The organism is Neobacillus niacini (assembly GCF_023715785.1).
Taxonomy (GTDB): domain Bacteria; phylum Bacillota; class Bacilli; order Bacillales; family Cytobacillaceae; genus Neobacillus; species Neobacillus niacini_E.
Genome location: NZ_JAMBOX010000013.1, coordinates 1 through 57671, shown reverse-complemented (window position 1 = coordinate 57671; position 57671 = coordinate 1). Strand labels below are relative to the sequence as shown.

Below are 57671 nucleotides of genomic sequence, written 5' to 3'. Positions count from 1 at the left end.
AATTAGTGGATAGCAGGTGAGATTTGTCATGATTCATACAAGCCGCATGGGAGAATGGTTTCAAGTCATTGTCCCCGATCCTTGGCAAGGAAAAAACATTGAAAGTCTGTTTCGGGATCTGTGGGAGGTCCCAAAAAAATTAACTCACACTTTCCGAATGGAAAAAAAGGTTCGAATTGATGGCGAAGCAGCCAATTGGGGAACGCCGCTCGCTGCTGGTTCAAAGCTTCAGCTTCGTTTATTCGAGGCGGAAGAAACGCATATTACTCCGCATTTCCAGGAGTTAGAAATTCTTTTTGAGGATGACCATGTGCTGGTTCTCAATAAACCGCCGTTTATCAACACTCATCCCAATGATCCCAAACAGGAAACAAATACCCTTGTAAATGGCGCCTGTTTTCATCTGCTGTCGCAAGGAGAAATCCGCGACATCCGGCAAATTCACCGCCTTGACCGGGATACGTCCGGAGCGATCCTATTTGCTAAGCACGCCATGGCAGGAGCAATTCTCGACCGTGCACTTGTTGAGCGAAAAATAAAACGCACCTATTTGGCATTGGTGGATGGCATATTAAAACAAAAACGCGGTACCATTCAAGCAGCAATTGGCCGCGACCGCCATCATCCAACAAGAAGAAGGGTATCACCCTCTGGACAAGCAGCAACCACCCATTACCGGGTTGTGATGGAAGATAAGCTTAAAAGGCTATCGTATGTAAAATGCTGGCTGGATACAGGAAGAACACATCAAATTCGCGTTCATTTTAGCCACATCGGGCATCCATTGCTGGGGGACACTCTTTATGGAGGGAAACCAGTCGTTCATAGGCAGGCATTGCATGCGGCCAAACTTGAATTTACTCATCCTTTTACGGAAGAAAAAATTGTTTGTCATGCACCGTTTAAAGATGAACCGGATATTTTTAAAAATATCGATTTGTTGACCATTTGAAAAAGCCTCCCCAATTTTGAAGGGAGGCTTTTTGCCTTTTTAGCTTGCTTTTCGGAAGGCCCGCATAACGAAGCTTAACAATAAAACTAATACTGCTGCACCAATGATGGCAGGTATGATTGCAAACTCTGCCACCTCTGGTCCCCAGTCTCCTAAAACGGCCTGTCCGAGCCATGCTCCTACAAATCCTGCGATGATATTTCCTATAATGCCGCCTGGTACATCTCTGCCTACGATAAGGCCGGCTAACCATCCAATAACTCCACCGACAATTAATGCCCAAATAAAGCTCACGTTAGAACACTCCTTTTCAGTATTCACCGATTTACTTAATTTCTAAGCTGTTGAGCCTGTACAAACAGTAGCACTGCCTGTACTAAATACCTTACCCAATTATTAATTTTTTACTCACCGCCAAGACTTTTTACGAGAATATTTCCTGTCTATGGTTAAAACCACATACATATTCTTGGATTTGTTGGCAAAAGTAAAAAGTATTATCGTCATGGTTAATAATTAGAAAATTCAAATGTTAAGTTTTTGTAAATTTAGTTAAATTACTTTTTACTTTCCGCTACCTATCATATAAAATTATTTTCGTTCATCACCAATTCTGACCTATTATATTGGAGGTTTTAATTTATTATGGCATTCAAAAAACATGACAAGTTCTCGGTAATGTTACACAATATCTCCTCTAACCTTAAAGAGGGCGTCAATTTCTTTACCGAATACAAATTAAAGGAAGTCAGCGATTTAAAAATTTTTTCAGAAAGAATGAAAGAGATCGAATCAAAGGGTGATACGTTTGTTCATGAGGTGATTAAAGAGCTTAATGATGCCTTCATTACCCCAATTGAACGCGAAGACATCCTGCATCTTGCCATGACAATGGATGATGTGCTTGATGGCCTTGAAGCTACAGCTGCACTGTTTGAAATGTATTCAATTACCCAAGCGGATGAATTTATGATGCAATTTGTCAACGCTATTCAAAATAGCGTACATGAAATCGATAAATCTATAGAACTGCTATCGAATAAAAAACTTCCGCAAATCAGGGAACATGCCATCAAAATCAAAGATTACGAATCAAAATGTGATAACGTGCTGCGACAATCGATAAAAAATCTATTTAATGTAGAAAAAGATCCAATCCGAATCATTCAATATAAGGAAATTTATGAAAACCTAGAAGATATTGCCGATAGCTGCCAAACTGTAGCCAACACCCTTGAAACCATCATCATGAAAAATGCGTAAGGAGTAAACAAATGGATTTAATTCTTATCCTAACAGTATTAATTGTTATATTTGCGCTATCATTTGACTTTATCAATGGTTTTCATGATACTGCCAATTCGATTGCCACCTCTGTATCGACAAAGGCACTAAAACCTCGGCAAGCAATACTCTTGGCCGCGATTATGAACTTTGTCGGCGCTATGACATTTACGGGGGTTGCCAAAACGATTTCAAAGGATATCGTTGACCCATTCACACTTTCAAACGGGTCCGTTGTCATTCTCGCCGCACTAATTGCCGCTATTTTTTGGAATCTGCTTACATGGTATTACGGTATACCGAGCAGTTCATCACATGCTCTAATTGGCTCAATTGCCGGGGCTGCACTTGCAGCGGAAGGAGTAAACGCGCTAAACTATAGCGGTTTTATTAAAATTCTTGAAGCTCTTCTACTTTCGCCAGTCTTGGCTTTTGTGGTTGGATACATTATCTATAGTATTTTTAAAGTAGTGTTCAAAAACTTTAACTTAACAAAAACAAATCGGAATTTTAGATACCTTCAAGTCGCTACTGCGGCATTGCAATCATTTTCCCATGGAACTAATGATGCCCAAAAAGCAATGGGAATCATTACAATGGCTTTAATTGCCAATGGATATCAAAGCGGAGATGAAGTTCAAACCTGGGTTCAAATCTCCTGTGCTACTGCAATGGGACTTGGCACTTCCGTTGGCGGATGGAAAATCATTAAAACCGTCGGCGGAAAGATCATGAAAATCAGGCCAATTAATGGAGTTGCAGCCGATTTAACCGGCGCTGCCGTTATATTTGGGGCAAGCTACATCCATGTACCCGTCAGTACAACCCATGTTATTTCTTCTGGTATTCTTGGTGTAGGGGCATCCCACCGAATTAAAGGCGTAAAATGGGATACAGCACAACGTATGCTTGTTACCTGGGTCATTACCCTGCCAATCACTGCACTAATTGCTGGAATTTCTTATTTCATACTTAATTTATTCTTTTAATCAAAACCCAGGGTCATTTTCATGACCCTGGGTTTTTTACCTTTGATGCAACAAAAAAAGAGGTTTTCCGCGTATATTGCGGAAAAGCCTCTTTTTTTAGCTTGTTATTGCTGAACCATCTTCATAATCCAGTCGAGGAGTACGCCTCCAAAGTAAACCCCAAATACACCCACAACAGCTGAAAATACAGGCGGCGCAGGTAAGGGCAGCTTTAAGAATCTAAATAACATTCCAACAACTAAACCTGCTACAAGAGCTAATAGTACCTCTTTCATGTCAATCCCTCACTATTACTTAGTAATTGCTGCTGGAAATTTCACCCTTGCTGATTGCAACACCTGAGCTTGCTCCAATTCTAGTTGCACCGGCCTCAATCATGGCAAGCGCATCCTCTCGGCTTCTGACTCCGCCAGATGCCTTTACGCCAATTTCTGGCCCTACTGTTTCACGCATTAAACGAATATCTTCCACAGTTGCCCCACCAGTTGAGAAGCCGGTTGATGTCTTAACGAAATCTGCACCTGCTTTTACTGAAAGCTCACATGCGCGTTTCTTTTCTTCATCTGTCAACAGTGAAGTTTCGATGATTACCTTTACAATCGCCTTTCCTGTTGCCGCATCTACGACAGCCCTGATGTCCTGTTCCACAAAGTTGTCTTGTTTATCCTTCAAAGCACCAACATTAATGACCATATCAATTTCTGTCGCGCCATTTTCAATAGCATTCTTTGTTTCGAATGCTTTAGTCTCAGAAGTTGTTGCCCCGAGCGGGAAACCGATAACCGTACAAACCTTAACATCCGGCGTATCTTTAAGTAACTCGGCGGCTGTCTTAACCCATGTCGGGTTTACACAAACAGAAGCAAAGGAATACTCTTTTGCTTCCTTGGCTAGTTTAATGATTTGCTCTTTTGTGGCATCTGCTTTTAACAATGTATGGTCGATCATTTTCGCAATATTTTGGCTCATGTTTCATTGCCCCCCATTTTTTAAAGTTACCGTTAGTTTAACCAAAATAACTATATCAAAGCATGTGAACATTTGTAAATCAGTAAATGAACATATGATAATTTTTCTTTTGCACAAGACACAAAAATGCCCATTTTATTCTTTTTTACCCAACAAGAATTTCGCAGTATAGTGGTCGGTAATCAGTACATTGGCAAAGCCGCCCTTTAGCGCCCCGTATATCCCATCAATTTTATTTGGACCGCCGGCCACCAATATCGAAAAATCCTTGTTTTTTAAATCATTCAAGTTCACCCCAAGCGTTCTTTCATTTAGGCTTTCATTACAGATCCTTCCCTCTTTATCAAAAAATCGGGAACAAATATCGCCAACTGCTTTTCCTTCGAGCGATTGGATGTCGCTGTCTGTAAAATAACCCAATTGAAATAATAACGAGTCCGTTTTCACTGGGCCAATTGTAAATAAAGCAATATTTGCCTGCTTCCCAAGCTCCAATATTCTTCTGATATGGCGGTCGGCCTTCATTGCTTGTTTCACCACCACATGGTCAACAATAGCCGGCAGCGGCAGATTGTGAGGAGCAGTATTAAAGGCCTTTCCAAACAAATACAGTATTTCAGATGCATAAGTATTCGTCTCCGAATGACTTACTCCGCCTTTTAATTGCACAACCTTCACGTCTTTTACAAATTTCTGCTTTAACTCAATGGCAACATGGTAAAGCGTAGTCCCCCAAGTCACCCCGATAATATCATTGTCCTTGACAATTTCATCGAGGAATCCCGCTGCTTTTTCCCCTAGATAATTTTTAATAATATGGTTTTCATATTGCGGAATCGAGGCAACAATCGCCTTTTTTAAGTTGAACTTATGCTCAAGCTCGCTTGCCAGGTTTTCCACATTTTCAGTTGGGTCCGTAATAGTAATTTGGACAATCCCTTCGCTTTTTGCCTGCTGCAATAATCGTGATACAGTAGGTCTGGAAACACCTAGGATATTGGCGATCTCATGCTGATTATAGTCCAGTAGATAGTATAATTTGGCCGCTTCAATGACCTTATTTAATTTATCCTGATCCAATGCCATCACCTGAATTTCTTTTGATTGCCTTTATTATAACATTTGTCAAAAACGTGGTGAACATTATTTCAAAATGCATCATCAATGTCCATAAGGGGAAATCTTTATAAAAGTTTCTTTTTTAAAAGGGACACAAAATAGTCTAATTTATGATTCCATTCTTCTGTATACTTAACATGGATAAAAAAGTTTCCAGAATTGGGGGGCGATGGGATGGAAAAATTAGGAGTATACATAAGCAGGCACTACAAATGGGTACTGATTGTTTGGGTTTTGGCCATTATCATGTTTGGATTTTTCGCCATTAAACTGCCCGCTGTATTAAGCGGCAACGGTTTCGAATTCAACGGAGAATATAATCAAACAAGGAAAATCCTCGAGGACGAATTCGGCCAAGCAAAATCGTCGATTATCCTCGTTTTTGAAAAAGAAACGTCCGTCAGTGATGAGAAATTTATTGAGTTTATCGAAAGCACTATTAAAAGGCTTAGGAATTTTGTTGACGCAAAGCAGGTCATCACACCCTTTGACCGTGAAGGGATGATCAAAGGAAATTATGCCTATGGACTGCTGACCTTTGATAAAAAGTCAGAAAACCTTGGGAATGAAATAAGTGATTTGGGAGGGTTGCTAGAAAGCGATAAAGGCCTGAAGGTGACAATGACTGGCGAACCGGTGATCGTCAAAGATTTAAATACCGCCAGCCAGAAGGATTTGGCCAAGGCTGAGATGATTGGGATGCCGATTGCCCTGTTGATACTGATTCTTGCCTTCGGCGGTCTTGTAGCTGCTTCGCTCCCGCTTATTATCGGTGTTGTGTCAATTTTAGCAACAATGGGAGTTGTTTATTTCTTCAGCTATAGTGCTGATTTAACTATTTTCATCTTAAATATCGTCCCGATGATTGGCCTAGCACTGAGTATCGATTTCGCATTGCTGTTTATCAATCGGTATAAGGAAGAACTGAGAAGTAAATCGATTGAGGAGGCAATCGGGATTTCTGTTGCCACGGCAGGCCGCTCGATTATTTTTTCCGGACTTTGTGTATTTCTTGGGTTATCTGGACTATGGTTTATCCAAATTGATATATTTCAAAATGTCGCCCTCGGCGGGATGACAGTCGTGTTGGTATCTGTCCTCTGTGCCTTAACCTTTCTTCCGGCCTTTCTAGCATTCTTGGGGCCGCGAATCAATAAGTTTAGCGTTTTACGGATATCAGACAAGGGGACCAGCGCTTGGCATGCATTCGCTAAGTTTGTCATGAAGCGGCCGGTGCTAATGGCAGTTTTGGCGTTAGCAATTTTGCTGGCGGGACTGGTGCCTGTCCGGGAAATGACGTTAACCATCCCGGGCACAGATTCACTTCCCCCTGAATATCCTTCCCGGGTCGCCATGGAAAAGTTTCAAGATCATTTTTTTGAAAAAGAAAAACGCAATGACAAAAAGGTATCGATCATTCTAGAAACAAACGGAGATGTGTTGGACAAGGCCAATCTTGAAAAAATAAATCGGGTAATTGAACGACTCGAGAAGGACTCGCTTGTTTACTCTGTGGACTCGGTGTTTTCGGCATTAGGGGTTAGAGATCTAGACCAGTTTGCGCAGCTGCTGAGCTTCGGCGATAAAGCCCAGCTTACCCCTTTGTTGGGTCACTTTGTCCGGGAAGACAAAATGCTTGTTGAGGTGTATTTAAAAACAGGCGGCCACACTGCCAAGGCACGGGATTGGGTTAGGAAGTGGTCGGAGAAGGATTTGGGTGTGAATGCCTCATTTGGCGGCTCGATTAAATTTGAGCAAGAAATTTTTGATGAAATCATTGACAAGGCGCCATATGGTTTACTGTTAATTATGATTTCGACGCTGGTGATTCTCATGGTTGCGTTTCGTTCGATACTAATTCCATTGAAGGCCATTTTGATGAACGCCTTAAGTCTCGGCTGTACATTTGGGATTGTCGTGTGGATTTTCCAGGAAGGTCATTTGGGCATGGAACCGGTTAATATCGGATTGATTCTGCCAGTGTTTGTATTTACCTTGGTGTTTGGGCTGTCGATGGATTACGAAGTGTTTCTCATCTCTCGGATTCAGGAGTTTTATTTGCAGTCGGGCAATAATACAGAAGCAACCATTTCCGGATTAACCTACACAAGTAAAATCATTACCTCGGCAGCAGCGATTATGATTGTCGTAACAGGAGCCTTCGCTTTTACCGGGGTCATGCCAATTAAGCAATTGGGTGTCGGCATTGCCATTGCTATTTTTATCGATGCAACGATTGTGCGGATGGTGTTGGTCCCTTCATTAATGAAGCTGCTGGGCGACTGGAACTGGTGGTTTTTTGGGCTTAAAAACAAACATACTGCGGAGCATTGAAAAAAGCCAGCCTGATGGGTTTGGGCTTGAAAATCAACATGCAGCGATGCATGGAAAAAGCCAGCCTGATGGGATTGGGCTGGCTTTTTGTTATGTTAGATGTTTTTTGCGTAGTTCTCGTTAGGAATTTTGCTTAAGATTACATATAAGCTGACCGGCTTGGAGCCGCTATTTTTGAACGACATTTCCTCTTCGCTGTTTACATGGATGAGATCTGCTTCGGCCACTTCTGTTTCCGTGCCGTTATTGACGATCGTGCCAGTACCGGTTATTACATACAAGTATGTTTCCGTACCCGGGTGTTTATGTGTTGGCAGGGCCTGCCCCGGCAAGAAGTTTATAACGAATGCGGCCATTTCGCCCTTTTTGTAAATGATTCTCTTTGTGAATTTATCCTCGCAGTATTTCATATAAGCCTTTACAGAATTCTTTTCCATTTGCTCAATACGTGATCCACTGAATCAATTACAACGTGCCGAGACTTTGTTCCGCCAATTACATCAGAAATATGGCTTCAATTTTATTATTGAGTCTTATTTGGTTTATATCAGCCCCGAGTTTACCTTATACAATGCCCCTCCAAATCATTCTGTTATACTCCCGACACAAGTGAATAAATTTTTGAAAAAGTTAAATACGGAGTACTCAAAGCTGAACGAAGGCCATGAGAACCTTGCCAAACCTCTGGTGTCATTGGATTTGGTGGACTCGCCGTTTGCTACCTACCCTCAGTATAGTTACGAAAGTCTTCGAAAGGGTATCATAAATTGTTTTTCTTGTCATGGGCAATCGACTTATGTAAAGGGAAATAAGGTAGAGTGTAGGTTGTGTGGGGCCAAGGAGTCGCTGGATGCTGCTGTGTTGCGGGGTGTACAGGAATTGAAGATGCTTTTCCCAGAGATGAAGATTACAACGAATTTGGTGTTTGAGTGGTGTGGGGGGATAGTATCTAAAAAGATGATAGCAAGGATACTTAAAGAAAATTTTCAAGCAATTGGGTATGGGCAGTGGACTTATTATAAGTGATTGGGTGTTTGTCTACCGAAAAGTGTTTCTTTTGTTATTTGGGTAGCCAATGGCAATGATTGGCTACCCAATTCATTTTCTTTTCTTCATTTCAGTCGCCAATGACCCTGATTGGTTACCCATTTCATTTTATTCTCTTGCGTTTAGGTCGCTAATCAAATTAACTTTTTCAGTATTGCCCTTTTCAAAAACCAAAAACCAGCCGCATAACCCAACGCGGCTGGTCCCAAAAAATCAAATCTCAAGCTACCCCCGCTCCCACTAGAGCAGTTCCCTTTCGCAGTGCCAATTTATTGACCTCGATTAAATGTAACTTATCTTCCCCAAGTACTTTCTTCAATGATTCAAGAATCGCAGCCTCGGTGACAATCTTAGACAATTCAAGGAATGCCCCTAACAAAATCATGTTGGCCACCCGGGAATTTCCCAGATCATTGGCTAAGTCCGTTGCCGACAGTTCGACAATCCTAATGTCCGTTCGCTCGGAAACCTTCATTACCAAAGAAGAATTCACAAGCAACAGCCCGCCGGGACGGACGAGCGGTTCAAATTTATCAAACGAAGGGTTGTTCAGGACAATCGCTGTTGTTGGCTTGGTCACTACCGGTGAGCCCACCGGCTCATCGCTTACCACTACAGCGCAGTTTGCGGTCCCGCCTCGCTGTTCTGGTCCATAAGACGGCAGCCAGGAGACGCCTTTTCCCTCTATCATTCCAGCATAAGCAATCAGCTGTCCCATTGACATGACACCCTGACCCCCAAAGCCGGCAATTATCATTTCCTCGAGCATCGTACAATCCCTCCTTTATTTCCCGCCATCAGCCTTATTTTTATAAACCCCAAGCGGATAAACTGGAACCATTTGCTCCTTTACCCATTCTAATGATTCAGCAGGGTCGAGCCCCCAGTTGGTCGGGCAAGTCGACAGGATCTCAATCATTGAAAAACCCAACCCTTTTTTCTGCGTTTCAAATGCCCGGCGAATTGCCTTTTTGGCCTTCCCAATATGTGGGACATCATGAGTCGACACCCGCTCGATATAGACCGCACCATCGAGGGTTGCAATCATTTCACAAACCTTAATCGGCGAGCCCTGAACTCTAGCATCGCGGCCAAACGGGGTCGTCGCCGTTTTCTGGCCAATCAGCGTCGTGGGCGCCATCTGCCCGCCGGTCATGCCATAAATCGCATTATTTACAAAAATAACGGTAATATTTTCCCCTCTGGCAGCAGCATGAATGACCTCGCTGATGCCGATTGAGGCAAGGTCGCCATCCCCCTGGTAGGTAAACACAAAGCGGTCAGGCAGCACCCTTTTCACGCCGGTTGCCACAGCAGGTGCCCGTCCGTGGGCCGCCTGCGTCATATCACAGTTAAAATATTCATAGGAAAGCACCGAACAGCCTACCGAGGCCACGCCAACCGTGTCTTCAAGAATGCCCATCTCCTCGAGAATCTCAGCCACCAAGCGGTGAATCACGCCATGTGTGCACCCCGGACAGTAATGAGTAGGCTTATCTGTTAACCCGGTTGTTTTTGTAAAAACGGTCTTCATTGTCATACCGAAACACCCCCGGCAACTGTCACGATTTTTTCAAAAATTTCATCCTGGGTTGGGACGACGCCTCCGGTTCGACCGAAGAAATCTACTGGGGCATGGCCATTGACCGCTAGCCGGACATCCTCAACCATCTGGCCTGCGCTCATTTCAATTGAAATATAGGCCTTCACCTGGTCGCGTGTTTCAATAAATGGCCTTTCCGGGAATGGCCATAACGAAATCGGCCGAATCAAGCCCACCTTCACACCTGCTTCCCTCGCTCGGTTCACCGCATTCATCGTAATCCTTGCCACTGTCCCAAACGCAACCATAATATAATCCGCATCTTCAATCATAAACGTTTCATAACGGACCTCGTTTTCCTTCATCAACGCAAACTTTCGTTGCAAATTCCAGTTACGCCGCTCCAACGTTACCGCATCAAGGTCCAAAGAGCTAATGGTCTTCGGTCCGCCGTCGCCTCGGCTTCCAGTTGTCGCCCAGTTTTTCTCGTACTCCCTGACCACGGAACGCTCACCAAACTCAACCGGCTCCATCATTTGTCCCAGCATGCCGTCGCCAAGTAGGATCACAGGTGTCCGATACTTGTCAGCAATATCAAAAGCCTCCAGGGTCAAATCAACAATTTCCTGAAGACTGGCCGGTGCCAACACCGGGATATTATAATCTCCGTGCCCGCCGCCCTTTGTTACCTGAAAATAATCCGATTGCGCGGGTTGGATATTCCCCAACCCAGGACCGCCACGTGCTATATTAACGACTACTGCGGGAAGCTCTGAACCTATTAAATAAGAAATCCCCTCTTGCTTTAAACTAAATCCCGGGCTCGACGAGGATGTCATGACCCTGACGCCAGCACTTGCAGCCCCATACACCATATTGATGGCTGCAATTTCGCTTTCGGCCTGCAGGAACAAACCGCCCACCTCTGGGAGCCGTCTGGCCATGTAGGCGACAAGCTCGCTTTGCGGCGTTATTGGGTAGCCAAAGAAATATTTACAGCCGGCATGAACAGCCGCCTCGGCAATCACTTCATTTCCTTTCATCAACACTTTCCCCATAAAAATCACTTCCCTCACACAGTTTGCAGAACCTTCACAGGCCGGTATACAGAGATGACACTATCCGGACATACCTGAGCGCACTTGGCACAGCTGATGCAATGCTCCTGGTCAACCACGCACGCCGGACGGTAGCCTTTTCCGTTTAAATAGTCTGCCAGAAAAATAACATTTGTTGGACAAACCTGGACACAAAGTCCGCACGATTTGCAAATATCTTCATTAAAAACAACCCGTTTTTCCACGGAACTCACCCTTCCCAAGGTAGTTTCATAAACCGATCGATAAAGACAACTTTATAATCTTTGGCAAAATCCTCAGCTTGATTTTTTAAATGTTTGGAAATGGTTGTATATAAAAAAGGGACATTGAGGTTTTCGGCAAGCCTCCTACTTAACTCCAAACCTTTTAAAATATCATCCATCGTTGTTTCCAAACCGATATTTGAATTGTTAATCACACCTGTCACTTTCAGGCGGGAGGCTTTTTCAATTTGTGCCACAGTGTGTAACGCCCCCTCGAGCGTACTGACATATGGCCGATTAGCATTCAGGACAAACCAAACTTTAGGACACAGATCCTTCCATTCATGATAATATTGTCCAAGTGCAATCGCACCGTCCTTATCGCCCCCTGCATCTATGATCAGGCGATAGCGCGGGTCATGGAGCACACGATAAATTTCACCAGAAACAATCGGAAGGTCAGATGTCGCCAACCGGCTTTGCGGGGCAATTAATTCCACATCATGTGCTTGAAAAATAGCGGCGGCATCACGCGACCGATAATACGGATTAATGATGTCCAAATCGTTGATCGCTACCTTCTCATGCTGTTTCCGTTCGGATAAAGCATGATTAATCGCTAGTTCTGTTTTGCCGCTGCCGAAGTGACCCGTAAAAATGACAACTCTATTGGAATCCAACTGGGACACTCACTCCCTTCACATTTATTGTAAGCGTTTACAAACCAAAACCCAAAATAACCATTATTTTCTTTAAGGCTATTATAAAATACCGCCGCTCTGTCTGCGTTGACTTAAGTCACACCCTGAACTTGCAGATAAAGAGAAAGAAGCTCCGAAGAACTTCTTTACACCACCTTAACGGGCAGTAAGTCCTGGGGACAACTGCCCGTATAGGTCCGATTGGTTCAATTAACCATCAGTGGGGGATGAAAATAACCCCCACTGATGGAAGTTTCACTTTACGACATAAATGAAATAATCACCTTTTGTGGCAGTTCAGTAATCTGGTTACTTTTCAATCTTTCACAGGATGGCATCTCAAAGGAAAAGTCTTCTACTTTTTCAGGAATAACTCCTTTTTGCTGCAACTCTTTAAATACTATTTCCATTGCTTCATCAGTAGAAATCTTCTCTTCAGACCCCTCGATTTGGAAGCATTCAACACAGGTTTCAATAATATTTTCTTCGATCTGTTCTTGGGCGAACACCAATTTTGCACCGGCAATGGCTTCAACTTCCTGGTTTTCTAATTCAATAATTGTTGTAATATTCATGCCCAATTTCCCCTCCAATTTTAACTACCATCATTATATAAAATTAATCCCTTTATTAATGATGAAAACTAGTTTTTTCACGATTTATTCATATGTTTTTGACAAATTTCTGTCCATTTGCCGCTTTTTTAAAAACGGATGATACGAAAATGATAATCCCCCTTTTTTAATTAATAATTGCCATAATACAACAAATACTATTGGAACCTACCACGAAAGCTTGAGGAGGTTTACCCTTGTATAAAAAAACCATCCTAGTCTGTTTGCTCCTTATTCTTTTCGTTTGGCATTCTCCTAATTCTTATTTTATTGCCAAAGTTGCCGCCGCCCAACCAATCATCGAATTACGGCTTTTGGAAACAACCGATTTGCATGCAGATTTAATCAATTATGATTATTATCTATCAAGGGAAAATAACCGAATTGGCCTGGTTAAAACGGCGACGCTCATTCGGAAGGCCCGAAAGGAAGTCAAGAATTCGTTGTTGTTTGATGTAGGTGATCACCTGAAGGGAAATCCACTAGGGGAATACTTAGCAAGAATCAGAGGGATTCATAAAGGGAAGATTCACCCCGTTTACCGCGCTTTTAATCACTTAAACTATGATGCGATTGCGATTGGCAACCATGAATTTAATTATGGATTGAAATTTTTAAATGCCGCATTAAGAGGCGCGAACATGCCGGTGATTAATGCCAATGTGATTTCACTAAAGACAAATACCCCTTATTTTAATCCATATGTGATTTTAAAAAGGAAATTTACGGACTTGAATGGAGATGCCCATGAATTGAAAATAGGAGTAATCGGGTTAATGCCGCCTCAAATCATGAAATGGGATAAAACAAATCTGGAAGGAAGGGTGTTTCCAAAGCCGATTGTGGATGCGGCCAATGAATATGTCCCGATTATGAAGACCGAGGGCGCGGATATCATCATTGCCCTAGCCCATACCGGCATCAGTGCGGAAGCTTATTCTCCCGATACCGAAAACGCGGTCTACTATTTGACAAAAATTCCGGGGATCGATGCCATCCTTGCCGGGCATTCCCACAGCATTTTTCCCGGACCGGCTTATCAAAAATTGCCGAATACGAACTTGGAAACCGGAGAAATAAGAGGCAAGCCCGTTGTCATGGCTGGGGCATTTGGCAGTCATCTCGGCATCATTGATTTGAAAATCAAACAAATGGCTGGAAAATGGAAGGTGGTAAACGGGATTTCACACGTTCGCCCGATTGCCGATGATGATGGCAAATCCCTTGTAAAAACAGATAAGCTACTATTTCAGTTGTTAAGGTCTGAACACCAGGAAACCGTAAACACAATTAGAAAATTAGGGTTCTGATAAGGTGAAGTTAATAATGATGGTTATTGTCCGGCTTCCGCTCAGAATGCGTTGATAAAGCCGGACAATATACTTAAACTTCCGATTCACATAACGAGCAAGATAATAAAGTAGGCTGCCATCGTGATCAACCCAACTGGCAATCCGAACCGGGCCCACTCTTTGCTGGTAATATTCAGCTTTCCTGCTGCAATAATATTTGGGATATTCCCTGGAATTAACATCCCCCCGCTGATAATCAGACCGAGCAAGACGGCCTGTATCGTTTCGGAATCCATAGCCGGGCTAATTTCTGCCGCGGCAAGGGTAGCATTATCCAAAATAGCGGAAATCATATTAATCCAATACAACAAAGCTGGTGGAAGCCCGATTATGTATTCGTTAATTAGCGGCTCAAACCCATGCCCGAGGAAGGTTAGTCCCATGACAAATAAATAGATTTTTACCGACCGAATCAATATTTCTTTGTAGCTTTCGGTTTTTTGTTCAGACTCTAATCCACTGGAAGATTCCACTGGCTTGACCAAAAAAATCGTTAGTAACCCAAAAATGATAACGGCTGGAATGACCTCAGGACCAATCAAGCGAAATAAATAGAAAAAATCCTCATCTAGTTTACTGATTGTAATCGTAGATAAAGGCTCGCCAATTGGTGTTAACACCGCCCCAAGACCTATGGAAAAACAAGCCAATACGGTTAAGCGGACCTCTGCTTTACGATCAAGCGGAAGCACATTGATAATAATAACCAGAACAATAGCGGCAATGATCGCAGTAATAATACTGGAAACCAGACCTAAAATGATGACAGTTAATGCTAAAAAAATCGGCAGGGACATTTTTTTAATCAGGAATAGGATGGATTTTTCGAGCGGAACTTGAAGCCATTTACATAACAGACCGGCAATTAGGACGGCCAGGGTAATGTTGATTGGGTCCACAAGGGCCTTTTCAACTAAATGCAGACTCATCATCCCGCTAATGGAAGCCGCAGCAATCCCCATGATAAATAGGAAAACCTCCAAATTGTGCTCAACCTGTTTGACAAAAAAGGGTAAAAACAAAACTAAAAATAAAATAATGAGTAAACCAATCATTTCTCCCAAATCCTTCTATTAGATATATTTAGATTTAATTCCATTATAATATCTTTTTTAAAAGTTTGACAGTTAATAATGGCTGCTTTCCCAAGTGCCAGCCTTTATTTTAATCGCATGTGTCATGTTTAATAGGCGGCAAATATTATCAATTTTAACAATTTAATAAGAACTATTTACTTCTAACTTGACACTCAATGTTCAAAAACTTCACCTTTTGTTCAATTCTGCGCAAAGAATATTCCCTATAATAGAGGTAATGAAAAGATTTTAATTAGATGGGTTGTGTTACAGTGGAAAAATTACTATATATTACAGCTAATCCAAAAGGGATTGAGAAATCAAAGGGCTTGAAAATTGGCGAAGCTTTTCTCGAAGCTTTTCATGAAGAACGCCCCGATGTAGAAATAGAGAAAATCGATTTATTTGCGTTGGATTTTGTGCAAATGGATCGGGATTTGGTATTTGCCCGTGGTAAGCTTGCAGGATATGGCTATACATTGGATCAGCTGTCAGATGCCGAACGAGAAAAAATCCTAAAAATGCACAAGCTTGCAGATGAATTTATCAGCTACGACTACTATGCATTTGTTTCGCCAATGTGGAATTTAAACTCTCCTGCCGTGTTAAAAGCATACATCGATACCCTGTTTATTGCCGGTAAAACATTTGTCCACACGGCAAACGGGCCTAAGGGGCTGTTAACCGGAAAACGCGCGATCCATATCCAGACGAGAGGCGGGCAATATACTGGCACCCCGATGCAGGAACTGGAGTCTGGAGATCGTTATTTAAGAATAGCAATGAACTTCCTTGGTATTGAAATGATGGATACAGTCATTGCCGAGGGCTTGGATTTAAATCCTAGAAAAGCCTCTGAAATTGTTGAGGCCGCGAAGGAAAGGGCCATTTTGTCGGCAAAGGAAATGGCAAAAACCCCCCTTCCTGTTTAAGATTCTCTTCATTCAAAAAGCTTCCCAATAGATGTGGGAAGCTTTTATTTTTTAGCAAATTTTGTCGATGTTTGTAAAAATGATAGTATAATCAGAGGTGAACTAACTTTTAGGGGAATTTATCCCATTATCCATTGCTAGGAGATTACATTAATGTTCAAGGATTTTATCTCGAATGCCTCCATTTTAATTACCTCATTTTTTATCATGGGGCAGATTTTTAAAAACATGCCATTACGTCACATTTCCCCTTTTTCGACTAAAGTTTACTGGGGTTTGTCCTATGGGGCACTAGGCAACATCCTTATGCTATATAGCATTAAGGTTAGCGTGACCACCATTGCCGATCTCCGCCATTTGGCGATTGTATTAGCGGCAGCTTTTGGGGGCTTTATTCCGGCCATTATTGCTTCCGTACTTATTGCACTCGGGAGAATTATATTTTTTGATATTACCAGCGCCGCAATCTATGCATCAATCGGAATGATAGCAATAGGTGTCATATCTGGAGCGATTTCAAAGCTTCATTACAATCACACAGCCAAAGCCTTTACGATGAACCTTGGCGGCCTGTTCATCGTAACCATCGTGCTGGCCATTAACGTTGATGACCCGGTTGTACTAAAAAACATTTTAATTACGCATTACATGATCTCGTTAATCGGAGGTTTTATCGCTTACCATACCTCGGTGTATATTGACAGGTCCAACGATGCCCTCCGGGAGTTAAATCATCTATCCTACCGTGATGGTTTAACCGGTATTTTCAATAGAAGATTTTTTGACATTACGATTGAAAAGGAATGGGCAAATTGCTTAGTGAAGCATGCGCCGCTAACCTTGATTATGTTTGATTTGGATTACTTCAAAAAGTATAATGACACCTATGGCCATCTATCCGGAGACTCCTGTTTGCAAACCATCGCTCGGGAAATAAATAGCCTCATCCCTCCAGAATCAGGCTATACATTCTGCCGATACGGCGGTGAAGAGTTTTCTATCATCATGCCCTTTACAACCCAGGTGGATGGGGAAAAGTTTGCCGGTTCCCTCAAAAAAGCGGTTCAGTCCTTGAAAATTCCTCACAGCAGCTCGAAAATTGCCGATATCGTAACCTTAAGTATTGGTATAGCCGGCATGGTCCCCCATCCATCGGGCGAGCCGCAGGAATTAATTCATAAGGGTGATTCGGCATTATATACTTCTAAAACAAATGGCAGGAACACAATTTCTGCCTATCATTAGGATAAAAAGGGCGCTTGGGTACTGCTCAAGTCGCCCTTTTATTTGGCGAATTTCAGTATTTTCAGGGACAGAATGATAATTTTTGTTGTAACTTGCGGAAATTCACTGTAAAATTTTCCTATCAGCTCCTCTTTGGACGGTGAAGCAAATGGAAGTTACCAAACATCTTTTCCTAAATCTCTCCTTTTTAATGATTTTGCTTTTTATTAGTTTAATTTTTATTGAAAAAAGTAAAAAATTCACCTTGTCGAAATCCTCCATCGTGCTATTTTTTATGGCCGCACTATGGATTTGCATTCAATTCTCCTATAGCCCAATATCCTATGCAAGATTCGATTTGCGCATTATTCCATTAGTAGTCGGCGGTTTATATGTTGGCATTGGACCAATTCTCGTTGGATCTGCTCTTATTCTTCGGGGTTTTTATGGGCTGGATTCCGGCCTTTTCCTAACCACGCTGCTATATATTCCATTTGCTATTGTAGTGTGGCGGCTGCACCCTTGGTTTTGGAAACAGTTGCCGCCCCGCCGTGTATTAATAGCAATTGGCTTTGGGGTGGTTCTTGGAGTTCTAACTATATTTGGAATGGTATTATCCGATACCCACGCCAATTGGTTTGATGTCTGGTTTGCCTATCTAGTCATCCCCGCCACCGGCATAGGTATTATCGCCTATTCAATCGAATTTGTCAGGAAAAACAGTGAAATGAGGCAGCAGCTGATTAAAGCGGAAAAATTAAAAGCCGTCGAACAAATGGGAGCGGCTATTTCTCATGAAATTCGGAATCCGCTGACTGCTGCAAGCGGATTTGTTCAACTCCTTGAAGACGATTACCTCCCAAGACAAAAACGGAAGGAATACCTGGCGATTGTAAAAGAAGAGCTACATTCGGCAGAGCGGGTCATCCAGGATTATTTGACCTTTGCCAAACCGGCCATTGAAAGCTTTCAAGACCTGAATGTAAAAAGGGAACTTAAACAAATCATCAGCATTGTTCAACCATTAGCCAATCAGAATTCGGTGGCGATTTCAACTGAATTCGCAGTGCTTGGCAATATTAAAGGAGACCAGCAGAAGTTTCGCCAATGCTTCGTTAACGTTCTCAAAAATGCCATTGAAGCGATGCCAAATGGCGGCTCGTTGATGGTATCGACGGAATATAGTCACGACTTTGTTTCGATTATCATAAAGGATACTGGAATAGGCATGTCCACTGAACAACTTGAACGCTTAGGCGAACCTTTCTATTCGACAAAAGGAAAAAATGGAACCGGGCTCGGAATGATGGTCGTATATAGTATTGTCCGGGCCATGGAGGGATTCATTTCAGTTGAAAGTGAATTGGGTGCCGGGACCACTTTTCAATTTAAATTTCCTGCTTCACTTCGATCGTGAACAGTAATGGATAAACCGACGGCAATATACCGTCGGTTGTTTTTTCAATTATTTACCAATAAACATTTGCACCCAATGGTTTCCGGTACCTTCAAATCCCACGCCAATATGAGTAAAGTTGGAGCTTAAAATATTTTTTCGGTGGCCTTCGCTATTCATCCAAGCATTTACAACTTCTTGCGGCGTACGCTGGCCTTGGGCAATATTTTCACCAGCTGATTTATAGGTTACGCCGAAATCCCTCATCATATCAAACGGGGAGCCATAAGTTGGGCTTGTATGCGAGAAATAGTGATTTTGCTGCATATCCAACGCCTTCTTCTGCGCAACACCGTTTAATTGCGTATCTGTCTTTAACGCTGGAAGCCCATTTTTACTGCGTTGCTGGTTCGTTAAATCAATGACCTGCTGAACATATTGACTGTTATTCCCTGCAGCCGGGGTCGTGCTTTGTTGTGCCGGCTTTTGCTGATTTGTTTGAGTCTGTGGCGCAGGCTTAGCTGGCTGTGCCTGCTGCTGTGGTGCAGGTGCTGGCTGCTTAGGCGCAGGTGCCGGTTGAGTCTGCTGTGCTGGCTGCTTTGGCGCAGGTGCTGGCTGTGCTTCACGCTGGCCTTGCTGTCCCGTTGGCGCTTGAGCCGTTGGCCTTTGATACTGAGTATTAGGAGGCAGATGAATGACCCCTGTTTGGAACCAGTTGCCTTGGCTTGGATCGACGCGGACATATTGATATTTGGCATCTCTAATCAATACGGCTCTTGTATGTGGATATTGATTGCTATCCAGCTTCGTTTGGTAAGCCGAAATCATATCATCATTGTTATTCCTGTTTTTACGGTTACGGTTGTCGTCGAACAGGTTCGCATCAAAGTCCCGATCGCTGTTATCATTATTTGTGTAATCCTCAGTAAGCGGTCCATTGTGGTCAATGCCATCATCCCGCCCGTTACGGACATCCATTACACCATTGTCACGATCTCTGTCATTCATACCGACCCGATCACGGTCATTTAGATCATTTCTATTGTCGTTATTACAAGCAGCCAATCCGATTGTCAGGATGGCTGTTACCATCATAGTGACTGATTTTTTTATCACTCGTCAAACCCCCTTTTTTTAAAAACCCATTTGTCTTGCATAATTAGTTTTTATATTTTCGAAAAAAGTATTAATGGGAAATAACGACTGCAGGACCAATTACCTAAAAAAACAGATGCCAGAAGCACCTGTTTTTTAGGTTAACGATTAATATTAAGGATAAATTTATACCGATCTGCACGATATACAGATTTTACATATTCTATAGGAGTTCCGTTTTCAAGATAGGTAGTGCTCTCAATCAGCATAACTGGTGCCCCTTTACCAATATGCAGCAATTTTGCTTCATTCTGGCTGGCAATCGATGATTCAATAACCTGCGATCCACTGGAAATCCTTAATTTCAGGTTCTCTTGAATGTAGGCATATAGCGATTGATTGACTATTTCTTGGGTCATTCCCTGAATGAGATTTGCGGGAATATATGTTGTTTCGATTGCCATAGGGACTCCATCCGCCAAGCGGACGCGCATGATTTCATAAACAGGTTCCGCCTCGGAGATCGCAAGCTGTTTGGCAATAATTTCGGAAGCAGGATTGATCTGAAAATGAATAAGCTGACTGCCCGGTTCCATTCCTCTTGCTTTCATTTCTTCAGTAAAGCTGGTCAATCCTTGCAGTGGCTGTTCAATTTTCCGTTCCGCAACATAAGTTCCCTTGCCCTGGAGCCGGTACAAATAACCTTTATTTACAAGCTCGGTATACGCCTGTCTGACTGTCATCCGGCTTATTCCGAACTTTTCCGCATATTCCCGTTCGGGCGGAAGGGCATCATCCGGCCTTAATTCGCCCTTTTCAATCAATTCGATTATATGTTCTTCAAGCTGATAATAAAGCGGAATCGGGGACTTTTTATTAATCATTCACTATAGAACACCTTTCTCATTAAACTTATATCTTTTATATTAAACGGAAACGGCGATTTTGTCGGCAATTATTGTGACATTAGGATGCTTTTTTAAGACAGAGGCCGGAAAATGCTCTGTTATTTCCCCGTTTAACAGCTGATCCAATGCCTGCTTTTTGCTTTCCCCTGATACTAACAGCAAAATTTCTTTACTTTTCATAATGCTGGAAATCCCCATTGTAATCGCCTTGGTCGGAACATCCTCAATTCGTTCAAAGAATCTTGCATTCGCTTCAATCGTTGAAGATGCCAAATCAACAATATGGGTTGTTGAATCAAATGATGTACCCGGTTCATTAAATCCAATGTGTCCGTTACTGCCTATCCCAAGGATTTGCAGGTCGATTCCACCATGGCCAGAAATTAACTGTTCATATCGGGCGCACTCTGCCGCCAAATCATCTGCGTCCCCATGTGGAATATGGGTGTTTGCTTTTTCAATATCAATTTGGCTAAACAGATTCTCATTCATAAAATAGCGATAACTATTTGGATGACTGCCTGAAAGTCCAATATATTCATCCAGGTTAAACGTTGTGATATTTTGGTAGGTCGTTCCATTTTTTTGATGATCCTTAATTAATGCTTGGTACGTCCCGATCGGCGTCCCCCCTGTTGCCAGTCCCAGGTTCATCCTTGGATTTTGGCGGACCTTTTCAATAATATACGCAGCCGCTTTTTGGCTCATTTCGGCATAATCCTTCACTTCGATCAGTTTCATTGATTGTTCTCCTCCCTATTAAAAGCCAGGGCTCCCCGGCAATATGTCATTGTAACCTCCAAGTCAGGATCGAGTATAACGATATCCGCATCTTTTCCCGGAGTGATACTGCCCTTCTTATCATACATGTTTAGCTGCTTGGCTGGATTTACCGAGGCCATTTCGACAGCCTCCGCCAATGAGCAGCCGGCAAATGCTACGATATTTTTTACACCATGGCCCAATTTTAAAATGCTGCCGGCAAGAGTGCCGTCCGCAAGTACTGCCTTCCCGTCCTTTACGGTTACTTCCTGGCCGCCTAGGTCATACTGGCCATTTTTCAGGCATTTTGCCCGCATGGCATCCGTAATTAAAATTAAGCCTTCACTGCCCTTTTGTTGGTAGGCAAGCTTCACCGTTTCTGGACGAGAGTGAACGCCATCGACGATGAGCTCGGCTTTTAATTCGTCTCGTAAAAATGCGGCCCCGACTACCCCAGGCTCACGGTGATGCAGCCCTCGCATTTGATTATAGAGATGGGTAACTTGATTTGCCCCAGCTTCAATTGCCTGATCCACCTGTTCGTATGTGGCGTCTGTATGACCCAGTGAGGCAATCACGGAATTTTCCTTTAAGTAACGGACCATCTCCAATCCTCCTGGCTGTTCAGGTGCAATGGTGACTTGTTTAATATTGCCGCCCGCCATCTCCTGCCATTTTTTAAATAATGGCAGGTCAGGTTCGATAATATGCTGTTTCGGCTGAGCTCCAGCCATTTTCGGGTTCACAAACGGGCCTTCCAGGTGGACGCCCAGTACTTCCGCTTTACCCTGGGAAGGCTGATTCATTATGTAATTAGCTGCATTTTCCAGTGCTTTTTCAATCTGATTTGCTTCCTGGGTAATAGTCGTTGCTAAAAAACTAGTGGTCCCTTCTTTTGGCAATGCGGTTGCCATCGTATCCAGCGCTTCTTTTGTCGCATCCATCGTATCGGCTCCTGCGGCCCCATGGATATGAACATCGATAAAGCCCGGAACGGCACGATAATCAGAAGGCAGCTCTACCACTTTATAGCCAGGATCCTCCTTGAGCTCTTCTACCGCCCCTACCTCGATAATCTCTTTACCGTTTATCTTTATGTATCCATTCTCGATGATGCCATTTTCCGAATAAACACGCATACCTTTAAGCAAAATATGTGTCATATCCATGTTCAAAACTTCCCTTCGGTTGATAATTTAATATTAGCATGCACTAGGTATAGTTGTCTATACCAGTGATCCGAAAGAAAATCGGCAGGTGTTTGACACCTGCCATGACTTTACATCAAACATATACTTCCGATTCTTCTTTTTGGAAAAAGCTTTTCATCGCATGGAAGACATCGGCCTTCTGCTTGAGGATATAGTGGCGGAACCGCTCGTCTTTGATGTTTTTGTACGCGGACATTAGCGTTGAATGCCTGTTGTATTGATTTACCTCTCCATAGCCGAACATATTGGATACCTTCATCAGTTCCTCAACCAATTTGACGCAGCGGGCATTGTCCGATGTCAGGTTATCACCGTCCGAAAAATGGAACGGGTAAATGTTAAATTTCCGCGGCGGGTACTTTGACTCAATAATTTCCAATGCCTTGCGATAGGCCGAAGAACAAATCGTTCCACCACTTTCGCCTTTAGAGAAGAAGTCCTCCTCCGAAACGACTTTGGCTTCTGTATGGTGAGCAATAAATTCAATTTCCACCGTTTCGTACTTCGTGCGTAAAAATCGGGTCATCCAGAAGAAAAAGCTGCGGGCCATATATTTTTCCCAAATCCCCATCGAACCGCTTGTGTCCATCATAGCGATGACCACTGCTTTGGAATCCGGCTTGACAATTTCATTCCAGGTCTTAAATTTTAGATCTTCCTTGTAAATTGGATGAAATGCCGGCTTCCCGCTCATGGCATTCCGTTTAAAGGCTGACATCATCGTGCGTTTCTTATCAATATTTCCCATTAATCCGATCTTTCGGATATCGTTGAATTCGATATTTTCAACGAGATGCTCCTGCTCTTCTTTTCGTTTTAAATTTGGAAGCTCCAGTTGCTTGAATAATGCTTCCTCCAATTCCATAAGCGAAACTTCAGCTTCGAAGTAGTCTTCCCCAGCCTGGTCTCCGGCCCCTTGCCCTTTCCCAGGCCCTTTTTGTCCGCTCGATCCGTCACGTGCCACTACGTCCCCAACTTGACTGTCACCTTCACCTTGGCCCACGTGTTTGTTTTTGTCATAATTATAGCGGATTTTATATTCGTCCAGTGATCGTATTGGAATTCTTACAACATCGCGACCATTAGACATGATGATGCTTTCTTCCGTTATTAAATCAGGTAAATTATTGCGAATGGCCTCCTGTACTTTTTCCTGATGCCGCTGCTGGTCATCGTGGCCTTTACGGTGGAGGGACCAATCTTCTTTCGAAATCACAAATTGATGGTTGTTATCAGTCATTACAAACCCCTCCTTGAAAAAAAATATGAAATTTGACATGCACACATTTAAAACATTTACATACAATAACGCGAATGAAAAAATAGCTATAGGATTGGATTACTTTATCCTATGCAGAAACGAAGAATAATTTACAAATAATTTAGACAATTGGTTTGTTTGCCTATGAAAATGGACGAGCTTTACAGAAAAGCGTAAGCGCCTTGACCAGGGGCGACAGGCATAAGACGAGCCGGCGAGAAGGCTGCTTTTTAGCCTTCTTGACGGATTGGCTTATGACCCCGAGCCCCTAGGCGCTGAAGCTAGACAATTTTAAGGTTAGAAAAAAACAGACTGGCAGAGGTTCCGCCAGTCTTATTTCCATTACCTATTCAATAGACTTCCTACATACCTTAGTAATTCGTTCGCAGAGGTGGAGTTGTAGCCATGCTCGTCGATTAGGCGGGCGACTACTTCGTTGATTTTCTTTAGCTGCTGCTCATCTGGCGTTTTCGTAGATGTGGTAATTTTGACGACATCCTTTAGATCGGCAAACAGTTTCTTCTGAATTGCTTCACGCAGGCGGTCGTGGGAATTATAGTCAAACCGCTTGCCTTTCCGGGCGAATGCGGAAATTCTGATTAAGATTTCTTCCCTGAACGCTTTCTTCGCATTCTCCGAAATTCCAATTTGCTCTTCAATCGAACGCATCAACTTTTCATCCGGATTAATTTCTTCACCCGTTAACTGATCGCGCATCTTGGCTTTATTGCAGTAAGCCTCCACGTTATCGAGGTAATTATCCATTAATGTCTTGGCAGACTCTTCGTAAGAATAAACAAATGCTTTTTGGACTTCCTTCTTGGCGATATTATCATACTCTTTGCGTGCCAAGGAAATATAATTCATATACCGTTCACGAAGCTCGGCAGTAATCGACGGGTGCTGGTCGAGACCGTCCTTCAACGATCGCAGCACATCAAGTGCATTAATCGATGGCACTTCCTTGCGAATAATCGTCGATGAGATTCGGTTAATCACGTAACGCGGGTCAATGCCGCTCATGCCTTCATCCGGATACTCCTTCTTGAGTTCGTCAACATCGGCTGTATTATAGCCTTCAACATTCTGGCCGTCATAAAGACGCATTTTCTTAATCAGGTCAATGTCGCCCTTTTTCGGCTCCTTCAAACGGGTGAGTATTGTGAACATGGCTGCGACCCGGAGCGTATGCGGCGCAATATGAACATCCGCTACATCGCTTTCGCGAATCATTTTTTCATAAATACGCTCTTCCTGGGACATTTTTAAATTATAAGGAATTGGCATAACGATAATTCTGGAATGGAGTGCTTCGTTTTTCTTATTGGAGATAAAAGAGCGATATTCGGTTTCGTTTGTATGGGCCACAATTAGTTCATCTGCTGAAATCAGTGCGAATCGCCCGGCTTTGAAATTGCCTTCCTGCGTTAATGACAGCAAGTGCCATAAGAATTTCTCATCACATTTCAACATTTCCTGGAATTCCATCATCCCGCGGTTCGCTTTGTTTAGCTCCCCGTCAAACCGGTAAGCTCTTGGGTCAGACTCGGAACCGAATTCGGCAATCGTGGAGAAGTCAATGCTTCCTGTCAAATCGGCAATATCCTGAGATTTCGGATCAGATGGGCTGAACGTTCCGATTCCAGTCCGTTTGTCCTCGGAGAAAAAGATTCGTTCAACTAACACATCTTCAATTCTGCCGCCATAATCCTGCTCCAAGCGCATCATATTTAATGGGGACAGATTTCCTTCAATTCGGATTCCATACTCATCATAAAAATCCTTCCGCAAGTGATGCGGAATTAAATGAAGCGGATCCTCATGCATCGGGCAACCCTTGATGGCAAAAACTGAGCCACGGTCGGTATGCGAATATTTTTCAAGGCCTCTTTTTAACATGGTCACAAGTGTGGATTTACCACCGCTTACCGGTCCCATCAAAAGCAAGATTCGTTTTCTGACGTCCAACCGTTTGGCCGCCGGGTGAAAGTACTCTTCTACGAGGCGCTCCAATGCTTCTTCCAGTCCAAATAGTTCATTGCAGAAAAAGTTGTATTTCTTCGTCCCATTAACTTCTTCAATTCCGGCATCCTTGATCATATTATATACTCGAGAATGTGCAGACTGCGCTACCCATGGCTTTTCCTTTAACAACAGCAAATAGTCGGCGAATGTTCCTTCCCAGCGAAGTTTTTCCTCTTCTTCACGATACATCTCGATTTTTCTTAAAATATCCATATAGCCCTCCCCCTGTAGTTAATCAGAGACGATTAATATACTCTATGCACTTGGTCTATCGAACATGCGTGACGATAAGGCTGTTTTTCTTTTTTTGCTGTGATTCGAGAATCTGGGCCTTTTCATTTTTCTAAGTTAGGCTATAATATTACTATATGTTTATAAATGAAATTTGTTTGTAGAAGGGGGATTTACATACGATGAGCTTATTCCTAATTCTATTGGTCATGGTCGCGTTTCTGGCCGCAATCTTCACTGCAGGATATAACGATAAACCAAATGCATAACCCTGGTGCGAAATAAGAGAAAAAAGGCTGCCCTTTAAGCGTGGGGCAGCCTTTTCTATTTGTGATAGTCAGTGTTAGACGTGATTTATCGCATGTATTCATGAAGACAAGATCCAGCGTATTTATTAGCTGTTTTAAAAAAAGAGACCCTTCGGTACAGGACCTCTTCTGTCTATTTTAGACCTGGATAGTTTTGCTGCCTTAAGGCTTCGTAAATCAATATCGCCGCGGTATTGGATAGATTCAATGAAGTGACATTGTCGTTCATCGGGATTCTAAGTGCGACATCTTTGTTTTTTTCAATGATCTCTTTTGGAAGCCCTGTTGTTTCGCGGCCAAAAATAAAATAGTAATCCTTGTTTGGCTTGCTGTAATCAAAAGCTGTATGGTCCTTCAGGCCAAATTTCGTTAAATAGAAAAATTCGCCACCGGCATTTTTTTCATAAAATTCATCTAATGAATCGTAAGTAATGATGTTCACGAATTCCCAATAATCAAGGCCAGCCCGTCTTAACGTTCTGTCATCGGCTGAAAAACCTAAAGGGCGGATCAGATGAAGCATGGTATTGGTTGCTGCGCAGGAACGGGCAATATTTCCGGTGTTTGCCGGGATTTCTGGCTGATATAAGACTACATGCACTGGCATGACTTTCACCTCAAATTAAAACTCTATCTGTTATTATACCACGATCCTTTTCTCCTTCAAGAACACAGCCTCATCCATCTACAATGGTGTAAAACCTATATCTAATATTGGGCGTGTAGGCAGAGGAATCCTCATAGGCCCAGTAGCGCATCCGGCTGTTGTAAGTATGGGCATTCACAAGCGGCATCCCATATGCATCTTTGCCCGTCACAATGGTATTGTGGTTGAACCTGCCGTCCCCTTCGAAATCGTAGCAAATAACATCTCCCAACAGTAATTCTTCAGGACTGCTGACCTCCTTTGCCCTCAAGCCGAGTTTGGAATTTGGCAGGTAGGTTCTTAATGAGTGGGCGACCGCCCAGCTATAGCTCCAGTTTTTACTTCGCAGCCACCAGCCGGTACCGCGGTTGGGGTATCCCCGCATCGGAGCCTCACCAGCATGCAGGCATTGCGAAATAAAGTTTGTACAATCATTATCAAACTTTGGATACGCCGGATTATAGGTGTTCCACCACCGCTCTGCATATTGAACAGCCCTGAGGCGGTTATATTGGTAACTGATTCGTTCTTCCCTGGGCTCTTCGGCTGCCGCTTCATCTTTAGTGTTAGCAGCCTCTTCCCGGTATTCTTGATAGACTGGCGGGTTCATTTCCTCATCCATGATCAGTGCTCCATGGTAGAACTTGGCTATTCTTTCTTCCCCTTCTTCTTCCATATAAAGATTCCCTTTTTGCTTCACCAAATATTGATAATGGGCTTGATATTTTATTCTTTGAAAATCATCTTCATCCGCGGTTTCGATAATTTTCCCGGTCACCTTCACTTTAACAATCTCCGCAGAACGTTTCGCCATCGCCTCCAGCTTTCGTTCTGCTTTTGAAAAATAATCTTTGGAACCTCGCTGGCTTGAAACAAATTGTTGTACCCGTAAGTCAAACAAATCTTGAAGTGATTTATGCATATTCTTTCCACTCCCTTCCCTTCATTCATATGAAAGTGGGTTGATTTTAAAATCAAGTGGGGTGGAATTTTTACGAATTAGGGCTAAGGGCATGAAAAAGAGCAAACCCTGAAGTTCGCTCTTCCTAATTTCGTATCAAATTCAAGCCTTTTTCAATTTCCTTTTGTACCTCATCTTCCGTTTCCCGTTCACGGGCTTTTTCCAAAGCCGCCAGCGCCACCTCGCCGCCGATTTTCCCAAGCGCCCAGGCTGCCGTGCCCTTGGCCACAGGGCTCGCTTCATTTTCTAACACTTCCACCAAATCAGGAACTGCAGTTTCATCTTTAAAATGAGCCAGAGCAATTATTGCGTTCCGCTGGATGGGTTTCTTCCCCCGCCACGAACCGGCGAGATAGCCAAACTTCTGTTTGAATTCCCGGTTGCTTAATTTTAAAATCGGCTTTAATAAAGGTTTAACCGCTTCTGGGTCCGGTTCCATTTCCTCATGAAAATGAAAGTTCTTACCTTTATTATGCGGGCAAGCCGTTTGGCAGGAATCACATCCATAGATGCGGTTGCCGATTTTTTCACGGAACTCATCAGGAATCAGTTCCTTTGTTTGCGTCAAAAACGAAATACAGTGCTGGGCGTTGATCTGTCCGCCTTGGACCAATGCCCCGGTCGGACAGGCGTCTAAACACTTGGTACAGCTGCCGCATTGATCCTCGACAGGAGTATCGGGTGCAAATGGAATGCTCGTAATCAATTCGCCGATATAAACATAAGATCCGAACTCAGGCGTGATAATCGCACAATTTTTTCCGCTCCAACCGATTCCCGCCCGTTCCGCAACGGCACGGTCCGATAATTCCCCAGTGTCGACCATCGATTTTAACCGGGCTTCAGGCACTTTGGATAAAATAAATGCTTCCAGTTTGCCCAGCCTGTCCCGTAAAATATGATGGTAATCCTGCCCCCATGAGGAACGGGCAAACATCCCCCGGCGAGCGCCTTTTTTACTTTCTACCCGATTCATCATTTTTGAAGGGTAAGCAAGGGCAATCGAGATGATAGATTGGGCGCCTTCCAGCAACAATGTTGGCGTGACCCGCTTGTCAATATCCGGCTCTTCAAATCCTGATTGGTAACCGAGTTCCTGCTGGCGAATCAAGCGATTTCTCAATTCCATAAACGGGTCGGCCGTCGTAAAGCCGATTTTATCGATGCCGATTTCTTTACTGTAAGCAATGATTTCTTCCTTTAATTTTTGAATATCCATTTTGAGCAACCTCCCTTCCAAAAAATTTTCTCTATATAAAAGTTGAATTTATTGGTTTCACATCTATCTATGATAAACTATTTTCAAGCAATTTTGGAGGTGGAACTGTTGGAAATTCGTGTTTCAACGGAGATTTCAGAACTGATTCCTGATTTTAAGGTGGGAATAATTGAATATAAAAACATTACGGTCGGAGAATCGCCGCAAATGTTAAAAGGAAGGCTGCAGCTATTTCAGGAGTCCATATATTTCGACTTGGAGAGCAAAAGTGTCTCTGACTTGCCAGGCATTCAGGAATGGCGGAACATTTTTAAAAAGACTGGAAAGGATCCGAACAGGTACCGTCACTCTGCCGAGGCTTTATATAGAAGAGTGAAAAAGCAAAATTACTTTGCGTCCGGCCAAAGTGCGGTAGACCTCTATAATTTTTTCTCGCTGCAATATCAGTTGCCGATCGGGCTTTATGATCTCGATTTGTTACAAGGGCCGTTGGAAATTCGACTTGGAAGACAAGGCGAAGAATACATAGGATTAAACGGCAGGAGCAATTCACTGGAGCGCCTTGTTTTGTCCTCTGACCAGAACGGACCGTTTGGAAGTCCGTTTGTGGATTCAGAGAAAACCGCCGTTACCTTTAATACGAAAAATGCTTTGCAAATCATCTATCTTCGACCATCAACTGATGCTGAGAATGCTAAAAAACTGACGGAATCGTTGATGGACATGTTTGTCCAAATACATGGCGGCGATGCGTCGTATCAAGTTATCGGGTGCCAATAGGCATCTTTTTATCTATAAAATTGAAAAAACGCAGCGCAACGTTCTTTTCGAAACGTTACACTGCGTTACCTATGTATGGAGCGGGTGATGAGAATCGAACTCACAACAACAGCTTGGAAGGCTGTGGTTTTACCACTAAACTACACCCGCAAAGAATATTAATTTAAGTTAAAGTTTATTTACACGCACGTTCATGCCTCTTCCTCTAAAAGCATATTCGAGGATGCTGGATGCGTCGAGGCAACTCGAAGCCTATTCACGATGCGTTGCTCGTGGCTGTGGTTTTACCACTAAACTACACCCGCAAAGATTAAATTACTGATAGTTGAGGCTTTTTGATATGGTATGCTGACAGTAAGGGTTTTACCACCATTATTTTTGGCAATTTGGTGAACAACCAACTGACCTTTATTATATTACATACTATTTCTAAGTTCGTCAAGGGAAAAACTCGAATTTTGTCGAATATTTTCTTTTAAAAGCAAAAAGTCCACCAGTGCAGTGGACTTTTGCTTTTATTTGAGATACGTATTAATCCAGTGAATCACATCCACTTGAACCTCATCCCTGTTTGTTTCATTTAGTAATTCATGGCGAGCGTCTTCGTAAAATTTATAGTCGTCATTTTGCATCCCTTCCGCCTTGTAAGCTTGGAACGTCTTTAAAACACCTTTTGAGTTTGCCCCTACCGGGTCCTTGCTGCCGGAAATGAGAAAAATTGGCAGTCTTGCCGGTGTCGCCATAATATTCTCCGGTTTATTAACCGTTTCAAGCCCTTCAAGCAGGTCGTGGAAAAATCCTGAAGAAAAAACCCCGCCACATAAAGGGTCGGCGATATATTTATCCACTTCCTTTTCATCCCTGCTCAGCCAATCAAATTCGGTCCGGGTTGGCCGAAACGCTTTATTATAGCTGCCAAAAGTAAGCTTGTTCATTAATGGACTAAGCGTCCTCGCGCCCTTCATTTTCTTCTCCCTTGAAGCAATCAGTTTGCCGATTTTCCCCATGATTCCCGGATCACCGCCCGTACCACTGAGAATGACTCCTGCAAGCCTGTTTCCGTATAGTTGTATGTACCGTCTTGATAAAAACGAACCCATGCTATGGCCGAATAGAAAAATCGGCACATCAGGATACTCTCTTTCGATGATGGAGGTGAGGGTCTCCATGTCTTTCACGACTTTTTCAAAGCCTTGCTCATCAGCAAAATAACCCATGCTGTTGGTTTTGGACCCGGTCATTCCATGGCCCCGATGGTCATTGCCATATACAAACATATTTTGTGCAACCAGTTCCCTGGCAAAAGGATCATAGCGTTTAATATGTTCAGCCATTCCATGGGCGATTTGCACAATCGCTTTTGGCTGCCCTTCTCCATCTCCCACCCATTTGCATGCGAAAATTTCCACACCGTCATTCGTTTGATAAGAAAAATCGACTTGCTGCATCATTCACCACTCCCAGTAATCAGAAAAAAAGAGACTTACCCAATTGCCGAATAAATTGTGTAAGTCTCTGAGTTTCCTTCTCGCTATTAATCTAAGAAAAATATATCTAACCTTTGGGAGATTGTCAATTTCTCCTATCTTAATAAGATTCATGCCAAATAATTTATCATAATGCAAAATGCTCATTTATAATAGAATTATCAAATCCTGTAACTATTGTAATTTATTTACGGTTCCTTTGGAGGGCGGAGCGTCTTGAATGAAATAAAAATATTATTAGCAGAAGATGACTATGATGTTAACCAAATGATTAACAAGGCGTTAACAAAAGAAGGTTATAACATTTACTGTACTTTTGATGGGCAAGAAGCACTTGATGCTTATGATCACGAGGAATTTCAATTAGTCATGCTTGACATTATGCTGCCAAAAATTGATGGATTGGAAGTCATGAGGCGGATTCGAACAACAGATATGACACCGATTATCATCATATCGGCCAAGACCGAAGAAAGTGACAGAGTAATCGGACTGGGTCTAGGGGCCGATGACTACCTCGTAAAGCCGTTTTCCATTGCGGAACTTGTCGCCAGAGTCAAGGCACAGCTTAGAAGATTTTTGTACTACCGTACAAATCATGACGCTAAACAAAATGTAAAAGAATATGGAGCAATAAAATTTGATTTGGATAACTACACAGTTACGAAAAATAACAGGACGATTCAACTAACTGCAAAGGAATATGAAATATTGAAACTATTTTTTGGACATCCAAATCGGGTATTTACAAAGGCGCAAATATTTGAATCAGTCTGGGGTGAAGAATATTACGGTGATGATAATACCGTCATGGTTCATATTAGAAGATTACGAAATAAAATTGAGGATAATCCCAATGAGCCTAAATATATTGAAACAGTATGGGGCATTGGATATAGATTAGGTAACTCGCTATGATTTACATAACGTTAACCCTCATTGTAATCTTAACTTTCATAATTGTTTTTCAAAATATAAAAATAATCAAAATTTCCAGCAGTATCATCAACATTATTAAGGGAAATTTTAATGAGAGAATTAGAATCAGTGATAATAATAGGTTTTTAAAGAAATTAATTATTAATCTAAATCGGCTTATTGATGAATTTCACAAGATTGTTGTCCTGAATAAGCAATATGAAGACGATCGAAAAAAGATGATATCCAACATCTCTCACGACTTGCGAACCCCGCTAACGTCGATGCTGGGTTATGTGGAAATGCTTAAAGATGATCAGAGTCTAAGCGAAGAAGAACGTCAGGAGTATCTTTCCATCATCAGTGCAAAAGGTGAATTCTTAGTAGATTTATTAGAAGAGTTTTACCATTTTTCAAAACTGGATTCTGATGATCTTCCAATTCACCCTAGGCGTTTAAACATTTCCGAGCTGCTCCGACAATGCATGCTATCCTTTTTGAAAGACTTTGAGGCTAATGGAATCCAACCAAAAATAGAACTGCCACCTGAGGACATATTCGTGGGTGCAGATCAACAAGCAGTGTACCGAATGGTGCAGAACTTAATCTCCAACAGCCTAAAATACGGAAGCGCCGGGAATGTAATCGGGGTCAGCTTGGCGGAACAAAACGATTCCATCACAATCGAGGTATGGGATAAAGGCCGGGGAATTCCAGAGGAGGATGTACCTTATATTTTCAACCGGCTTTATGTAGCGGAAAAATCAAGAAGCCGGAGATTAAAAGGCAGCGGTCTGGGGTTAAGCATCGTTAAAAAACTTGTGGAAAAACATAACGGCAATGTTGCGGTTAGCAGCATCCCTTTTGAAAGAACGTCCTTTACGGTGACATTGCCAAAAAAGTTAAGAAATATGTAAGGAATATGAAAATGGCAGTTAAGGGTTATGTTTTACGATGAAAACATAACCTTTTTCCGTTTCAAAGGAGGCATTAAGATGGATTATGCAGTCAGGACCCACAATTTGACGAAAACCTACAAAGGAATACCAGTGGTCAACAAGTTAAATATCAATATTAAGAAAGGTGAAATATATGGATTTTTAGGACAAAACGGCGCCGGCAAAACGACAACGTTAAGAATGATGATGGGATTAATAAAAGCGTCTAACGGAGAAATTGAGTTATTTGGTCAAAGCCAGTACTCCAGAGATATTTATAAAAGAATAGGCTCTATGATCGAATACCCGGGATTTTACCCTAACTTGACAGCGGAAGAAAATCTTGAAATTCATCGGCGAATGATTGGAATCGAAAATAAGGAGTATATCAAGGAAGCCCTTGATGTATCAGGATTGGATATAAATGAAGTGAAAGGAAAAAAGGTGAAAAATTTCTCGCTTGGCATGAAGCAAAGATTGGGCATCGCAAGAGCTATGCTTCATAAGCCGGAACTCCTGATTTTAGATGAGCCAACCAATGGATTGGATCCGATTGGCATTAAGGAAATCCGGGAAACATTAATTAATTTAAAAAACAATAACGGGATAACGATTCTTATCTCGAGCCACCTGTTAAGTGAAATTGAGCATTTGGCCACGGAGATCGGAATTATCCATAAAGGTGTACTTTATGAAGAATTGGATTATAAAGAACTGCAGAAGCGCAATAAGAAGTATTTAAAAATTAGAGTCAGTGATGATAAAAAAGCTTGCTTTTTACTAGAGACCAAACTAGGAATCAGCGATTTTGAGGTGTCAGAGAAAAATATTGTCAGAATATACGAAGGCTATGATGATAGTTCAAGAATTGCCAAAACTCTTATTCAAAATGAAGTAGACCTGCATGAGATGGCAATAAGCGTCGACAACCTGGAGGATTACTTCGTGCGGTTAACGGGAGGCCACAACCATGTATAATGTTATGTACTGTGAATTTCTGAAACTAAAAAAGTCGTATTTTTATTTGTTGCTATTGATAGGCATTTGTTTTTTTCCCGCCTTAATGTGCCTGGGATGGCTTGGACAAGGCGCGTATGTCTATTGGAACCGATATATCTTTCAAGTGGAACAAATGACCTACTTGTTTAGCGGTACGATTTTATATGTGTTGATAGCAGCTTATATTTATAGTCGGGAATTCTCATGCGGCGCTGCCAACACTTTGTTTTCCTATCCTGTCAGCCGGGCAAAAATTTTCATGGCAAAATTCATCATCATTGTCCTATTCATTTTTGGCGCCATCATTTTGCAGCTGCTTTTAACGATTTTAGGAGGGTTGCTGTTGCCGCATGAGCCATTGACAATGGCTATTATGGAGGAACATTTAAAAATAAATTTACTCGTATTGCTGCTCCAATGTTCACTGCTCCCTGTTGCAATCTTGATTACGCTGCTGAGCAGGAATATTATCATGCCGATCATTTACGGAGCATTCGTGACAATTGTGAATGTTTGTATTATGGGATTAAACCTAGATTCCGTGGCCAAATACATTCCGACATTGTATCCGATCACCACCCTGTTTCACTCTTTTACAACTGACAGCCAGGGCAAAATGGAGTTCGTCCATTTCACATTGTCGAATTATAGCATTTCAATCGCAGCAATTACATTTATCGTGAGCATGGCTCTGTGCATAATCTACTATTTAAAAACTGATATTGATTAAAATGTACCATATCGAGTAATGAGGCAAGCAATCGATTACCGTTGCTTGCCTTTATTGTCTCCGAATTTTTGGATCCTAGCAACCCGTTTAATACTCCCTTTCCCTAACCATTCCATCCATTCTTGTTTCTGCCACCATTGTTTTAAAATCATTGCCGGACGGATTCTGGAATAATCGAAGCCCGAACTCTGGCGCGACCGCAAACAGATGGTCAAAGATATCGGCTTGGACCGATTCATAAACTGCCCATCTTATATCATTTGTAAATGCATAAATTTCAATTGGCAAACCGTATTCTGTGGGTGCTAGCTGCCTGACCATTAAGGTCATTTCCTGATTGATTCCACGATGATGTTGAAGATAATTACTGATATATGCCCTAAACACACCGATATTTGTCATCGCTCTTCCGTTCACAGGATTGCTCCGGTTAATTTCATTTTTTGCGTTGTATTCTTCAATCTCGCGTTCCTTGTTGATGATATAATCCGAAAGATATTGGATGTTGATAAATTTATCGATCATCTCCTCGGAGCAAAATGAAATACTATTTGTATCAATAAATAAAGATCGCTTTATCCGACGCCCTCCAGAGGTTTGCATCCCTCGCCAATTTTTAAAAGAGTCGGATATCAGGGCATAGCTTGGTATCATCGTGATCGTTTTATCCCAATTTTGCACCTTTACTGTGTTTAAAGAGATATCGATAATGTCTCCATCCGCCCCATATTTAGGCATTTCAATCCAGTCACCAACTCGAACCATATCATTGGCCGCCAACTGGATTCCAGCAACAAGACCTAATAACGAATCTTTAAAAACCAGCATGAGGACGGCTGAAAGAGCACCAAACCCGCTTAAAAGAATAAGTGGGCTCTTGCCAATCAGGTTCGCCACAACCAGGATCACTCCTAATGTGATTAATATTATATTAACAACCTGAATGTATCCTTTTATCGGCTTAATCTTCGAGATTTCAAACGTTTGATAAATATCATTACCCGCATTTAACAAGGTCGTAATAATGATTAATCCAACAATGATTATATAGGCAATGGCCCCCTTTTCAATCAATTGCTGATAGGCCGGGAAGGTTGAAGAAAAGGAATAGATGATCAACGCGGGAACAATATGGGATAACCTATGGAAAACCTTCCGCTCCAACATGATTTTATCCCACTTGAACTTATTTTTTGTCAAGATATGATTAATAATCCTGATGACTACCTTTTTCGTGATAAAATTCGATGCCAAACAGACAACTGCAATAAAAAGAATCATTATAATAATAGATAGATACTCCGTTAGTTGAGGACCCATGTCAAATTTTAATAGCAGATTACGAATAAACTCCATCTTTTTCCCTCCGTTATTTACTAGTTTTCGGTCTCATAGGTGAAGTTGATAAATGAGAGATTCTACTATTATATCAAAAATAACTTATTAACACCTGATAAAGAAGAATCATTCTTCTGTTAATGATTGAGCAATTTAATAATCTAATATTGTGAAGTTATTGATACTATTTGATAGAATCAATATACAAGAAACAGGTAAATGCGTATAGTCATTATTCAATGTTGATTGTTATATGCGCATCTTATGATGAATATTTTGGACAATGGGATCCATTTAGCTCATTATACACATATTGATGAAATCAATAAGGCGTTCGACCTGATCACATATAACGGAGCAAACATTATGAGGGTGAACGATGAGTATGGCATTGAAGCTGGGAAACCAGCAAACTTTATCGTATTAGATGCACATGATGCATATGAAGCGATTCGTGAGCGTGCAGAAGTACTTGCATCCATTCGGAATGGTGAATACCTCTTCAAACGTGAACCAAGAAAAAATGAAATCGAAATAGATTTCTTAAAACAATCGTAAGTTCCTTACTATCCCTAAAGGGATTATCCCCCTCAACATGAAAGTGACACGAGGCCATTAATTAGTGCTAACTGAAAGGTGGCAGGATCATCCGAAAATTGGATGATCCTGCCACCTTTTTCACCACTCCTTACCTTAGTATTTCTGTTAATGAGAACATAGTTAGGAAACCGATGATAAATGCGAGAGTGGCGGCTCTTTCGTTGCCATCCCCATGACTTTCGGGGATTAGTTCTTTATAAACAACAAACAGCATGGCCCCTGCTGCAAATGCCAAACCATAAGGGATTATATATGTAAAAGATCCGCCGAAATAGAGACCGATTAATCCTGAAAGAAACTCAACCACTCCTGTTAAGGTAGCAAGAAAAATTGCCTGAACTCGGCTTACACCTTGAGTCAATAAAAATAATGCTACTAAAAATCCGTCAGGAATATTTTGTAACCCGATGGCAAATGAAACAACAGCTCCTAATTCCTGGGCATCACTGATATTACTGATCCCAACAGATAGCCCCTCAGGTAAATTATGCAGGGACATCGCCGTTAAAAAAAGCAATGTGCTCGAACGATTTGGAACGGAAAGCGAATGGTCCAAATCCATGTGAGGCAGACTGCTTTCCAATAACATCAATACCAAAGTCCCCGCTAAAATGCCAACCACTAAAACGACCATATTCGATAGCTTCAAAGCAGAGGGGATCAAACCGTAGGCTGAAGCCGATACCATGATGCCAGCAGTAAACGCCAACAAGATATCCTTCCCTTTATGTGAAACATTCTTGATCAACAATACGGGCATGGCGCCCAGGCATGTACAAAACGAAGAAATAAAAATACCCATAACTGGGAGCACACTCACACCAGTCCCTCCAATACCAATCACTATTTCATTTTATGTCAATAAAAGGGATTTAGAAGAATAGGAATGGACAAATTCCATTAAAATTGAAAGTAGAGAAAACGTTCCATCTAAACGGCTCTGTCTATGAAAGAGCTTTTTTTATTGAAAAATTTATTATTTTTATCCAATAGTAATTTCACATCGGACCTTCATATAAACAGGGTGGCTGTGTGATTGTTTACTTTCCCAAAAAAGTTTCCTATTGTAAACTTTTTTTATAATATGTAAAATTGTTTGACAAATCTACTCGTCCTCATATATGTTGTAAATAACTAAAAAAGTTGCCCTAGGGAAAAGGAGGAAGTTTAGAGTGAGAATGATGGCAAAAATCGTGTACAGTTTATTGCCCATGTGTTTCGTGTTTTTATTAGCAGCCTGTGGTGATAAGCAAGAAGTAACGAAGATAAAGGATGGAGGATCTGGTCATTCCAATGACAAGAAAATAAAGATTGTCACCACGATTGCGCAAATTGGTGAACCACTATCTGTAATTGGCGGGGAGCTGGTGGAGGTAAAAAGTTTAATGGGACCGTCTGTAGACCCGCATCTTTATCAAGCAACACATGGGGACATTCGAACAATCTCAGATGCAGATATCGTTTTTTACAATGGATTGCATTTGGAAGCGAACATGGTCGATATCTTCAAAGAAATGGCTAAAACGAAACCAGTGCTCGGCATCGGAGATAAGATTGAGGATTCCTCTTTACTGAAGGATGAGAATAATGCAGTCGATCCGCATATTTGGTTTGACATTGATCTATGGAAACAGGCACTAGCCGCAGCGGTAGAAGAAATAAAAGAGTTTTCACCTGAGAATGCAGATGACCTTGAAAAGAACAAGGAGGCCTATTTTGCCGAAATGGATCAATTAAAAAAGGAAGCGGCAAAGCTCGCGGACATTCCAAAAGAGCGAAGGGTGCTCGTGACGGCCCATGACGCGTTCGGTTACTTTGGCAGAATGCACGGTCTGGAGGTAGTTGGCCTGCAGGGCTTAAGTACAGATGGGGAAATTGGGGTTTCAGATATTCAAAATACGATTGATTTGATTACGGAGTATAAAGTTCCGGCTGTTTTTGTCGAAAGCAGTATTAATGAAAGCTCAATTCAGGCGGTGATTAAAGGCGCCAGGAGTAAAGGAGTAGAAGTGGCGCTGGGAGGCGAGCTATTCTCGGATGCCATGGGCGAAGCAGGGAAAGAGGAAGGAACCTATCTCGGTATGTACCGCCATAATGTAGATACCATCTACCAGGCACTAATGGGAGGGAATCAGTAAATGGGTAAGGTGGTTCTAAAAGTAAACGATTTAGCCGCAGCGTATCGAAAAAATACCGTATTACATGATGTCAATTTTGCCGTGGAGGCGGGCTCTTTAACAGGGATTGTCGGTCCTAACGGTGCAGGAAAATCAACGTTAATCAAAACACTGTTGGAACTTCATCCCGCATTAACAGGTGAGGTCCAGTTTTTTGGGGCATCGTTTAAAAAAATGAAGACAAGAATCGGGTATGTGCCACAGCGGGGTTCGGTGGATTGGGATTTTCCGACCATCGCTCTCGATGTCGTGATGATGGGATTATATGGACAAATCGGCTGGCTCAGAAGACCAGCAAAGCTTCACCAGGAAAAAGCGTATGAAGCCTTGGATAAAATGGGAATGGCTGATTATGCCGAGCGGCAAATCAGCCAACTTTCCGGCGGTCAGCAGCAACGCGTGTTTTTGGCCCGGGCTTTAGTGCAGAATGCCGATTTATATTTTATGGATGAACCACTCGCAGGGGTGGACGCCGCAACAGAACGAGCCATCATGAACATCCTCAAGGAATTAAAAGCAACCGGAAAAACGGTGCTGGTCGTCCATCATGATTTACAAACAGTGGAAGATTATTTTGACCATGTCTTATTTTTAAATCGGACCGTCGTTGAGCATGGCAGGACGGCACAAGTATTCACCGATGAAAATATCGCCGCCGCCTATGGCGGGAATATGCGCGGGATGAGAGGGGGCAAGTTTCATGTGGTCCGTCCTGTTGAACAGTAATACCCAATGGGTATTGTTTAGCACGATGATTCTGGGGATTGCGGCCGGGACAGTGGGATGCCTCTCCTATTGGAAGCGCCAAAGTCTAATGAGTGATGCCTTGGCGCACGCGGCCCTTCCTGGTGTTGTCCTATCTTTTCTGCTATTCCGGGAAAAACATTTGCTCATCCTGATCAGCGGCGCAGCTTTTAGTGCGTTAATCGGCGCGTTTTTTATTCAATGGATCCGATCGTCGACCAGAATAAAAGAGGATGCGGCGATGGGCATGATTTTATCGATTTTTTATGGGCTTGGCATCATGCTCTTAACGGTCGCTAATCGGACAGCAGGAAACCAAAGCGGCTTAAGCGGGTTTATTTTGGGGCAATCGGCCTCAATGGTTCAAACCGATGTATGGACGATGCTCATCCTTGCGTTATTAGTGATAGCGATTACGGTTATTGGCTTTAAAGAATGGAAGATCTATTTGTTTGATCCCCAGTTTGCCAAAGGAATCGGGATGTCACTAAAAGGGATGAACAGTCTATATACAATCGTTCTTGTCACGACAATCGTCATCGGTATACAAGCAGTCGGCGTGATTTTAATCGCTGCTTTACTCATTATCCCTGCTGTCAGTGCCAGGTATTGGACGCATTCGTTTAAAAAGATGATTATCATCTCCGCTGCATTAGGTGGAGTGTCTGGGGCACTAGGCACCCTCATCAGTGCCCTTGGCAGCGGCTGGCCGACCGGACCGTTTATCGTCATGGTGGCCTCGAGCCTGTTTATCGTCTCACTTTTTTTGGGTAAAGAAAAAGGGATTGTCATTCAATTTTGGCAGCTGAGAATCCAAAGAAAACAGGTCAGGCAGCAGCAACTAATCTCCCCTTTGATAGCTAAAAAGGAGGGACAATAAATGACCTATACTGCGTGGATTCTAGTCACTGCCTCATTAGTGGGGATGTCCTGTGGCGTCATTGGAGTGTTTTTGATTTTGAGAAAAATGGCCATGATGGCAGATGCCATCAGTCATACCGTCCTGCTCGGGATTGTCATTGCGTTTATCATCACCCGCGAGCTAAGTGGGGTGCATATGCTGATCGGCGCTATTTTTGCAGGCATCCTGACAGCATTGTTCATTCAATGGCTGCATTCACTTGATGTTCCGCAGGATGCTTCCATTGGCACGGTGTTTACCACGTTATTTGCCCTGGGCGTGATTTTAATTGAATCGTTTGTCGGGAACGCCCACTTGGATGTGCAGCATGCTTTAATGGGAGAGATCACATTCATTCCTTGGGATAAAGTTTCATTACCGATCATCGGGGAAGTGCCCAAAGCAACTGCGTTATTAGCTCTTGTTTTTCTGATTGTGCTCATTTCCATCATCGCTTTCTATAAAGAATGGAAAATTACCACTTTTGATCCTGCGCTTGCCGCCAGTTTGGGAATCCCTGTCCTCTTCATGCATTATGTATTTATGAGTCTAGTCTCGATCACAACGGTTGCCTCGTTCGATGCGGTTGGAGCGATCATGGTCGTGGCGATGTTGATTACACCAGCTGCATCGGCTTATCTGTGGACAGAGCGGCTCTCGATGATGGTATTGCTAAGTGGATGTTTTGGGGTCATTTCAGCCGTGGTTGGCTATTATATCGCAGCCTGGATTGATACTTCGATATCGGGGTCGATGGCGTTTGCGACCGGGATTTTATTCTTATTCAGCTTCCTCTTCGCACCGAATCATGGACTGATTTCCAAATTTCTCAAACCAGTCAAAACTTCGGCAATGGAGTAATGTTTTATAAATGATGGATATCGGAAAGATTTTTACGAGAAGAAGGTGAAAAACATGCTGACTTCTACCATGAAGCAGTATATCAAACATATCTATTTACTTGGGGCCTGCATGGAGGGGGTCCCTCCCCTCTATGTTGCCAAGGCGCTTGGGGTGAATAGTTCGGCTGTCACGCGAATGGTGAAGAAATTAGCTAATCTCGGATTGCTGGAATATGAGTACTATGGGAGATTAAATCTTACCGAAGAAGGGAAACAACTGGGCCAAACCCTTGTCAAGGAACAGGATGTGTTACTAAATTTCTTAAGAATGATAGGAATAAAGGAAGACCAACTAAGAAAAGAACTGGAAGCCATTCAATACAACCTCCCACCCGCTTTGATCAATCGACTTACAAAGCTAAACGAATTCTTCTGTCAGCATCCATCTCTTGTTCAGTCTTTTTCTCAGTTTTCTGACCCATAGGGGGAATAGGAAACGGGCACCTTGGATGGTGCCCGCCACCTTTTTTTGCAGATTACTAGGAAAAACGCATCTCCAAACTAAGTTTTTTCAGCTTTTCTTTTTCAATTGCTTTTAAGCGAATCGCTTCGGATACCCTCTCAGGCAAATCCTGAGCGACTTTAACATGGAACTGTCGATTTATAACAGCTTCTTTTAATTCAGCAATTGTATTGCATTCTTGATCAAGCACCGTGTAAACTGCACCGAACTGCTTAAAATGATGGGTATCACTGCCGCCTACGACCGGCTTAGACAGATTTTCGGCGAAGTTCTGCACATCCATGGAGTTTACTTCTATCCCACGCGTATGCAAATCCTTCCCATTTAAATCAAATGCATCCAGCTGTTTTAATAAAGATGGATCTAAATCCTTTAATGGCGTGCTCTCGCGATAAGGATGGGCACCAATAACAAGCATGTCATAGGAAAGACGGAAGTTTAATAGTTTTTCAAACGGAATAAATGTCCCTTCTTCTGTATAGTCATTCAAGTCTGCTCGCAAAGCACGGATATCCTGTCTGTTCCCAATACATAAAATATGTCCAACTTCTTTGATATCCACTTCCATCCCTGGGAAAACCTTTAGACCTTGGATATTGTAATGCCCATCTTCATATGGAAAATGTGCATCCAACGTATCATAGACCTCATGAAAATTTTTCGTATTAAAATGTTCCGTTAAGGCTACGCCATCAAGCCCACTCTGTAGAGCATGGTTTGCCATCTCCATGTAATAGTCCACCGAGAAATCAAACTTTTTCGCTAATTTACCATGTGTATGAAAATCAAAATTCAATTGAAGCACTCCCTTTTATAAGACAAAATGCAAAGCATGAACAATAATTAAATAAAAGATTGAAATCATAATAAATGAGTAATCCATATAACTAAATTTCAGATAACTTGTTTTCAGCTTAATCATTTCACGATTATTTCCCCCATAACTAAAACCTTTTGTTTCCAACGCTTCGACTGTCGTTCTGGAACGTTTCGCCGTATTCAACATGAGTGGATAAAAGGATTTAACAAAGATTAGTAGAAAATAGATTATTTTTCGCAAATAAAAAATCCCGTTTTTAGTTGGCGCCTGACCTCGGAGCCGGTATGATAATATAATCTGCTGAAACTCTTCAAACAATGTCGGCAAAATTCTATATCCATAGGCGACACTAAATGAAAACTTTTCCGGAAAACCCATTCGTAAGAGGGCATCGCTAAATCTTTCCGGATTCAAACTTGTAAAAACAGCGACACTAGCAAGCGATATTCCACCTAATTTAATACTTAGCCAAAACATAGGCAGCACTGTTTCTACGTTTCCTCCAAAAAATAGAGAAATCAAGAAGAGAATAAACATTTCACTCAAGAGACCAAGGCCCAGTACTGCTAGAATAAGTGGACTGACATTTGCTTTATAGGTTAGAAAAACCATAAAAATCAAATAGCCTACAAGTACAACATGGCTATGAATAAACCATGGAACTATGGCAAAGTAGCAATACCAAACAAGCAATACGCGTGGATCCAGCTTAGTAAGAAAATTATCCTCAACACTATAAGCCGTTCTAATAAGCTCATTTTTTATATATTCAAGAGAAACCTTTTCATGAATAAATTTGCTAAACTCCAATTTACGCACCTCGCTCTTTTGCAAGATTCCAGTACTCTACAAACGATTCAATCGTTGGACAATGCGGGAAATGAAGTTCGTTGCACAATTTGATAATTTGAGGTGGAACTAGACCCGCACGTCGTAGGATTTCCTCATCTCGAAAAATGACTTCACTTGCATCGTCTGCAATCAATTGTCCATTATTCATAACAAGTACCCGCTCTGCCCATTCAGAGACAAGCTGCATATCGTGGGTAGCAATAATAATCGTATCCACATGAGATTCTAACCTTTTCAACATCGCAACTACTTTATTCTTTGTGGCAATATCCAAATTGGCTGTCGGCTCATCGAGAATAATAACAGAAGGCTTTATTGCCGCTCCGATTGCAAGTGAAACACGCCGCTGCTGACCACCACTTAACAAACGTGCATCCTGATGCTGCAATTCTGTTAAATCAAAATCCACTAAGATTTGGTCAACTTGGTTAGTATAATCATGAACCTTTCTTGCTTTTAAATAGTGCTCTATTTCCTTCCGAACACTATCATCGATAAACATTTCTTCAGGGTTTTGAAACACATACGCAACATGATTTGAAAGAGTTTCAGGTGAATGGTTAGGTAATTGATTGGCAACTAACTCCATTTTTCCCTGTTGGGGTTTTACAATTCCTGCTAGGACCTTTAGCAATGACGATTTCCCTGAGCCGTTATTCCCGACTAATGCGATTTTGTCTCCTTTAAACAACCTAGTAGATAGATTTTGCAGCGCCGTTTTCTTTTCTTTATGAATCGCTTGATATTGTACCGTAATGTCCTGTAAGGCGAGAACAGGCGCTTTTTCGATTTTGGTTTGGAAGGGGAGTTCATAGACGGCTGGAACTCTCCCTCTAAAATGCTCAATCGCTTCCTCCAAGGTAATCGGATAGTTTCCCTCACGATTGACATGATAGGCTGCCATTGTGACTTGAGGGGGATGAATTTGGCGTGTAACCAAATCATCCACACTGCAAAGTGCCTCACGAACATCCTTCTTCCAAACCATTTTCCCCTGATCCATTAGCATGACTTTGTTACAATAAGCTGCAATAAATTCTGTATGATGTTCAATCGTAATAATGGTTGTGCCATATTCTTCATTTAATTTTTTTAATACGTCATAGATGCGTGTTGCATGCTGAGGATCAAGCTGGGCAACGGGTTCATCTACGATTAATAATTTTGGTTTCATCGCGATGGCCCCTGCCAATGCCAGCAAATGTTTTTGTCCGCCGCTTAATTGCCATACAAATGCATTCGCTAAATGGGAAAGCCCGGTTACTTCGAGGGCCCATTTTCCACGTTCTTTAAAGTCCCGTAATCCATAATTTAGTGGTACGAAAGAAGCATCATCCAGTACTGTGGGACGCAATAACTGATTTTCAAAATCTTGATACACATACCCAACTGTTTTCGATAGGTCAGCAACATCATGCTTGGAGGTATCTAGGCCATCTACCATGACCTCTCCTTCAAACTCACCAACATAAAATTTAGGAATAAGACCATTCAGTGTTTTGCAAAGAGTTGATTTTCCGGAACCATTCCCACCGATAATCGCTAAGAATTCTCCTTCCTCCACTGTTAATGACACCCGATTTAAAACCCTGGTTTCACTTCCCGGATATTCAAATGACACATCTTTTACTTCCACTAATGGCTTAGAGTGCATCATTTATTTCCTCTCCTGAACTGGCTTCTTTCCCTTTTTTCAACATAAATAAAATGATAGCAAGCGAACATACTGCAGCAACACCAATAATAATCCAAATAAATTGATTTCCATACATATCAACAAATTCCGGTTCCCACACTGCAAATTCAACATCTGATTCAGATAATACTTCTGCACCAAAAGCAATTACAGCTAAAACAAGACCAGTTACTACAAATTTAGGCGTAATAATCTTATTCAATGAAATACTCACTTTGTTATTACGTGGTTTCATTCCTAATAACGGCTCCATTTTTCCGTATAATCGTGGCACTAAGTAAATGGTTGGAAGTAAAACAAATAAAGTCCCCGAGAAGATAAGATCTGTTAAAAATTCAACACCTTCAACAACAAAAATACTTTCAGCCAACCCTGGAACAGCTTCGAAATCCTCAACACCAATAACAACCTTTAAAATATCAACAATTGTAGCAAAGACAAGGAATACACCATAACCGACAATTGCCCCTACCGCAACCTGTGAGATTTTCTTCGGATCACGTACAATCATGCCTCCGATACACATACCAAGAGAGAACAAGATAAACTTCTCAACTTCACCAATGCCGCCAAATTGACCAAGCATTAATTCACCAAAAATCAACTCTCCTGTAGAAGCGCCAATTGCCGCATATACCGGATGGAACAGAATACAGAGGGTTAAAGGAATAAATGCAAATGCATCAATCGACAATTCAATTGGACCTACATTAACAGATGGTACAAGTTCGGTAAACATGTTACTTAATCCGTAAAGACACATCGACAGAATAAAAACCATCATTTTTTGAGACTGCGTTAATTCATACGGTTTTGTTATCAAAGTAATTCTCCCCTTTATCAATTATCACTTTCATTATATGGAGGGATTGTAAATTACCCATTAAATGAATGTTATGAATCTGTAATAATTTTTCACAAATTAATTTATGTAAGAATTTTTTCATTTTGTGATAAACTTTTATATAGGAGGAGATGAATTTGATTTTTAATTGGGATGTTCCTGAACTGACGTCAAGTCAAAAGCGGATTGCTGATTTTATCGAGAAAAGCGGGGAACGAATTTTATATTATTCCGAAACTGAGCTGGCAAATGAACTACGGGTTAGCAATGCCACTATTTCGCGATTTTGGAGAAAGATTGGCTATGAAAACTTTAAAGCTTTTAAAGCTGCTATATTGGAAAAGGAGCAGCTTTCACCGCAGAAAAAATTAAAAAATTCGTTAGAACAAATCCAAAATCAGCAATTAAGCATTCATGAACACTTACTAGCAATTTCTAACAATCAAATTCTAAATACGTTAGAAGAATTGGATTCTGAACAATTCAAAGAAGCTATTACCCTTATGTCCAATTGTAGAAAACTATACATTCACGCACCAGCATCAGCTGAAGGAATTGCTGTTCTCATGAAACATCGTCTAGATCGATTTGGGTTAGATATTGAGATCCTTCAGAAAAATGGACAGGAATTATTTGAATCGCTCATGCACATTCAAAAGGAAGATGTGATCTTCTTATTCGGTTTTGTGGCCATGACACCTGAAGCCTTTGTGCTTCTGGATTATGCGAAGAGAGTAAACTATAAAACCATCATCATTACTGATCTGCTCATTTCTGATTTTCAAGACGAAGGCGATTATATCTTCTATACGAATCGTGGCGAATTATGGGAGTTTCATTCGATGATTGCGCCAACATTTTTAGTTGAAAATTTTATTCTAGGGATTGGCCAATACCTAGAGCAACAATCACTTCGTAATTTAGAAAAACTAAGTGAACTGCGCAAAATATATAAGGAGATACTGCCTAGGAAACATTAGATTGTCTTTTATTTAGATTGACTCATCACTGACTGGATGGTGCTGTCTTGGCAAAAAGGTCCCTGATGCTAGAATCGTCAGGGACCTTTTACATAGACTGTGGAACGCTTTTGGTTTACATTATATTTTAATATTTATATGATTGACCGCCGTCAATAGGGGTTGGAAAACGGCCAGAGACGGTTCCCCAGGCATCATTACGCTGCGACATCTCTCTTTGTAAATACGCCAAAAGCCAATAGTTGAAAGACGAAGAAGTAAATCAGCAGCATGATTATGGAAAAGCCTACAGTCATGCCTTCAACCAATGGGACGCCATCGAAATATTGGGTTAGGTTTGTATTCGCAAATAAAATATATTTTGCCCACTCATACCGTGATGCAATTAACGTGGTGATTTGTCCACCCATTAATAACAGGAAAATGGATAAGCCGACTGCCAACGAACTGTTTCTGAATACAGCGGAAATCATAAAGGCCATGGTCGTAATCATGATGACATCAATGGATGACAAGAAATACGTCTTGATCAAATAGAGGAGCATATTTTGCTCGATAACACTCCCATTGGAGTAGGCAAGATGCACTTGGCTGACGTCACCCGTTCCAAATAAAGCAAATCCGAAAATGGCGGCACCGCCAAACAAAATCGTCAACATCAGCAGGCCAAATAAGATGACCGTGAAATATTTAGATAAGAGAATTTTGGATCGTTTGATCGGCCGAATCAATAGCAGCTTGACCGTTCCCCAGCTAAACTCACTGGCGACAATCCCCGCGGCCACAATAATCGTGAATAAACCTGCAAACGATATAAGTGCCATGCTTTCTTTGATAAATGACCACCCCGTGTACTTTGTATCAGGTGGTATGTTATGGTCCAACCGGTATTGATTAAGGGCAATTTGCCTTTCTAAATTTTTCTTATACGTAACGGCTGTGGAGGGCAGCTCGGTTATTTGCTTTTGATCCTCTGCAATCCGCTGCTGTAATTGCTGTTCCCATTGAGGATTAGCCTCTTGATTGCCGCCATAGATTTTGGTTAATGTCCCTGTACCGATGATGGCGAGAACCAGCAGGCCAATCATCACATGGGTGCCGGGACGTTTAAATATTTTGATCCATTCATTTACAATGAGATTATGCATGAACCTTCTCTCCCTCGGTTGTGACTTCTAAGAAACGCTCCTCTAACGATTTGGCAATTGGTTTCACTTCAAAAATACGAATACCTTTTTCGACGAACAATTGAATCATACTTGGGACGTCTTGTTTTTCCAGCTCGATTTCAATCCCATTTTCCACTTTTTCATAGGATAAATCCAGGTTTTTAAGGGATGTGATCGTACTTAAATCTAGTTCGAAGAAATATTTCTGTTTCTCTTCCTGCTTAAAGTCGTGAACCTTTTGGATGTCAACGAGCTTTCCGTGTTGAATGATCGCGATGCGGTCGCACATCATTTCCATTTCCGCTAACAGATGGCTGGAGACAATGACGGACATCCCTTTTTCCTTCGTCAATTTTTTCAAATGATCACGAATCTCTCGTATTCCCGCCGGGTCAAGACCGTTGGTCGGTTCATCAAGAATCATCACCTTCGGGTCATGAAGCAGGCTTTGGGCCAATCCCAGCCTCTGCCGCATTCCAAGCGAGTAAGTTTTCACTTTATCATGAATTCGGTCTTTCAACCCAACAAAGTCCACGACTTCATCAATTTTCTGCTTGGAAATGCCCTTCATCATCCGGGCATATTGCATCAAATTTTGATACCCGGTTAAAAATTTGTATAACTCAGGGTTTTCGACAATCCCGCCAATATTTTTTAGTGCATCCTCAAATTCCTTTTCCACATTCTTACCGCAAATCAAGATTTCGCCAGACGTGATCCCCATCAGGCCGACCATCATCCGGATGGTCGTGGTTTTCCCAGCCCCATTTGGCCCTAAAAAGCCGAATACTTCGCCCTCTTCAATCGTGAAGCTTAAATCATCAATGATTTTTTTCCCTTTGATTACTTTTGTGACATGTTTCAATTCCACAACAGGACTACTCATGATTGTTCCTCTCCCTTTCCGCCATTGTCGATTTAAACCATTCGAGAACGGATAGCGCTGCTTCTTCTCTTAGGTCTTCGACATTTTTCTGGTCGATGATCTTCCCATTGAAAATGACAATCGCCTCATCTAAAAGCGGTTCAATTTCATCGATTTCATGGGTGGCAATAATGACGGTCTGCTCGTCAAAATTAATATAGGACAACATACTTTTCACAATCGAATCACGCACCATCGGATCAAGTCCGGAAAATGGTTCATCCAGAAGCAAGACCGGTGCTGTTCTTGCCAAAGCCAGAACCAATTTCAATCTGCCTCGATTTCCTTTTGACAATTGTTTTATTTTTTTAACAGGATCCAGCTTCATGTCCTGTAAAAGCTGTTTAGCCTTCTTCCTATCAAAATCGATGAATTGTGATGCATAAAATTCTACCATGTTTCCCACTGTAAAGGAGGGATAAAACATATCCAGTTCCGTTAAATAAGCGACTTTTTGGCTAATTCTCCGGGTAACTTCTTCGCCGTTCACTTCCACCTGGCCGAGGTCCGGATAAACAAGCCCGGCAATCATTTTTAAGGTCGTCGACTTCCCGCTGCCATTTGGCCCGAGCAGCCCATAAATTTTCCCGGTATCAAGTGTGAGGGAAACATTTTTTAAAGAAAAATCCTTGCCATATCGTTTCGAAACATTACTTAGTTTAATGGTCACCCCTGTTCCCCCCTAAAGTATTGCTGTAAGCCCCGAATCATTTCCTCCTGGGAAAAACCAAGCTCTTGCATGCTTTGGACAAATACACCGATAATATCGGTCTGCAACCGAGTCTTCAACGCTTGGAGGACCTGCTCATTTTCAGTGACAAAGGTCCCTTGCCCCCGCTTTGTTTCCACGATTCCCATCCTCTCCATCTCGCTATAGGTTCTTTGAATGGTGTTTGGGTTAACACCTGTTTGAATCGCCATTTCCCGAACAGAAGGCAGTTTTTCTCCTGCTTTCATTTCTCCTCTTACAATTTGGGACGACAGGTGATCGGCTATTTGGATATAAATTGGTTTCGATGCCTGGAAATCTTTTGCCATCATGATTACACCTCAACTTTTCTGTCGAGTAACCAACAAGAAATCAGGAATAAGCAGACAGCAAGGATCACATAAAACAGAAGTCCGAGCACCGGGATATTTGTTGCATTCAAATAAATCTCCCAACTGCCTTGTTTGTGGCTAAAATTCGGACCTGCAAATACTGGTATCGTCCATTTGTTCATGACCTCTTTGAAACCTGGTATCCTTGTCAAAAGCGTGAAAATAACATTGTATAGAAAAAAGATGAGCAGTAGTAAGAGCCAGCGCCAACCTTTGATTGTTGGAAATTTCCCCAAGGAGTGATAGACGGTCCAATAAAACATCGCCCAACACGACACATATAAACCGAACAATAACAGTCCGAGATTGAAGATGATCGTGCCGGCAACTAAGTCGCTCGCTTCAATAAGAATTTGACTTTTGAAAAATTGATAAATTGTTAAACCGACTGCCGTTAAATACAACTGGGTGGCCACTTGATAGACAAGGCTGACATAGACTTTTGATAATAATAGCTCCTTACTGCTTTGTGGATTATAGAGCCATAATTGAGTTTTTCCTTCCAGCCGCAGCATGGACAATAACATAGATGGCAGAAAAAATGCGTGAAAAAACAGCAACAGCAATACAGCAACCGGAAGAAACGTTAGCGGCTCAAGAATATAGTGATCCAGTGCCAGTGCCACAATTAAAAACAGAGATATAAAAACGAGCCAAAAAAGAAACCAAGACTTTGAAATCACAAAGTCCTTTTTCACCAGCCCTTGAAAAGCAGACATATAATTATAACCCCCTCGCAACCTTGTATTAGTGTTCTACTCAAATAGTACACTAATACAAGGTTGCGCGTCAAGGGGCGGACCATTATTAAATCCTAAAAAAGCCGATACTTTTATGAACTAAAAGTATCGGCTTTGTGTATTTGTCAGTAGTTTTTTATTTTTCGGATGATCATTCTACTCGCACTTGATCACTTTTTGTATCTATATCAAATTTAGTGCCGTTAATAAAGATTTTCATCGTTGTTTTTCCATTTGGAAGATTTAGTTTTAAAAATCTTTTAACCGCGTAGTTTTTCAAAGAGATAGCATTCCCATTTTTATAAAAAACAAGCTTATCGTTTACATTTAATTCCCCAATAAGATCCGTAACTTCCAGTCTAACTTCTTTAGGATCTATAAACTTAATTGAATGGATGGAAGCAATGAACTTTCTATCATCTTTAACAAGTTTTATTGTTTCTTGATTTTTTAAATCAATCCAACTGGCATCGTCTTTGCCTTGGGGGATTAACTTACTTTTTTCCAAAAGTAACAACTGGGAAACCGCCTCATTGTTCCCTTGGAGAGCCGCTTTTCTAAACCAGCTTGCGGCCCGTTCATCATTCTCTTCATCAGCAAACGACTTTGCAAACAAATACTGGACTTCACTCCCCTCCTCTTGCAGGGCTTCCTCTAAAAAATCTTCCAACTGTTTTAATAAGTCAATTGGTAGCAGTCTTTGAATAAAAATATGAATTAATTGGATTAAGGATTTTGCATTTCCTTGAAGATAGGCCTTTTGAAACCAGCTTATTGCACTATTCAAATTCATGTCCTTCCCTAATTTACCATGAAAATAAATCTCACCCAGCCTATATTGAGCAGCGGCATCCCCTTGAATGGCTAATTTAGCTGTAGTATTGAATTCATTTTCTTCCATATTGCTAATGAGATATGTATGACTGTCAAAAATAATCTTGGTGTTATCCAATTGCACTTTGTGATCGACTACCTTAAATTGTGAATAAACAGGATGTTCTTCACCATAAATATAAAGTCTTCTAGCATTTACCTTATCTATTTTAAGGAAAGCCTCGTAATCAAATTCGACAGCTCCGTCAGACCATTTATGCGTTTCAAGATAACCCTGGAAAAGCCCGAGTTCACTATTATACTGTTCCTTCTTCAGTTTCACTTTTCCGATATTTAACAGAGGCGTGTTATCTATGCGCTTGCAATATTCCTCACCCGATTCAAAAAACAGCTTGTTGAGATAGACCGGATGACAGGAAATGTCATAATTACTCATTTTTATGGTAAACGATTGGGTGTCCGCCATAACGGTACCTTCCAGAACGGTTAAAGAAACCTGTAAGGGATATTTCAGGAGAATTTCTTGATTGAATATGAATAGATCTTCTACATCCTTCAAGGATACATAAAACACATTCGGTTATTCCAAAACAATGGGCAAGCTCTGTTTTAGAGAAAAACTAAATAGTAAATTCTCATTTGATAAATTTTTATGTGAAAAATCCAAAAATGCAAGTCCCACTTCTATAGGAGGGATTTGTTTGATCCGCAACTCAAATTCTTCATCACTTTCAAGAACAGTTTTATCAATGTTATTAGAGGTATTGTACGTAGAGTCTACCTTTTCTATATCCCCTATGTAATTTGGTATCTTGCAATGATTTATTTTCATTCAAGGACTTTTGTATGGGCTGGCTAAACGGTTTTTTTGTTAGCATATAAATCCCCCCTAACAGATAGGCCTTTTACTTAAAAAAAACAATTCAATAAAGGTTTACTCTACTTTTACTATAACCCTCTTTGCTGCGGACCCACTTTTTATCATTATTTCATTACCTTTATTGGATACAATACCTTCTAAATTGACAACAAAATTTTTTTCTAGGTAAATATCCTTCCAAAAAGGAACTACTCTTTTACTCTCCAATTTTTCTTTATAAATTCGTTTGCCATTTAATATTACTTCTAAGGGTTCAGAACTATTTATTACGTTTCCATATAAATTTAAATTAACATTTTCATTTGGAAGGTGGATTTTTACATCGTCAACTTCATCTATCCCATATTCCATGTCGTAATAACCGAGTTTTTCCTTCTTAACACCTATTCCAACGCCTGAAAAGAAGGAATTAGGTTGTCCAAAGGCCGTCTCTAATTTAGATCGAATATTATTAATAAAGTTCGGGATTAATAACGAGACGACAAAAATTATTATAATACTTACAAATAGATTTCCTTTTTTCATTCTTACCACTCCAGGTACTAAAGTTAACTTTGACAACCATATCATACCATCCTCAAACAAGCAGAAATGGAGTTATTGTGAAATTTCTTCAACATATCCCACAGGAGCGGTTCCAGTGGCCAACATGGCCACTAGAAGGATTTCTATATCTCTTCAAACATTCTTCGTACCGTCTTAATCGATATTTCCAGCCGCTCTTGATAGGTCCCACTAATACTAACAAACTCAATACCGCTTGCCTTTAATAGTCCCTTCAAACGCTGATTATTTTCTTCACGAATCTTTTGTTCTCCATGCACTCTTATACCATCATCCACCCATTTGACGTCTGGTTCTAAATATAGATATAAATCATACTGTTGAATCAGGGCGATTTCATCTAGGACCCGCTGATGCATCTGATTATACAGTTCTGAATAAAATTGAGTGACAGCTGCTTCAGTGTCAATAAAGACAATTTTATTTGCCTGTTTAATAGCTTCATATTCTTTCAGTTTATGGCCATAGGCAATGATGGGGTAATCTTCCTCTAACATTATCCCATCACACCCTCCTAATTCCTCACAGAAATCCCTGCCGTATTCTCTTACATGTGTGGTGTTAAAAATGAGTGCCAAATTTCTTGTAAGCGTCGATTTTCCACAGCTTTCAGTCCCTAAAATGACGACCTTTTTGATGAAATAGGGCTTGACTACCTCAGGAATGCAGTCCCAAAAGTGAAAGACACCTTTATGGCGGATCGCCGTTGCAGAAATCGGGTATTGCTTTCTTTTTTCATCAATTAAAATGTGTGTTGCCTCAGGATACAGTTCGTTAAAAATCGGGTCATAATCCATTTCAGAGCTAAACACGACGTTAATATCCTTCCCAATCGCCTCTTTTATTTTCGTGGCCCCATCCTTCCAATTGTAATCCTCTTCACCTTCTTGATCCTCTACTTCAATGACCTTGACGTGCTCCATATCTTTCGTCAGCTGCGAAAGCCAACGCAGCCTGATCCGACTTGGAATGTAGGGAAGCTTGCTCCCTTCGCATAATTGTTGATCCCTTTTGACACTATGGGACAGGACCACATATAGTTCATCGACCATCGTGGAAGCTTTGATAATGGCATACACATGACCTAGATGCAAAGGTAAAAACTTGCCTCCGTAAAATCCAACCTTCTTCATTCCATTCGTGCTCCCTTCTGCTGTTTATAGACCTTCGACCAGTTGTAATAGCCGTATATGCTATTGATAAGAAATGCCGACCACATTACGAGCATGGAGACATCGTTCCCCCCCTGTAAAATCAGTGCTTTTAGCCAAAGCGCTATCGACAGTACATTCACCACAATCCAAAATAACCATTGTTCGGTGAATCTTTTTAACATGAGAATTTGGGCTACAACCGATAATATCGTGGTAGCGGAATCAATCCACACGACATTGCCGCCTAGTTCTGCTAGGAGGAAAGCGTATAGAACAAAAACGGCCAAAAAGGTAGTGAGTGTAATAATCCAGCCTTTTTTCGTTAAAGTGCCGATTTGAATTTCTTCCCCATGCACTGTGTGCTCCGTTTTATGTTTTCTCCATAAATAAATGCCAACGAACTGCAGAGGAAAATAAAATAATGCATTCAGCATGACCTCACCATATAGGCCATAGCCGTATGAGATATAGGCATAAGTACCTGTTTGGATTATGCCGAAATAATAATTACTCACCTTCCCTTTAGCGACCAACACGACACAAAGCATACCTGATATGGAAGTAATTAACCCGAGAATTGTATCCTTCCAGGCAAAAAACAAATACACATTCACTAAGGTAAAAGTAACAAGCCATAGCTTTTCAAACAAGGTCCAACCTCTTAGGATATTCATACAGCATCGCTCCTTATTAATTATTAGTTAACAAATTGTTAATTATAATAAAGAAAAAAATTAGTATTTAGCATTATATATAGAAACATATGGATTAAAATCATTAAATCGGTAAAGCTGTGCTTTATTTTTTGACCATCGATTTGTTTTTTGCGGCTCTCCGTCCTTCACCACTTTTTCAATAAACGGCAGCGTCGGAGCCTTTCTGAAAAATTGAGAATCAAGCTTGAGCCACGGCTCATCCATGACGGTTAGCAATACCCCCTGCAGCTCAGACAGGACAAATTCCTTTGGTAAAAAATTTTTGGCCAGCGTTGTTAATGACATATCCTTTTTGATGAACCATAATGCATCATCGATAATTTGTTTGTGATCGAAAGCGAGGTCCAACTGAAACACTTCATCCATCGAGAATAGTTCAACTTCTGCTGCATCATCTGCCGCCTTCTTTTTCACTAGCTTATTTTCTGGAACAATCGCATAATGAGCATTCGAAATAATCCATCCCCTTTTGTCACGACCTAATTTGTCATATACACCAAAGTGCTTGATTTTTAAACCTTCCACACCCGTCTCTTCTCTTAATTCCCTAACGGCTGCCTCATAGGCCGTCTCCTCAGGTTTAATAAAGCCGCCAGGCAAGGCCCACTTCCCCCCCTCCGTATTAAGGTCACCTTCTTTAGTTCTCTCCGTTCGTTTGATCAGCATGATTTTCAATGTTTTTTCAGGCGGCTTATAAGAGCCCACTTCCGTTGAAATAATCGTAAAAACAGCGATATCACTCGTATATCCGTAAGGAGTACGATATTTGCTCGCATCATAATTTAACAATTCCTCGCTCATACATTGCTCACCTAACTTCGAGTTTTTGGTTAACATTTTGTTAATTGTTATTTGTATTATATCATTCTTTACACATTATGCTATTTTATTTTATCGTCAAAACCTGACTCTCATGAAAAAATGAAAATCAAATTTCATTGGCATTTTTCCAATAAATAAAAAACACCCACAAATGTTAATATATCAACATTTGTGGGTGTCTTTTCGTTTGTATGATACCGGTGGTCGGGGTCGAACCGACACTCCTCACGGAACACGATTTTGAGTCGTGCGCGTCTGCCAATTCCGCCACACCGGCATATGATGGAGGCGGCAACCGGATTCGAACCGGTGGATAAAGGTTTTGCAGACCTTGGCCTTACCACTTGGCTATGCCGCCATCATGATTGGAGCGGAAGACGGGATTCGAACCCGCGACCCCCACCTTGGCAAGGTGGTGTTCTACCACTGAACTACTTCCGCATATTGGCTGGGCTAGCTGGATTCGAACCAACGAATGACGGAGTCAAAGTCCGTTGCCTTACCGCTTGGCTATAGCCCAATAATATAATATTTCAGTTGAATCTTCAATAGAAATTTATGGGGCGGCTGATGGGAATCGAACCCACGAATGTCGGAACCACAATCCGATGCGTTAACCACTTCGCCACAACCGCCATTATGATAATGGCAGGGGTAGTAGGAATCGAACCCACATCAAAGGTTTTGGAGACCTTCGTTTTACCATTAAACTATACCCCTATAAATGGTGGTGGGGGACGGATTCGAACCGCCGAACCCTGAGGGAGCGGATTTACAGTCCGCCGCGTTTAGCCACTTCGCTACCCCACCAATATCATATTCAAAAGCCAGCTTAACGTGCCGGCAAGAGGAATTGAACCCCCAACCTACTGATTACGATTCAGTTGCTCTACCGATTGAGCTATACCGGCAAAATTGAATCAAAATGGTGGCTCAGGACGGAATCGAACCGCCGACACATGGATTTTCAGTCCATTGCTCTACCGACTGAGCTACTGAGCCAACAAATGGCGGTCTGGACGGGACTCGAACCCGCGACCTCCTGCGTGACAGGCAGGCATTCTAACCAACTGAACTACCAGACCGTATTGCGGGGGCAGGATTTGAACCTGCGACCTTCGGGTTATGAGCCCGA

Annotated in this window: 59 protein-coding genes and 11 tRNA genes; 20 read left to right on the top strand and 50 right to left on the bottom strand. The window is 41.7% G+C overall.

The window, feature by feature from the left end; genetic code table 11:
* The first annotated feature begins 28 nt into the window (after positions 1–28).
* Entirely contained in the window at positions 29–952 is a 924-nt protein-coding gene (locus M3234_RS20560; RefSeq protein ID WP_262306502.1) for an RluA family pseudouridine synthase, read from the top strand.
* A gap of 39 nt (positions 953–991) precedes the next feature.
* On the opposite strand, the gene M3234_RS20555 is transcribed toward M3234_RS20560, so the two are convergent.
* The gene (locus M3234_RS20555; protein ID WP_262306501.1) at positions 992–1246 is read right to left on the bottom strand and encodes a GlsB/YeaQ/YmgE family stress response membrane protein; all 255 of its coding nucleotides are present in this window, start codon (positions 1244–1246) and stop codon (positions 992–994) included.
* Between the two features lie 351 nt (positions 1247–1597).
* Between M3234_RS20555 and M3234_RS20550 the strand changes: the two genes are divergently transcribed.
* Positions 1598–2215, top strand: a complete 618-nt coding sequence (locus tag M3234_RS20550; protein WP_066316577.1) for a DUF47 domain-containing protein — start codon at positions 1598–1600, stop codon at positions 2213–2215.
* An 11-nt stretch (positions 2216–2226) separates the two neighbouring features.
* Positions 2227–3225: an inorganic phosphate transporter gene (locus M3234_RS20545; protein ID WP_262306500.1), complete on the top strand. Its 999-nt coding sequence runs from the start codon at positions 2227–2229 to the stop codon at positions 3223–3225.
* A gap of 104 nt (positions 3226–3329) precedes the next feature.
* On the opposite strand, the gene M3234_RS20540 is transcribed toward M3234_RS20545, so the two are convergent.
* The 3 genes from M3234_RS20540 to M3234_RS20530 form a co-directional block, all read right to left on the bottom strand.
* Positions 3330–3500, bottom strand: a complete 171-nt coding sequence (locus M3234_RS20540) for a XapX domain-containing protein (protein WP_262306499.1) — start codon at positions 3498–3500, stop codon at positions 3330–3332.
* A 19-nt stretch (positions 3501–3519) separates the two neighbouring features.
* Positions 3520–4194 (bottom strand): deoxyribose-phosphate aldolase, encoded by a 675-nt coding sequence (gene deoC, locus M3234_RS20535; protein WP_262306498.1) that lies wholly within the window; start codon positions 4192–4194, stop codon positions 3520–3522.
* A gap of 135 nt (positions 4195–4329) precedes the next feature.
* On the bottom strand, positions 4330–5274 hold the full coding sequence (locus tag M3234_RS20530) for a sugar-binding transcriptional regulator (protein ID WP_262306497.1): 945 nt from the start codon (positions 5272–5274) through the stop codon (positions 4330–4332).
* 213 nt (positions 5275–5487) lie between these two features.
* On the opposite strand from M3234_RS20530, the gene M3234_RS20525 reads away from it, so the two are divergent.
* Entirely contained in the window at positions 5488–7647 is a 2160-nt protein-coding gene (locus M3234_RS20525) for an MMPL family transporter (protein WP_262306496.1), read from the top strand.
* 95 nt (positions 7648–7742) lie between these two features.
* Here the strand turns inward: M3234_RS20525 and M3234_RS20520 are convergent, their stop codons facing one another.
* The 7 genes from M3234_RS20520 to M3234_RS20490 form a co-directional block, all read right to left on the bottom strand.
* Positions 7743–8084 (bottom strand): cupin domain-containing protein, encoded by a 342-nt coding sequence (locus M3234_RS20520; protein WP_262306495.1) that lies wholly within the window; start codon positions 8082–8084, stop codon positions 7743–7745.
* 830 nt (positions 8085–8914) lie between these two features.
* Positions 8915–9463, bottom strand: a complete 549-nt coding sequence (locus tag M3234_RS20515; RefSeq protein ID WP_262306494.1) for a 2-oxoacid:acceptor oxidoreductase family protein — start codon at positions 9461–9463, stop codon at positions 8915–8917.
* Positions 9464–9478: 15 nt separating this feature from the next.
* Positions 9479–10234, bottom strand: a complete 756-nt coding sequence (locus M3234_RS20510) for a thiamine pyrophosphate-dependent enzyme (protein WP_262306493.1) — start codon at positions 10232–10234, stop codon at positions 9479–9481.
* Positions 10231–11295 (bottom strand): 3-methyl-2-oxobutanoate dehydrogenase subunit VorB, encoded by a 1065-nt coding sequence (locus tag M3234_RS20505; RefSeq protein WP_262306492.1) that lies wholly within the window; start codon positions 11293–11295, stop codon positions 10231–10233. The genes M3234_RS20510 and M3234_RS20505 overlap by 4 nt, the downstream gene beginning before the upstream one ends.
* A 14-nt stretch (positions 11296–11309) precedes the next feature.
* Positions 11310–11540 (bottom strand): 4Fe-4S dicluster domain-containing protein, encoded by a 231-nt coding sequence (locus M3234_RS20500; RefSeq protein ID WP_262306491.1) that lies wholly within the window; start codon positions 11538–11540, stop codon positions 11310–11312.
* A gap of 5 nt (positions 11541–11545) precedes the next feature.
* Positions 11546–12220, bottom strand: coding sequence for a CobW-like GTP-binding protein (locus M3234_RS20495; protein WP_262306490.1), 675 nt, complete (start codon positions 12218–12220; stop codon positions 11546–11548).
* 281 nt (positions 12221–12501) lie between these two features.
* Positions 12502–12816: a hypothetical protein gene (locus M3234_RS20490; protein WP_262306489.1), complete on the bottom strand. Its 315-nt coding sequence runs from the start codon at positions 12814–12816 to the stop codon at positions 12502–12504.
* A gap of 236 nt (positions 12817–13052) precedes the next feature.
* On the opposite strand from M3234_RS20490, the gene M3234_RS20485 reads away from it, so the two are divergent.
* Positions 13053–14165 carry a metallophosphoesterase gene (locus M3234_RS20485; protein ID WP_262306488.1) on the top strand — a complete coding sequence of 371 codons (1113 nt, stop codon included), beginning with the start codon at positions 13053–13055 and terminating at the stop codon, positions 14163–14165.
* A gap of 86 nt (positions 14166–14251) precedes the next feature.
* Here M3234_RS20485 and M3234_RS20480 read toward each other — a convergent pair whose 3' ends face one another.
* A complete protein-coding gene (locus M3234_RS20480) occupies positions 14252–15262 on the bottom strand; it encodes a DUF1646 domain-containing protein (protein ID WP_262306487.1) in 1011 nt (336 codons plus the stop codon).
* 293 nt (positions 15263–15555) lie between these two features.
* Here M3234_RS20480 and M3234_RS20475 point away from each other — a divergent pair, with 293 nt between their 5' ends.
* The 3 genes from M3234_RS20475 to M3234_RS20465 all read left to right on the top strand — a co-directional run bounded on the left by M3234_RS20475 (position 15556) and on the right by M3234_RS20465 (position 18856).
* Complete coding sequence (locus M3234_RS20475) at positions 15556–16215, top strand: FMN-dependent NADH-azoreductase (RefSeq protein ID WP_262306486.1); 660 nt, start codon at positions 15556–15558, stop codon at positions 16213–16215.
* Between the two features lie 153 nt (positions 16216–16368).
* Entirely contained in the window at positions 16369–17460 is a 1092-nt protein-coding gene (locus M3234_RS20470) for a GGDEF domain-containing protein (protein WP_262306485.1), read from the top strand.
* Between the two features lie 148 nt (positions 17461–17608).
* On the top strand, positions 17609–18856 hold the full coding sequence (locus M3234_RS20465; protein ID WP_262306484.1) for an ATP-binding protein: 1248 nt from the start codon (positions 17609–17611) through the stop codon (positions 18854–18856).
* Between the two features lie 48 nt (positions 18857–18904).
* On the opposite strand, the gene M3234_RS20460 is transcribed toward M3234_RS20465, so the two are convergent.
* The 9 genes from M3234_RS20460 to queG all read right to left on the bottom strand — a co-directional run bounded on the left by M3234_RS20460 (position 18905) and on the right by queG (position 29462).
* The gene (locus M3234_RS20460) at positions 18905–19951 is read right to left on the bottom strand and encodes a CAP domain-containing protein (protein ID WP_262306483.1); all 1047 of its coding nucleotides are present in this window, start codon (positions 19949–19951) and stop codon (positions 18905–18907) included.
* 140 nt (positions 19952–20091) lie between these two features.
* Positions 20092–20814 carry a GntR family transcriptional regulator gene (locus tag M3234_RS20455; RefSeq protein ID WP_262306482.1) on the bottom strand — a complete coding sequence of 241 codons (723 nt, stop codon included), beginning with the start codon at positions 20812–20814 and terminating at the stop codon, positions 20092–20094.
* 42 nt (positions 20815–20856) lie between these two features.
* Positions 20857–21579, bottom strand: a complete 723-nt coding sequence (gene nagB / locus M3234_RS20450; protein WP_262306481.1) for a glucosamine-6-phosphate deaminase — start codon at positions 21577–21579, stop codon at positions 20857–20859.
* Positions 21576–22763 (bottom strand): N-acetylglucosamine-6-phosphate deacetylase, encoded by a 1188-nt coding sequence (nagA, locus tag M3234_RS20445; protein WP_396953973.1) that lies wholly within the window; start codon positions 22761–22763, stop codon positions 21576–21578. The genes nagB and nagA overlap by 4 nt, the downstream gene beginning before the upstream one ends.
* A 121-nt stretch (positions 22764–22884) precedes the next feature.
* On the bottom strand, positions 22885–24051 hold the full coding sequence (yhbH, locus tag M3234_RS20440) for a sporulation protein YhbH (RefSeq protein ID WP_262306479.1): 1167 nt from the start codon (positions 24049–24051) through the stop codon (positions 22885–22887).
* A gap of 363 nt (positions 24052–24414) precedes the next feature.
* Positions 24415–26310: a PrkA family serine protein kinase gene (locus tag M3234_RS20435; protein ID WP_262306478.1), complete on the bottom strand. Its 1896-nt coding sequence runs from the start codon at positions 26308–26310 to the stop codon at positions 24415–24417.
* A gap of 459 nt (positions 26311–26769) precedes the next feature.
* Positions 26770–27243 carry a tRNA (uridine(34)/cytosine(34)/5-carboxymethylaminomethyluridine(34)-2'-O)-methyltransferase TrmL gene (gene trmL / locus M3234_RS20430; protein WP_262306477.1) on the bottom strand — a complete coding sequence of 158 codons (474 nt, stop codon included), beginning with the start codon at positions 27241–27243 and terminating at the stop codon, positions 26770–26772.
* Positions 27244–27313: 70 nt separating this feature from the next.
* Positions 27314–28204 (bottom strand): amidase domain-containing protein, encoded by an 891-nt coding sequence (locus tag M3234_RS20425; protein WP_262306476.1) that lies wholly within the window; start codon positions 28202–28204, stop codon positions 27314–27316.
* Positions 28205–28328: 124 nt separating this feature from the next.
* Positions 28329–29462, bottom strand: coding sequence for a tRNA epoxyqueuosine(34) reductase QueG (gene queG, locus M3234_RS20420; protein WP_262306475.1), 1134 nt, complete (start codon positions 29460–29462; stop codon positions 28329–28331).
* A 108-nt stretch (positions 29463–29570) separates the two neighbouring features.
* Between queG and M3234_RS20415 the strand changes: the two genes are divergently transcribed.
* Entirely contained in the window at positions 29571–30242 is a 672-nt protein-coding gene (locus M3234_RS20415) for a B3/B4 domain-containing protein (RefSeq protein ID WP_262306474.1), read from the top strand.
* A 76-nt stretch (positions 30243–30318) separates the two neighbouring features.
* On the opposite strand, the gene M3234_RS20410 is transcribed toward M3234_RS20415, so the two are convergent.
* Both M3234_RS20410 and M3234_RS20405 read right to left on the bottom strand, forming a co-directional pair.
* Positions 30319–30392 (bottom strand) — tRNA-Gly (locus M3234_RS20410).
* A 365-nt stretch (positions 30393–30757) separates the two neighbouring features.
* On the bottom strand, positions 30758–31693 hold the full coding sequence (locus M3234_RS20405; RefSeq protein WP_311315671.1) for an alpha/beta hydrolase: 936 nt from the start codon (positions 31691–31693) through the stop codon (positions 30758–30760).
* A gap of 252 nt (positions 31694–31945) precedes the next feature.
* On the opposite strand from M3234_RS20405, the gene M3234_RS20400 reads away from it, so the two are divergent.
* The 4 genes from M3234_RS20400 (at position 31946) to M3234_RS20385 (ending at position 35314) form a co-directional block, all read left to right on the top strand.
* Positions 31946–32647: a response regulator transcription factor gene (locus M3234_RS20400; protein WP_285858563.1), complete on the top strand. Its 702-nt coding sequence runs from the start codon at positions 31946–31948 to the stop codon at positions 32645–32647.
* On the top strand, positions 32644–33564 hold the full coding sequence (locus M3234_RS20395; protein ID WP_262306473.1) for a sensor histidine kinase: 921 nt from the start codon (positions 32644–32646) through the stop codon (positions 33562–33564). Before M3234_RS20400 ends, M3234_RS20395 begins: the two co-directional genes overlap by 4 nt.
* A gap of 78 nt (positions 33565–33642) precedes the next feature.
* On the top strand, positions 33643–34563 hold the full coding sequence (locus M3234_RS20390; protein ID WP_262306472.1) for an ABC transporter ATP-binding protein: 921 nt from the start codon (positions 33643–33645) through the stop codon (positions 34561–34563).
* Positions 34556–35314, top strand: coding sequence for an ABC transporter permease (locus M3234_RS20385; protein WP_262306471.1), 759 nt, complete (start codon positions 34556–34558; stop codon positions 35312–35314). The genes M3234_RS20390 and M3234_RS20385 overlap by 8 nt, the downstream gene beginning before the upstream one ends.
* 87 nt (positions 35315–35401) lie before the next feature.
* Here the strand turns inward: M3234_RS20385 and M3234_RS20380 are convergent, their stop codons facing one another.
* Positions 35402–36670, bottom strand: coding sequence for a mechanosensitive ion channel family protein (locus M3234_RS20380; RefSeq protein ID WP_262306470.1), 1269 nt, complete (start codon positions 36668–36670; stop codon positions 35402–35404).
* 258 nt (positions 36671–36928) lie between these two features.
* Here M3234_RS20380 and M3234_RS20375 point away from each other — a divergent pair, with 258 nt between their 5' ends.
* Entirely contained in the window at positions 36929–37210 is a 282-nt protein-coding gene (locus tag M3234_RS20375) for an amidohydrolase family protein (RefSeq protein WP_262306469.1), read from the top strand.
* A gap of 130 nt (positions 37211–37340) precedes the next feature.
* Here the strand turns inward: M3234_RS20375 and M3234_RS20370 are convergent, their stop codons facing one another.
* On the bottom strand, positions 37341–38054 hold the full coding sequence (locus tag M3234_RS20370) for a ZIP family metal transporter (protein WP_285858573.1): 714 nt from the start codon (positions 38052–38054) through the stop codon (positions 37341–37343).
* A 376-nt stretch (positions 38055–38430) separates the two neighbouring features.
* On the opposite strand from M3234_RS20370, the gene M3234_RS20365 reads away from it, so the two are divergent.
* The 5 genes from M3234_RS20365 to M3234_RS20345 are packed head-to-tail and all read left to right on the top strand — an operon-like array spanning position 38431 to position 42400.
* Positions 38431–39390, top strand: coding sequence for a metal ABC transporter solute-binding protein, Zn/Mn family (locus M3234_RS20365; RefSeq protein WP_262306602.1), 960 nt, complete (start codon positions 38431–38433; stop codon positions 39388–39390).
* Positions 39391–40155 carry a metal ABC transporter ATP-binding protein gene (locus tag M3234_RS20360; RefSeq protein ID WP_262306468.1) on the top strand — a complete coding sequence of 255 codons (765 nt, stop codon included), beginning with the start codon at positions 39391–39393 and terminating at the stop codon, positions 40153–40155.
* On the top strand, positions 40130–41053 hold the full coding sequence (locus M3234_RS20355; RefSeq protein ID WP_262306467.1) for a metal ABC transporter permease: 924 nt from the start codon (positions 40130–40132) through the stop codon (positions 41051–41053). Before M3234_RS20360 ends, M3234_RS20355 begins: the two co-directional genes overlap by 26 nt.
* Entirely contained in the window at positions 41054–41935 is an 882-nt protein-coding gene (locus M3234_RS20350; RefSeq protein ID WP_262306466.1) for a metal ABC transporter permease, read from the top strand.
* A 54-nt stretch (positions 41936–41989) separates the two neighbouring features.
* Complete coding sequence (locus M3234_RS20345) at positions 41990–42400, top strand: metal-dependent transcriptional regulator (RefSeq protein WP_262306465.1); 411 nt, start codon at positions 41990–41992, stop codon at positions 42398–42400.
* A gap of 55 nt (positions 42401–42455) precedes the next feature.
* Here the strand turns inward: M3234_RS20345 and M3234_RS20340 are convergent, their stop codons facing one another.
* From M3234_RS20340 to M3234_RS20325, 4 genes are read right to left on the bottom strand one after another with little or no spacing between them, the layout of a single operon-like run.
* A complete protein-coding gene (locus M3234_RS20340; RefSeq protein ID WP_262306464.1) occupies positions 42456–43235 on the bottom strand; it encodes a PHP-associated domain-containing protein in 780 nt (259 codons plus the stop codon).
* A gap of 15 nt (positions 43236–43250) precedes the next feature.
* Positions 43251–44069 carry an energy-coupling factor transporter transmembrane component T family protein gene (locus M3234_RS20335; RefSeq protein WP_262306463.1) on the bottom strand — a complete coding sequence of 273 codons (819 nt, stop codon included), beginning with the start codon at positions 44067–44069 and terminating at the stop codon, positions 43251–43253.
* A gap of 1 nt (position 44070) precedes the next feature.
* Positions 44071–45768, bottom strand: a complete 1698-nt coding sequence (locus tag M3234_RS20330) for an ABC transporter ATP-binding protein (RefSeq protein ID WP_262306462.1) — start codon at positions 45766–45768, stop codon at positions 44071–44073.
* Entirely contained in the window at positions 45755–46630 is an 876-nt protein-coding gene (locus M3234_RS20325; RefSeq protein WP_285858562.1) for a DUF8171 family membrane protein, read from the bottom strand. The genes M3234_RS20330 and M3234_RS20325 overlap by 14 nt, the downstream gene beginning before the upstream one ends.
* A 158-nt stretch (positions 46631–46788) precedes the next feature.
* Here M3234_RS20325 and M3234_RS20320 point away from each other — a divergent pair, with 158 nt between their 5' ends.
* On the top strand, positions 46789–47631 hold the full coding sequence (locus M3234_RS20320; RefSeq protein ID WP_262306461.1) for a MurR/RpiR family transcriptional regulator: 843 nt from the start codon (positions 46789–46791) through the stop codon (positions 47629–47631).
* Positions 47632–47828: 197 nt separating this feature from the next.
* On the opposite strand, the gene M3234_RS20315 is transcribed toward M3234_RS20320, so the two are convergent.
* The 21 genes from M3234_RS20315 to M3234_RS20215 all read right to left on the bottom strand — a co-directional run bounded on the left by M3234_RS20315 (position 47829) and on the right by M3234_RS20215 (position 57621).
* Positions 47829–48779 (bottom strand): ABC transporter permease, encoded by a 951-nt coding sequence (locus M3234_RS20315; RefSeq protein ID WP_262306460.1) that lies wholly within the window; start codon positions 48777–48779, stop codon positions 47829–47831.
* Positions 48772–49686 carry an ABC transporter ATP-binding protein gene (locus M3234_RS20310; RefSeq protein WP_262306459.1) on the bottom strand — a complete coding sequence of 305 codons (915 nt, stop codon included), beginning with the start codon at positions 49684–49686 and terminating at the stop codon, positions 48772–48774. Before M3234_RS20310 ends, M3234_RS20315 begins: the two co-directional genes overlap by 8 nt.
* Positions 49679–50395 carry an ABC transporter ATP-binding protein gene (locus tag M3234_RS20305; RefSeq protein WP_262306458.1) on the bottom strand — a complete coding sequence of 239 codons (717 nt, stop codon included), beginning with the start codon at positions 50393–50395 and terminating at the stop codon, positions 49679–49681. Before M3234_RS20305 ends, M3234_RS20310 begins: the two co-directional genes overlap by 8 nt.
* Positions 50392–50763, bottom strand: coding sequence for a GntR family transcriptional regulator (locus M3234_RS20300; RefSeq protein WP_262306600.1), 372 nt, complete (start codon positions 50761–50763; stop codon positions 50392–50394). The genes M3234_RS20305 and M3234_RS20300 overlap by 4 nt, the downstream gene beginning before the upstream one ends.
* Before the next feature lie 5 nt (positions 50764–50768).
* Positions 50769–51545: a hypothetical protein gene (locus M3234_RS20295; protein ID WP_262306457.1), complete on the bottom strand. Its 777-nt coding sequence runs from the start codon at positions 51543–51545 to the stop codon at positions 50769–50771.
* 172 nt (positions 51546–51717) lie between these two features.
* Positions 51718–52959: a tetratricopeptide repeat protein gene (locus M3234_RS20290; RefSeq protein ID WP_262306456.1), complete on the bottom strand. Its 1242-nt coding sequence runs from the start codon at positions 52957–52959 to the stop codon at positions 51718–51720.
* Between the two features lie 21 nt (positions 52960–52980).
* The gene (locus tag M3234_RS20285) at positions 52981–53232 is read right to left on the bottom strand and encodes a hypothetical protein (RefSeq protein WP_262306455.1); all 252 of its coding nucleotides are present in this window, start codon (positions 53230–53232) and stop codon (positions 52981–52983) included.
* Between the two features lie 102 nt (positions 53233–53334).
* The gene (locus M3234_RS20280) at positions 53335–53805 is read right to left on the bottom strand and encodes a hypothetical protein (RefSeq protein WP_262306454.1); all 471 of its coding nucleotides are present in this window, start codon (positions 53803–53805) and stop codon (positions 53335–53337) included.
* Positions 53806–53948: 143 nt separating this feature from the next.
* Positions 53949–54977: a multifunctional transcriptional regulator/nicotinamide-nucleotide adenylyltransferase/ribosylnicotinamide kinase NadR gene (gene nadR / locus M3234_RS20275; protein WP_262306453.1), complete on the bottom strand. Its 1029-nt coding sequence runs from the start codon at positions 54975–54977 to the stop codon at positions 53949–53951.
* Complete coding sequence (gene pnuC, locus M3234_RS20270; RefSeq protein ID WP_262306452.1) at positions 54974–55672, bottom strand: nicotinamide riboside transporter PnuC; 699 nt, start codon at positions 55670–55672, stop codon at positions 54974–54976. Before pnuC ends, nadR begins: the two co-directional genes overlap by 4 nt.
* 60 nt (positions 55673–55732) lie before the next feature.
* On the bottom strand, positions 55733–56515 hold the full coding sequence (locus M3234_RS20265; RefSeq protein ID WP_262306451.1) for an NUDIX hydrolase: 783 nt from the start codon (positions 56513–56515) through the stop codon (positions 55733–55735).
* A gap of 216 nt (positions 56516–56731) precedes the next feature.
* A tRNA-Leu gene (locus tag M3234_RS20260) sits at positions 56732–56813 on the bottom strand.
* A gap of 6 nt (positions 56814–56819) precedes the next feature.
* Positions 56820–56894, bottom strand: a tRNA-Cys gene (locus tag M3234_RS20255).
* An 8-nt stretch (positions 56895–56902) separates the two neighbouring features.
* A tRNA-Gly gene (locus M3234_RS20250) sits at positions 56903–56977 on the bottom strand.
* A 4-nt stretch (positions 56978–56981) separates the two neighbouring features.
* Positions 56982–57056: transfer RNA gene (locus M3234_RS20245), tRNA-Gln, on the bottom strand.
* A gap of 39 nt (positions 57057–57095) precedes the next feature.
* Positions 57096–57171: transfer RNA gene (locus M3234_RS20240), tRNA-His, on the bottom strand.
* A gap of 11 nt (positions 57172–57182) precedes the next feature.
* Positions 57183–57256: transfer RNA gene (locus M3234_RS20235), tRNA-Trp, on the bottom strand.
* A gap of 5 nt (positions 57257–57261) precedes the next feature.
* A tRNA-Tyr gene (locus M3234_RS20230) sits at positions 57262–57346 on the bottom strand.
* Between the two features lie 28 nt (positions 57347–57374).
* A tRNA-Thr gene (locus tag M3234_RS20225) sits at positions 57375–57447 on the bottom strand.
* A 15-nt stretch (positions 57448–57462) separates the two neighbouring features.
* Positions 57463–57538 (bottom strand) — tRNA-Phe (locus tag M3234_RS20220).
* Positions 57539–57544: 6 nt separating this feature from the next.
* Positions 57545–57621: transfer RNA gene (locus M3234_RS20215), tRNA-Asp, on the bottom strand.
* Positions 57622–57671 lie beyond the last annotated feature (50 nt).

What these genes read in the sequence shown, in the direction of transcription:
- M3234_RS20560 (WP_262306502.1), top strand. Translation starts at nt 29, where the DNA reads ATGATTCATACAAGCCGCATGGGAGAATGGTTTCAAGTCATTGTCCCC.
- M3234_RS20550 (WP_066316577.1), top strand. Translation starts at nt 1,598, where the DNA reads ATGGCATTCAAAAAACATGACAAGTTCTCGGTAATGTTACACAATATC.
- M3234_RS20545 (WP_262306500.1), top strand. Translation starts at nt 2,227, where the DNA reads ATGGATTTAATTCTTATCCTAACAGTATTAATTGTTATATTTGCGCTA.
- M3234_RS20540 (WP_262306499.1), bottom strand. Translation starts at nt 3,500, where the DNA reads ATGAAAGAGGTACTATTAGCTCTTGTAGCAGGTTTAGTTGTTGGAATG.
- deoC (WP_262306498.1), bottom strand. Translation starts at nt 4,194, where the DNA reads ATGAGCCAAAATATTGCGAAAATGATCGACCATACATTGTTAAAAGCA.
- M3234_RS20525 (WP_262306496.1), top strand. Translation starts at nt 5,488, where the DNA reads ATGGAAAAATTAGGAGTATACATAAGCAGGCACTACAAATGGGTACTG.
- M3234_RS20520 (WP_262306495.1), bottom strand. Translation starts at nt 8,084, where the DNA reads ATGGAAAAGAATTCTGTAAAGGCTTATATGAAATACTGCGAGGATAAA.
- M3234_RS20515 (WP_262306494.1), bottom strand. Translation starts at nt 9,463, where the DNA reads ATGCTCGAGGAAATGATAATTGCCGGCTTTGGGGGTCAGGGTGTCATG.
- M3234_RS20510 (WP_262306493.1), bottom strand. Translation starts at nt 10,234, where the DNA reads ATGACAATGAAGACCGTTTTTACAAAAACAACCGGGTTAACAGATAAG.
- M3234_RS20505 (WP_262306492.1), bottom strand. Translation starts at nt 11,295, where the DNA reads ATGGGGAAAGTGTTGATGAAAGGAAATGAAGTGATTGCCGAGGCGGCT.
- M3234_RS20490 (WP_262306489.1), bottom strand. Translation starts at nt 12,816, where the DNA reads ATGAATATTACAACAATTATTGAATTAGAAAACCAGGAAGTTGAAGCC.
- M3234_RS20480 (WP_262306487.1), bottom strand. Translation starts at nt 15,262, where the DNA reads ATGATTGGTTTACTCATTATTTTATTTTTAGTTTTGTTTTTACCCTTT.
- M3234_RS20470 (WP_262306485.1), top strand. Translation starts at nt 16,369, where the DNA reads ATGTTCAAGGATTTTATCTCGAATGCCTCCATTTTAATTACCTCATTT.
- M3234_RS20465 (WP_262306484.1), top strand. Translation starts at nt 17,609, where the DNA reads ATGGAAGTTACCAAACATCTTTTCCTAAATCTCTCCTTTTTAATGATT.
- M3234_RS20455 (WP_262306482.1), bottom strand. Translation starts at nt 20,814, where the DNA reads ATGATTAATAAAAAGTCCCCGATTCCGCTTTATTATCAGCTTGAAGAA.
- nagB (WP_262306481.1), bottom strand. Translation starts at nt 21,579, where the DNA reads ATGAAACTGATCGAAGTGAAGGATTATGCCGAAATGAGCCAAAAAGCG.
- nagA (WP_396953973.1), bottom strand. Translation starts at nt 22,763, where the DNA reads ATGACACATATTTTGCTTAAAGGTATGCGTGTTTATTCGGAAAATGGC.
- yhbH (WP_262306479.1), bottom strand. Translation starts at nt 24,051, where the DNA reads ATGACTGATAACAACCATCAATTTGTGATTTCGAAAGAAGATTGGTCC.
- M3234_RS20435 (WP_262306478.1), bottom strand. Translation starts at nt 26,310, where the DNA reads ATGGATATTTTAAGAAAAATCGAGATGTATCGTGAAGAAGAGGAAAAA.
- trmL (WP_262306477.1), bottom strand. Translation starts at nt 27,243, where the DNA reads ATGCCAGTGCATGTAGTCTTATATCAGCCAGAAATCCCGGCAAACACC.
- M3234_RS20425 (WP_262306476.1), bottom strand. Translation starts at nt 28,204, where the DNA reads ATGCATAAATCACTTCAAGATTTGTTTGACTTACGGGTACAACAATTT.
- queG (WP_262306475.1), bottom strand. Translation starts at nt 29,462, where the DNA reads ATGGATATTCAAAAATTAAAGGAAGAAATCATTGCTTACAGTAAAGAA.
- M3234_RS20405 (WP_311315671.1), bottom strand. Translation starts at nt 31,693, where the DNA reads ATGATGCAGCAAGTCGATTTTTCTTATCAAACGAATGACGGTGTGGAA.
- M3234_RS20395 (WP_262306473.1), top strand. Translation starts at nt 32,644, where the DNA reads ATGATTTACATAACGTTAACCCTCATTGTAATCTTAACTTTCATAATT.
- M3234_RS20390 (WP_262306472.1), top strand. Translation starts at nt 33,643, where the DNA reads ATGGATTATGCAGTCAGGACCCACAATTTGACGAAAACCTACAAAGGA.
- M3234_RS20385 (WP_262306471.1), top strand. Translation starts at nt 34,556, where the DNA reads ATGTATAATGTTATGTACTGTGAATTTCTGAAACTAAAAAAGTCGTAT.
- M3234_RS20380 (WP_262306470.1), bottom strand. Translation starts at nt 36,670, where the DNA reads ATGGAGTTTATTCGTAATCTGCTATTAAAATTTGACATGGGTCCTCAA.
- M3234_RS20370 (WP_285858573.1), bottom strand. Translation starts at nt 38,054, where the DNA reads ATGGGTATTTTTATTTCTTCGTTTTGTACATGCCTGGGCGCCATGCCC.
- M3234_RS20365 (WP_262306602.1), top strand. Translation starts at nt 38,431, where the DNA reads ATGATGGCAAAAATCGTGTACAGTTTATTGCCCATGTGTTTCGTGTTT.
- M3234_RS20360 (WP_262306468.1), top strand. Translation starts at nt 39,391, where the DNA reads ATGGGTAAGGTGGTTCTAAAAGTAAACGATTTAGCCGCAGCGTATCGA.
- M3234_RS20355 (WP_262306467.1), top strand. Translation starts at nt 40,130, where the DNA reads ATGTGGTCCGTCCTGTTGAACAGTAATACCCAATGGGTATTGTTTAGC.
- M3234_RS20350 (WP_262306466.1), top strand. Translation starts at nt 41,054, where the DNA reads ATGACCTATACTGCGTGGATTCTAGTCACTGCCTCATTAGTGGGGATG.
- M3234_RS20345 (WP_262306465.1), top strand. Translation starts at nt 41,990, where the DNA reads ATGCTGACTTCTACCATGAAGCAGTATATCAAACATATCTATTTACTT.
- M3234_RS20330 (WP_262306462.1), bottom strand. Translation starts at nt 45,768, where the DNA reads ATGATGCACTCTAAGCCATTAGTGGAAGTAAAAGATGTGTCATTTGAA.
- M3234_RS20315 (WP_262306460.1), bottom strand. Translation starts at nt 48,779, where the DNA reads ATGCATAATCTCATTGTAAATGAATGGATCAAAATATTTAAACGTCCC.
- M3234_RS20310 (WP_262306459.1), bottom strand. Translation starts at nt 49,686, where the DNA reads ATGAGTAGTCCTGTTGTGGAATTGAAACATGTCACAAAAGTAATCAAA.
- M3234_RS20300 (WP_262306600.1), bottom strand. Translation starts at nt 50,763, where the DNA reads ATGGCAAAAGATTTCCAGGCATCGAAACCAATTTATATCCAAATAGCC.
- M3234_RS20295 (WP_262306457.1), bottom strand. Translation starts at nt 51,545, where the DNA reads ATGTCTGCTTTTCAAGGGCTGGTGAAAAAGGACTTTGTGATTTCAAAG.
- M3234_RS20285 (WP_262306455.1), bottom strand. Translation starts at nt 53,232, where the DNA reads ATGAAAATAAATCATTGCAAGATACCAAATTACATAGGGGATATAGAA.
- M3234_RS20280 (WP_262306454.1), bottom strand. Translation starts at nt 53,805, where the DNA reads ATGAAAAAAGGAAATCTATTTGTAAGTATTATAATAATTTTTGTCGTC.
- nadR (WP_262306453.1), bottom strand. Translation starts at nt 54,977, where the DNA reads ATGAAGAAGGTTGGATTTTACGGAGGCAAGTTTTTACCTTTGCATCTA.
- pnuC (WP_262306452.1), bottom strand. Translation starts at nt 55,672, where the DNA reads ATGAATATCCTAAGAGGTTGGACCTTGTTTGAAAAGCTATGGCTTGTT.
- M3234_RS20265 (WP_262306451.1), bottom strand. Translation starts at nt 56,515, where the DNA reads ATGAGCGAGGAATTGTTAAATTATGATGCGAGCAAATATCGTACTCCT.